Origin of the sequence: Halorubrum sp. Eb13 (assembly GCF_002252895.1) — an archaeon.
Classification (GTDB): Archaea; Halobacteriota; Halobacteria; order Halobacteriales; family Haloferacaceae; genus Halorubrum.
In genome coordinates, this window is sequence record NZ_NHPE01000035.1 from 1 (window position 1) to 57,671 (window position 57,671).

The window sequence follows — 57,671 nt, forward strand, 5'->3', positions numbered from 1 at the left end:
CACCGCCGAGCGTGAGACCGGCCACTCCCGTCGTAGAGACGATCCCGCCCGTGGTAGCCAGACCGAACGCCTGCGTCTCGTGATCGAGGTCGGCCATCGTCGCTCCTGCTTGGACCCGCGCGATCTGTGCTTCGGGATCGACCCGAACGGCGTTCATCGGTGAGAGATCGATCACTAAGCCGTCATCGCAAACAGCGTCGCCCGCGACGTTGTGTCCGCCGCCTTTGACCGCCAAAGGCAGGTCTAGGTCCCGAGCGAAGTTCACCGCGGCGATCACGTCGGCACTTCCCGTACACCGGGCGATGAGTGCCGGTTCCTTGTCGATCATCGCGTTCCACACCGTCCGGGCGTCGTCGTATCCCACATCGCCGGGTCGAAGCACGTCCCCGTGCAATTGGTCGCTGAACGATTCCACGGTCGTTTCTTCGAGGTTTGCTGTCACCATGGATTCCCTCCTGTCCGCTGTCCAGCCCTACATAGAACGAAGCGGAACTTTCCATTACTCTCTGGGCGAATGCCCACGGCATGGGTATCTTTAACATCTTTGTGTATTAATGTCAATTCACACGGAATTAGCGAATATGACCGACCCAGACACGTTTCCCGAGGGGGCACTAGAGGACATCGCCTATCTCTCGCGGTCGAAGAGTAGAGTCACAATCCTCGCCGCACTCGCAGCGAGGCCCTGCACGCGCCGCGAGTTAGAAGACGCGACGGGCATCCCCCGGACGACGCTCGATCGGACCGTCAACGAATTCGAGGAGCGAGGCTGGGTCGTCCGTACTCCCGACGGAAACTACGGGGCGACACCGATCGGTGACCGCGTCGCGGCTGAGAGTAAGAACTTCGTCGGAGCGATACGGGCTATCCGAACGCTCGGTGACGCAGTAGCTTGGCTTCCGGACGAGCTAGCGATCGGGCTCCGCCATTTCGCGGAGGCGACCGTCAGGCGTCCCGAGCCGAACGCGATGAATGCTCCGACCACGTTTGCGACCAAGCTGATGCGGGAAGCGACTGAATTCGCGTGTCTCGTGAATACGCTCCCGTCGGTAGGGTTCGAAGACGCCATGGTGAACGGAGTCCTTGACGGACGCCTGACAACGACCCACGTCATCACCGACGGGGAGCTCGCGGTTCTCCGGGAGGACGCAGACCGCGTATCCCGCTGGCAGACGTACGTTGAGGCGGGAGCCAATTTGTACTGTTATACGGGTCGAATCCCGTGCAATCTCCTCGTTATCGACAATACTGTGCTTATTCTCGATCGGCAGCCAGAAGCGGTGGAGGGGATCGAGAGCACGAACTCGGTAGTCCGGTCGTGGGGCCAAGAGCTGATCTCCGAGCACCGGGAAGATGCCGAACGACTCGATGCTACGGCGTTCGCCTGAGCGCCGACGAGCCCAACAGACGATTCCCTGTGATGAATGCACAACCTCTTCGACACGGTGTTTTGACGGTAATCGGATCGGTCGGTTCTGGTCGTGCCACACGGATAGCGCCCGTTCCACCGATAAATCTCTGACTCAGAGTAGAACGCGCCAACGCAGGGTCATGTCTCGGGTAACGTCGCCGGATCGACCAGCTCCGCTCCCGCTCGGTATTCCTCGTACAACGACTCTGCCCACGAGAGAACGGTACGGCTCTCGGTGACCAACGCCCCTTGGACCACCAGTTCATCTCCGCGTTGTTCATCCAACCAGATTATCACGGTTCCATCGATAATGTGCAGACTGATCGGGACGTCCCCCTCGTATCTCCACACTTCATCCCGCTCCGCTGGCGCACGCCAGTGTGGCACCACTTCCGGCCTCCCAACGAGGGTATCGAAAAAACTGGCCTTCATGACGGCTTCACACTCCAGCTGTCCCGCGATGGCTTGCTCGTTAATCAGTTCTGTCAACCGAGGCACGCCGGTCCACGCGAGCGTTCGTATCCGGTCCGCCGTACGGATTCGATCAGAGACGAAATCGAATGGCTCGGTCGGATTGGCTGGGCGTCCGGTGATAATCTCGGCTTCACGGAATAATCGATAATCGAGGTCGCGTGTCGGTGCTGGTAACCACGTTATCGCCTCCCCGAGATGCTCGATACCCTCGATTGTCTGCAGAGAGTCACGAACCGCTTCAAGCGTGATCGTTCCCTTAGTCGTCAGTTCGTAGCGGCTTCCCTCGGAGTCAATCCAGCCCCGTGATTCGCCCTCGTCAAGAATCCGGGCCACGGTCGCCCGGGAGGCACCCGTTCGGTCGGCGAGGGCACTACCCGTTGTAACGCCGTCGTCAAGCGCCTCGAAGACCGGCACACTGTGTGCCGAATTCGTGAAGAACTGAAGCACGTTCCGCGCGGAATCCATGGTATCTGTTAGCGTGTGGTGGAGTACGCCCGTACCGTATCTAAAGGTATTCCCGAGAACGAACGCCTGTGAGGTGATTGGCTCCCACGTGAACAGTCGATGATCGTTCAACAGACTGCAAACATTTGCAGGGAACCCAAGTATTCTCACAAAATAATGTTATGACATCACATGACAAATGAGACATTGGGGTGCTAACGAATGTCCCAACCCGACACCATCGATCACGAATCGCTCATGCACGAGTATACCGAGCTGTGGAACGGGGACTTCTCAAACCTAGACGTCGTCGCCGAATCGGTCGATGTCCATCTTCCGTCGCTATCTGGTGGTGAGATTCACGGACGCGACGCCTTCGAAGCGTACCTCCGAGAGCTTCGAGCGGGATTCCCCGATTGGCACGTCACGATGGACAATGTGCTCGCTAACGACGGGGTGGTGGTGAAGGAATGGACGGTGACGGCCACACACGAAGGGGAATATAATGGGATTTCCCCGACCGAGCGCACCATCGAGATCAGTGGGATGGCAAAGATCCTGATCACGAACGGCAAAGTGCAAGAAGATCGCCTCTACTACGATTTCCACGAGGTGATCGAGCAGCTTGGTCTTACAGATAGGTGAGATCGATTCTTACTCGTTTTCGAGTTGGAGAGGACTGAGTGTAAATAGACCTGTTTAGCTAGCTGAGGTCGGAAGTCCGATCATTTCAAAATCGGACATCGAGGTAGATATCATAAAACCCCTACTCGTGGTTTTCAGGCAATTTCTTCCGTGATCTTCGGCTCTAGGCCCTGTTGTTCGATCTCCCATTCGAGGTATCGCTGCAGTGATTCTTCGAAAGGCCGATGGTCGATTCCGAGTTCGCGTTTGGCCTTCGAGTTATCGACGAGCACTCCACCAGTAGCGAAAAAGCCGAGTAGCTCGCTTTCAAACCCTTCCGGTGGACGAGTGAAGGACTCCAGTCCTGCCACCCCGTAACTCATCAACTGAAAGACCGTCCCGGGCACCGCCCGCGGAGCCGGAATCCCTGTAAGTCGTTCCGCGAGATCAAAGACATCGACGAAGTTACGCGGTTCGCTCGCAATGATGTATTCTTCCCCTAGCTCGCCCTCGTCCATTGCCCGTTTGATGTTTGCGGCTGTGTCCTCAACGTAGTCGAACGGGAGGACGAAATCATTCGGGATCATCGGGAGTTCTTGTTTGAGGTAGCCAGTAAAGCCAGTCCGTGGAGTGCCACCGTAATCCTTGTCGCCTGGTCCAAAAATCGCTCCGAGTGAGACTATTACCAGTGGAAGTCCATCGTCAATCATCGGCTCCGCGACCTCGTAGTGTGCCTGCCATTTCGTTCGCTGATACACCGATCTAAAGATATTTGGAGATCGGTATGATTCAGTGACGTATTCGCCGCCCGTATTACCGTAGACTCCGACGGTGCTCACGTAGACGCCCTTTGGCACGTCCAGCTCGTCCATCAATTCGAGAACATTACGGGTCCCATCGACGTTGATGCGTTCGGCCTTCTCAGCATTCCATGGCCCAGGCCCGACTTGGAACCAAGCAGCCAGATGGAACACTCCATCGACGCCATCCATGGCGTCGCGCATACTCTCTTTATCTGTAATGTCACCCTCAATTATTTCAACGGGTTCTGGTAGATGTTCAGCCTTAGTGAGGTCACGGGTAAGCACAACTACTTCATGCCCATCGTTCACGAGGATCTCCACGAGATGAGTACCAATGAACCCGGTACCACCAGTGACAAAGTATCTCATAAAGTAAATTTATATAATGAATCTTCATATATGTTTGGGTGGATCACTCTTTTCCGCCATGTAGGTTCAGCTATTTCATACCTCACTTCTAATTAACCCCTTGCTGTACAAATCCTCTATATTCAGCATGAGATATTTGACAGACTATAGATGGCCTCTGTCCCGGGATTCCTACCGGAGCAGCGACCGTGACATCAGTCGGCGATTGATTTTCTCATCTACCACCAGTTTGGCTGTACGCGAACTCCCGTGACGTTCACTCGATCGTTCACACATCGAACGAAAGCACCGGCGCTGTGTTCGATAGGAACATAACCCGCCGCGGTCAGGCGATTACATCCTCAAAAATATGGGCGCTGCAGGCTCCGGTTCGACAATCGAACGAATCGTCCTTTCAGGTGTGAGGCTGCCGAATCCGGCCGTTTCAAAATCGACGTTTCTGACAACTAATTTAGTGTTATAGCAGTTCGCTCAACTTCGTCATACCACTCCCTCGTTTCCTGTTTTCCGAACCACCACTGTTTGAATCTGAAGACAGGAATTTTCTTGAAGAAGAATAGGATGATAGCAGGGATTCCGACTAAGGCTGCGCCGATGAGGATACTAATTGGGTCAACCATCGTTAGTGGAAACAGTTTGTTGAGACTTGCTGGTCGTCGGCTAATTCGGCATACTGTTCCCATATCCTTCGTGGCGTTACCTCTCCATCAATATTCTCGATAAGATTATCGAACGAATAGTCTTCGCCACGACTCTCGGTGATTCGCTGGATGTGGCTGTTGAACAAGTTCTCTGCATCCTCGTACTTACTGTACTCCTCAACTGTACGATGCCCGCAACTGGGACAGTCCCAGTAGGTTGTGGCCGTGGTCGCTATTCCGACCGATTGATTTTCTCCATCGTACATCACAGTCTGGCAGTGAGGACAGATGGCTCTGTAGGCGACCTCGGTTTCGACCAATTCACCATCAGAAAGTTCCGCTGTACCTCGCCAGCACGTTTCACCTGTCTCAATACATCCTTCGATGCTCTGGACTGTCTCGTCATCGTCTTCGGCTGGCTGTGTCTCCAACACGTCGTCTGGCACCTCATCCGTAGTCTCTGGCGTTGTATCCTCATCTGTAGACTCTGGAGTTGTATCCTCATCTTGCTCCGAGTCTCGCTCTCCTCGTGCGTACCATCCAATTAGTCCGCCGAGTGCCACGAGACCGATACGCCCCATCCACGTCAGAATCATGTCGAGTGGGAGTTGCTCGGCTACACCAGCAAACAAAGGTGGATAGAAATCAGCAGCTGTCGGAATTCCGATGAGGATGATAGTAACGACAACAGATATTTTCGTCCACTTGCTCATCGCTCGCAAAATCCTGTCCTAGTGGTATGTAACTACTGGATGTTCAGTCACCCGACCACTTCGAGAATCTCCTAGTTAGAACGAGGAACTGTGTATCTTGACTCGAAGAACGACTGCTCCGATGGCGATGCCACCGTACACGAGCCAGTCAAGAGGGCCGATAAATTCTGTCTGATTGAGTGCAGGGAGGGCGATGAATATCCCGACTACGACACCACCTAGATAGCCGAACGACCAGAATCGAGAGGCGTCTACGGTCATCACGGCACTCACTATTGATACGGGTATGACCCACCAAAATAGCCCTGCTGGGAGGAGACCTGTATCAACGAGCATCGGCACAGCTTCACCCATAAGGATAGCGACCACAATCGCTCCGACGACCATCCCGAAACCTCTTTTGAGGCCGTGTTCTGCAGAGGACATATATCATGTAGAATATCCTTCCTATAGTGACTTTCGCCCAATTTCTACCGAAAGAAGAGTTCTGCGAGTCTCCCCTCGCCCGTCATCGTTACTTGGGTTCTGGGGTTTACCTTCATCGCTCACACGGAGTACTATGTGGAGCGTCGATCTAGTAGCTGCCAGCTGCCGATTTCAATAGCTAAATCTACTGAGCTACATGTTTAACAGGATGGCATCCAATATTCGCAATAAGAGGTAGACCCGTAATAGTGTCACTATTGGACTCTTCACCAGCAAATTGGGTTTGTTTAAAAGGACACCCACAGCGTCCTGTAGACTTGGAACAAGTCTATGAAGGATGGGCGCTGCAGGAACCCTGTCCACCCCGTAACAACCTAGTATCAATCAGCAGGCTGGTCCAGAATCCGCCCCCTCCCGACTGGGATTTGCTGGACCAACCATGGACGACCTCGAACCAATCGCGCCCGACGAAGCACTCGCACTGTACATTGACCATCGACGACGCGAAGTGGCCAAATCCACCCTTCGCTCCCACAAGTCCCGCCTCGGACACTTCGTCCGCTGGTGTGAACACGAAAAGGAGCTCACGAATCTCAACGAGCTCACCGGCCGCCTACTCCACGAGTTCCGACTATGGCGGCGAAGCCACGACGGGGAAATCAAACCCGTCACCGAAAAAACGCAGATGGATACACTTCGCGTGTTCATTCGATTCCTAGAGACCGTCGACGCGGTCAAACCCGACCTCAGCGAAAAAGTTCTCTCACCCGACCTTGACGCCGATGAAAACGTCCGTGACGACCGACTCACGCCCGAACAGGCTGAAGCCATTCTCACCCATCTAGGGAAATTCGAGTACGCCTCGCGAGCTCACATGGTACTTACACTCCAGTGGCACACGATGCTCCGCCGTGGAGCAGTCCGCACACTCGATTTGTCTGACTACCACCCAGAAGAGCAATCGCTGGAAATTCGCCATCGACCAGAGACGGATACGCCAATCAAAAACAAAATGAAGGGAGAACGGTTCGTCGCGCTCTCATCCGAAGTCTGCGGTCTGCTTGATGACTGGATTGACAATCAACGACCGGACGTTGTTGATGAATTCGGGAGGGAGCCGCTCATCGCGACTTCACATGGGCGGATGCACGCTACTACCCCGACGACGATTGTGTACAACTGGTCGAGACCGTGTCGAATCGGAGTCGCCTGCCCCCTCAACCGGGACCCGGAAGATTGTGAAGCAGCTCAGTACGTTCACGCATCTAAATGTCCCGAGAGTGTTTCATCGCATGCTGTCCGTCGAGGTGCGATAACGCACCATCTCAGCTCGGATGTCCCGGTTGAGGTCGTCTCGGCTCGTGCGAACGTTAACCCGGATACTCTCGACAAACACTACGACCGGCGTGATGAGAAGACGAAGATGGAGCAGCGGCGGAAGTACCTCAACAACCTCTAAAACAGTTCTTGCGTCTCCTTTATATTAGCAGGAAGCATTTCCAGCCTAATGAAATCTTATATCAGTAAAAATCGCTGTGCAAGACAGAGAGGATGTGCACAGTACGACGTTATCTATGGCCGACGTAATGATTTTCAAGCAGCCAAATGACGATGATACTATGACTGGCGAACCAGACCCGAATTACTGTGCGTTTTGTGGTGACGGTCTCTACAATAGTGGTCCCTCTGGAAATCCTCAACGTATCGGGGAAATCTTTGAGACCCTAAGTAATGACGCCGTAACGCAAATGCAGGGAAGCAGCCAACAGAAACGTGAAGCGAGGCAGGCGTTTGCAATAAAAATCGGTGTCTGTCCCGAGTGTCTCAACGATAATGACCTCGCGCCGGGCGATTTGGATAATCTTAGCAATAAATATGACCAGATTTCACTCACCTATACTGAAATCGTCCCAGAAAGGGACCTCTCAAAATAGCATTATTATCCAGTTGTCTCAAGAGCACAGGGTTCCGACAGTAGTATACAAGTCACCTCAGTAGCAGTTCGTATGAGTGAAGACGCTGACCCCTTTGTTACTGAGATGAACAATTTAGAAGAAGAATACGGGATTGAATTTCCCGAGGAGTTGCGTGTTAAGATGGTTGAAGCGGGTATTCAACTACTTGCTGAAGACCGAGGAGAGGAAGTGCCTGAGAGTTTACAGCGTCTCAACACTCTTTCGGGGTTGAACCGTATTTACGGGAATCTGCGTGACAAAGTGAAGGAACTGAATGAGATGATTGAGGGGTCAGCGATTGAAGACCTCGAAGATGAAAGGCAGGACCGTGCTGAATCGCTACTAGCGAGAATTTATATGCACGACGATGTACTGATGTTTTTCATTCTCGCACAGGACCTCATCGAAATCTACTCTATCGACACGTTGAATGAGGAACTCATTGAGGAGGACTTCCGAGGTACTAACGAGACGATGAAGACGCTCGACCGGAGGATGTCTCAGCCGGTTCGAGAGCAGTTGCTATACAGATGTGGAGTCATAGGCCATGAGCTGTACAAGAATATGAGGTCCTTCCGAGACCATCGGAATGACTTGGTACATAAAAAAGACTTCCGTCAAGCATTTGATTTTCAGGATGGTGTTATGCTCGAAGTTGATAAGGGAATGTACAGTATCAACGAACTACACTATATGCTTGAAGGAGAACGATTTTGGAGTGAAGAAGGAGAATAAGTACGCCCGCTTTATTCCAGTATGTTATATACGCGTTATCGAAGATGTTCCAATATCTGAAGGAAACGATATGCAGGAGCACCACGGCCACTAGTATCATCTTCCGCTTTCTCACGTAACAAGTCGATACGCGTGGTGTACTTTTCGTTGATAAACAGTTCCAGCTTTTCGTCGGTTTCTTTCTCAAATTCTTCGGAAAGTCTGTTGAGGCCCTTGATGAGCGGCCCTTCCGTTTTCGACCCCTTAACCACCGGTGCCCAAAATTCGAATGAATACTCGTTCGCGTGGGGGAACGTCTGGCGTACGTAACGATGGTTATCCGAGAACTTTCTCCACAACTTCTCTAAAGAGCGATGGTAGGCACTTGTGTTGGAATACTCCATCCACCATCCCTCCTCGTCCTTTGGTGAGCCAGAATACAAATTTCCCTTCAGATGTGTCACTACTTCACAAATATATACGTGCTGCTCCCCGCTCTCCCTATCGTTATCTATCGCAAGCACGTCGGCTTCCATCTGGTTGCCGGGTTCTTCTGACCGGTTGTTGTAACTGACAACCTCGCACTCGTTCTCTAATTGGTGATACGCGCCGACTAGAAGTTCTCCCCAACTAGCATTATTTGACATACATTATTGCGAGTTCCGCAGTATAATAGTACCCCTGTCGTTTTTCAGTGTAGTCTTCTCTGAGAATTGCTTCTCAATTACTGGCTGCTAGAACTCGTATGAATCACGAGAGCTACCGCTATCTGATAAACTACTCCACGTGGCACTTATCTAACTGACAGAGTCCTACGCGCCATATCTCGGATTTTGTTGGTGCGCCATCTTCATCAAATTCATCCGAGCTCTCATCTTTTCTTGCTCGGTCCGGAAGTCGTAGTGCCGGTCGAGAATCTTCTCGGACACGTCGCACCTCTCTGAGAGGACCATCTTCGGAATCCCTCCCTTAAGCCCGGCCGTGATGTACCCTTTCCGAATCGGATGGGTACTCAGGCTGTCGGGACACTCGTATGCCCAGTTGTTTCGCTTTGCGGCATCGCACTCGCTGGGGTCCCGACCGTATGGGCATCCCATTCCGATAACGCAAGGACGCGTCCACGCGTAGAAGTACGTCCGAATCGTTGACTTCGAAACCCGCCCATGCGAGGTCGTCAGCAACGGAGTTCGGCCATACTCGTCGGTCTGGTCCACCCGCTTGTCATCGAGGTAATCATCCAGAACATCACAAATGGGCAGAGTGATACTGACATCGCGTTCACCCTCCTCACCATTCTTTAGTGTCGTTCCCGTCTTCGGTCGGTGTCGTAGCTTCAGATACCCCTCATCTCTCTGAGACACGTAATCCGACACGTCTAGCGAATGAATTCCACCAAGACGTGCCCCACTTTCTGCGTACAGGAGCCAGATGACGTGGTGTAGACTGGCATATTCATACCGGCCAAGCCAATCAAGAATTTGGTTAGCTGTCTGAGAATCAAGAACTTGTTCTCGAACCTCATCACTCCGGCTCACTTTTGGTATGATGATAAACTCGTGCAGACCGGGCGTGACAAATTCCCATTGCTCACACCGTTTGATGAACACTCGAAGAATCTTCTGCTGCGTTTCTTCGGACTTGGGCCGTAGTTTCTTCACCTTCGTCGGCGCTTCCTCTCGCCTCCAGACGCGGTAGTCTGCAAGGTCGTTGCCCGTCAGTTCGCTCATATCATCGAAACCCCTCACCTCCTCGCACCAGACAACAAAGTGGTTGTACAAGGCTGAATGGTGGGTGTATTCGGTGTCTTTCTTCAGATTGCGGGTTCGGAAGTATTTATCCACAGCCTCCTGCGGGGTCTTCGATGTGAGTGATGGTTTCAGTTGGTCCGACATCGTGTCCGAGAGCATCTGCATCATCTCTGCTGTAGAGAGGTCAGAAACCATCTGAGTCGTGTCGTCAGCAGCACTCATTTGAAGCTCACCTCGGGGAAGGCGGACAGCATTTCACAGAGGGTGGTGCTCGGGTCAATCACAGCAGGTTCATTCATTCTCATCATATCTATAATCGGTCGAATTCGGTATAAGTATGCCTATTTTTGGAATTTCTAAAGTAGAAGCCTATATATACTAGGACAAGAAGCGACTTGGAAAGTAGAAGATATTATATAGTGCTATTCAGCTCCAAATTGGCCAAATTCGATGTTTTAGCTATCTCTATATCTCAGATATACGTCGGATTTTGTCATCGAAAATCCACGGACGATACTCGCTATTTTCCTCCTAATATTAGACGTTCGTCAATTATGGTTTGGAGAACATTGTAGCCACTATGTTCACTGGTGACTCAGGGGATGTCTTGGGTTCTATGACCCTGCTACTGTATTGTGGCTATATTGCGTTTTTAAACTATAAATAGGATTTCGACTACAAACCCATACAAAACAGCATATAATACTTGCGTTTGTTCAGGTAAAAACGTTCGCATTAGTTCTTGTTAAGTCACAGTATATGCCTCGTATAGTCATGGGAACACGCCCATACCGAGAATCGAAAGCAACGCTACTTCCGAACATGAGTGACATTGTCAGCACTCACTCATCAGCTTCGTGGACGCGGTCGATGGCCGCTAACGCCTATTTGGAACACTATGCTGACAAACTCCCTCTTGCTCTCGAACGTAATTTGGATACCATTCTACCAATCACACTGGGTCGACGCGACTATCTGGCGAGAATCTCCGAGGGCTTGAGCAAGTGGGCACCTGATGGCTGGATGGAAGAGCAGGGAGACTGGTCTCACAGAATGGGTACCGTCGAAGTAAAACTGAATCTGAGCGAAGCTCGTGTGAATCCGAAATCTGGTAATCGATTGAAAACGCAAGGAGAGGCGGGTGTTCCTGCGCAGTGTACCAACAAATCAGACATGGAGGAGTGTGACGTTCTTGTTGCTGCGCAGGGGGACGAAGGTCTCGTTGAGGAATACCGTGAAGTGCTCGGTATCCCCGTGTTCGTGCTCGAAAACGTAGAAGGTGTAATGTCGTTCAATCAATTTGAAAGACTACTATGAAACTCGGCTACAGGGTATGGGACAAAGCACTACAGTTCCTCGCTACAGGGGAGGCTATAGAGCTATCTGACCTTCCGTTCAACAGTAATCAGCAACTCTATGCGAAGCGGACCTTGCGAGAAATGGAAGAGCTTGATTGGCTGACAAAGGTCAGTGACGACCCACCAGTATGGGATGCTGGACCAGTAGCCCGGCGCTGTATGGCCCTCCCACACTCAAGGAAGATAGATGAAGCTGATTGTTGGGATACACGTGATAACACAGTGTCGAATAACAACCGACCAGCCCACTACCCAATAAGCCGGGATAACCTCGATAGTACGCCACTTGATGTGTGTAACAACTGTGGCTGTGAACTCTCGTTTGAGGACACAGCTTACGAAGCTCACTGGTTCCGCTACGAAGGCTCAAATAATTCGGCTGGAAACGGGTGGGTCACATACTGTAAAGAGTGTTCCCCGCCGGGAATGGTTTAAAACGGCACCAATGAAGCGCCAATCAACTTTTAGAATAATAGGCTCTGTTGAAATCCTCAACCAGTGATATGCTCTTGGAGCCGTGCTGAATACAGAGGGTGGATTGAGCACAGAGATACCGTTCGAGAACTCAGGTCGTCACCGGGAGTACCATGGTTCCACACGGATAATCAGTTCACGCTCTTCGACAGTTCAGCCCCCGCCTTGAATTTCACTTCCTCTGACGCACTCGCAGCGTTCACCAAGTGCAACACTGGCGCATCCACCGCCACGTGCGTCACGAACCGATAATTCTCTCCTGCCTCACCATCATCACCTCTGGTCTCCCCACCTCGACTGGTGATGACAGCGAGGATATCATCCGCCAACTCAGCGTCACCGCCCTCAACGAACTCCTCAACAGTGCCTAAATCAATCCGCGCCCCCCGCAGCGAACGCTCACCAGACACCGACCGCTTCACCACGTCACCGAACCCATCACCATCAGCCGAGAAATCGAAGCAGCACTCGATACCAACCACCTCCGTCGGACCAGCCATCGACAACACCGTCACCGACTCCTCGTACAGCGCAGCGTCGTCGATGACCCATCCACCCGTGTACACAAGCTGGCCGTTGCTCTCACACCGCTGGACGTACAACAACGCCGGAAACGGCTTCGGACACCGCGGCGGCTGCACCATCACCTGATACACCGACACGCCCGACCCAGCCCCCGACTCAGTCGTACGAGCCCACACCCCCGGCCCACACGGGTCATTATCCGCAGCAACACACACCTTCGCAGACGTGTCGTCCACCGTCGGCGGTGTATTGACGACAGTCACCGTCCCACCCTCACCCTGAACGACCTCAAGACTCCCGCCCGTCGCCGTCGGCCCAGACACCTCCGCAACAAAGTGAGGCGTCGTCCCGCACACCGCACCCGGGTACACATCAGGGTCTGTATCATCACAATCACCACCACCACGCGACTTCGTCGAAACGCTATTCGAGAGCGATTCGGGAGGGCTATGACTGCCCATCAGGTAGTTGATGAGCCGCTCCGGCGTCACCTCCTCACGAATGCTCCCAGTCCCACCCGGAACCTCCGCATCAGGCAAACACACCGAGAACCGCTCAGCAACAATCGGTTCACCACCCAGATACGCGACGAGGTCAGCATCCTCCTCAGAACCGTCACCGACACCATCACCATCAGAATCTGAATCCGTATTCCCCGCCTGCGTCTTCCGCTTGTTGCTCCGCGACGAATTGTAGTCCTGAGCCATCACCGCCGACGACGTAACCCACCCCTCCAACTCGACATCCCCAAGCTGCCCGGCAGACACCGTCGGAGCCAACCGACTCACGTGCGGGCTCCCCGGAGCCATCATAAACGTGACTTCCGTGTCATCATCATTCCAGTCTGTCCCTGCGAACACTGCCGCAGGCGACGAGCCCGTATTCGTCACTGACGACGCAACTTGATTCAGACAGCCAGCGAGTCCCCCAACTACAATAACCCCGCTCGCTGCGAGTAGTGACCGACGGCTGACGGTCGTACGTGGCACAGTATTCCGGTGGTTGTTGCGTCTCTCTGAATACATAATCAAACAGTAGAGGGTACACGTTATCATAAGTTTTCTTATATTTGTGACTTGTTAACAGGAAATTTGGAGGCCGACTCGCGCCCTCCATTCAGCAGGCTGTTTGTATCAGCCGCGGAGGATTTCAACAGAGCCGAATAATATTATTTGGCTGTGTTGAAATCCTCACCAGCTAACAGGAGCTGCGCCCGCTAAGTACAGGTGACTTGTGTATTGCTCAATTCGGACCACAAACATTCCGTACAGTAGATACGAAAAACGAGTATGGCGACTGCCGAACGGGGATTGGACTCGTGGTTATCAGCCACCCTCGACCTGCTTCTCGCTATGTTCGGGTTTATTCTCGTCTGGTATCCGATGGTCTCGGTCGGTAATGCGGTTCTCGGGTTCCCGGTTTCATCCTCAACAAGTAACCTGCTTGTTGGTGTGTTGGCACTGGGCGGCTCATACCCTGTTGTTGCGGGCGATTGGTCACTTGGTCAGCTGGGTGAGTATATTTTCGTCCTCCTCGCATCTGCACTCGGATGGGGAGTCCTCGGGATGATAGCGTTCCTTGCGTTGGGAGTATCAACTTCCGGTAGCGACCCGACTCCACAAGCAGCAGTTTGGGCCGCTGCCTATCTGACCGCCTATATCGTTGTCTATAGAACCCACCTATCGATTTTTCGTTAACTCTGAACCCGTAAACAGTTCCAACAACCGAGTCAGCCATCGACGGTATACAATCCTACTTACCGGCTGTTTCACCGCAGGTAGTGTCTGACCAATAGGATTTCAACAGAGCCTATTATTTTGATTCTAGAGGACTGGTCGCCAATTTCGGCCTACCAAGCACCAAAGCGGTCTAACCACGTTTCGATGGTATGATTCGACGAAAGCCGAACATCAGAGACGAGCACTTTGAATTCAACGAGGAAGATAAAGAGTTCACGTGCAAGACGTGCGGAAGCACTTACTCGGAAATCGATGCTATCGGTCATCTACTGGAAGTCCATGGCTACCATCACATTGACCTCCTTCTTGACGAAGTGAAAGAGGACTAGCCACTCTGCGGACAAGACCGACTCATTTACTGAATTTAGCCTAGTGTGTCCACTTCTAGAGTCCAATACTCGAAATTAAGCACACATCTCGTGACAAAGAAAGACCGATTAGCGAAATTAGACCAGTATTGACTGAGCGTTGTGGTTTCTATCCTAGTTGGGCTGAGGTTCTCAGCCCGGCAGGTTTTCTGTAACAGGTCCCAGAAGGGAATCCAGCATTCCTCAATCCCATATGGTTGGAGCTCCAACCCGGGTACTTCTGTAACTACTTCTGGAACTGCCTAACGGCAACACAACGTAGGATGTGCCCGAATATATACTTTCCCTTTCATTTAGTTGTACTCAAATACCGTAGCTTAGAGAAAGATAGGACACGGCTCACTGCCATTCCAACCAGTCGTAATATACAATCTGTCAGCCGCACGGGTTACTGCGACATGGTATAGTCGCCGCTCCTCTTTTTCAACACCGGGTTCATTTCGATACCGTTCCGCCTGTCGGTGCGAATAGCCAGCAAGCAACAGAACACGGGAGCTCTCTTGGCCCTTTGCAGAATGAATCGTTCCCACCCTGATTTGTTCTGGTTGAATCTCATGCTCTCTATCTAGCGCTCTTCGTAGGACCTTGCGTTGAGCATCATCAAGCCGAAGCGTATTGAGGACCAGTTCAGCCGATTCAGGTGAATCAAAGACTTCATCGATTACATCTGGAGCGTAGAGAACTTCCTTCTGTAGTTTTGGATAATCGTGGTATCCTTCATCTGCCTTCGAATACGAAACGAGCTTCTTCGCAACTGCGTGCTCAACCCACGGATGGTCAACATCCGCAATAGAAAGTAGAACCTCAACATAAGCCGAATACAGCGGTTTTCCCGCACACCAACGGCGCAGAGTATGAAGGACTTCGGGGGCTGGCGAATCCCAATACCAGAGACCTCGTTTCCGTTCACTGTCAGCGGGTACGATAGGCTGGTTGGGGTATCCAAGGTCGTTTAGAGCCTTAGCAATGCGTTGTACGTCGAGATTGGTCCGACCAAGAATCATCACTGACTCGCTGAACCCAAGGTCGGCCAGTAGTTCTTCAGCTACCGGACGAAGGTCTTCGGCAGTATTGCCAGCTACTGGAACCGTATCAACGATACCATCTGAATCATCTCGGTAAGAGGATAGTTTCTCTTCAAAATATCCGTATCCATCAATGATTTCCTGCGCCTTCTCGACGATTTTCGGGGCACATCGCCGGCTCTCAGACAGTTCTATTGATTCATCACAGTAGGTCTCACGAAGGTATCGTCCTGTGCTTCCTCTGAATCCGTAGATAGCCTGTGCTTCGTCACCGGCAATGATGACGTGGTCAAACTCCTGACTGTCTCGCCAGAGCTTGTACAGCCGATACTGGAGTGGTGAAAGGTCCTGAAATTCATCGATGACAAGCACCGAACCTGAGGGAACCTTCCCCAATTTGATTGCACCGCGAACACAATCGTCGTGCTGGACAATCTCATTCGCTTGTTTCCACGTGTCCCACTGTTGCATCACCTCAATCACACTACTTTCAGGCGCTGCCACCTGTGCATCCATTCGCGAATAGGCCCGGTATTCTTCCGGCGTATTACCATACCCGAGCGCACGGAGGTAGTTGTACGCCCGAAGAATCTGGTTGGCTGCTGGGAGACTTTCTCTGCCAGCAGTCTCGTCTACCCTTGACGGAGGCACATACCTGAATTCGAATTGAGGCGCACATTCCTCAAAGAATTGCTGGAAGACTTCTTCATCAGACTCCCGGTCCATTACCACCAACCGGTCGAACTGGAACTCCTCGTCCCCGTAAACAAGATTGTAGCAGATACTGTTGAACGTGCGGACTGTCATCCCCCCGTCATCGAATTTCCCTTCGTCCACTAGCGCATCCAATCTATGGACACCCTCTATCAAATCAGGGTCCTCCAACCGTGTGATAATATCATGAGTATTCGCCTTATTGAACGAAGTGATGAGAATGTCACTCGGCTCTATCAACCCGGTATTGAGCAGTTTCAGAAGGCGCTGATTACACTCCCACGACTTCCCCGCACCAGCCATTCCAATTATTCGAGTTACTGTAGTCATAGTTAGACCGAGACATTCGGCGACAGCTCACCATCGTCACTCTGGTCTGTTTCAACTTCAGAGAGCGATTCTGGGTCGAAGTCCAGTCGAGAAGCACAAACCATCCATACAGACGGTTTGGCATCCAACCCCTCAGCACAGAGTAGTTTGTTCGCCGAAGTTCTGTTTCCGGGACGTTCAACGAGAACTCCATCCTGAAACAGAAGGTCAGAGATAGACCTGCGAACCTCGTGGCGATGCTGGTCTACGAAGTTCTTGATGTACTGCCCACCGACAACGACATACGGAACACCGTCATCAGGCTCGATGTAGATTCCTCGGGTGTTATTCGGTTTCCACCATATGGTAGCAACGTGCTCTGTCAGAGGCCCGATTTTTAGATTGCTCATTTGAGACAAAAACAGCTCTATGAGTGCTTGCTCCTGCTCATTCTCGACCGTTTCTTCCTGAGCCATTTCATCCCAATAGTCGAACAACCACTCTGCGGCCCAGTCGGCCTCAAATCCACGAAGCATGCCTGAAAGGCGGTTAGAGTATACATCGGCGATGACTCTCGCAGATGGGTCATTCGCGAAGGCCACATCGAAGCGGACAGACCCAGATTCGCCGATATTTCGACGAGGGTCTGGCTTGAACGTCACTTCATACTCAGCATCATCGGTCTCGATACCCGTTGGGACAATAAGACGGACTGAGTCGGTCTGTTGCTTGAGGAAACTAGCTGCGGAGGGCACAATATAATTCTGTATGTTCCCCTCATCGTAATCTTGTACCGCGTCAGCAAATGCGGATTCAATAGCTTTCCTAGCTGCTTCTGTCTCATCCGGAGTTAACCTCATAGCCCATTTAGGGACAAATTGATTGAGTTGAGCGGACGACCGAACCTTGTCAAACGCCTTGTATTCTGAAACGGCAATCTCTTCCTCACTAGTATCGACGATAGCAAAGAGAGGATTCTCATCTGCCGGAATAATCTGTAACTCCAAGTTTTTACCAACAGAGTAGGCAGGATACCTAATATCAAGAATTTGGTCTTCCTGCGTCTTGTAGGCGTCTATCAGAATTGACGACTCACGACGGACACGCTGAGCAAGCCCAAGAGTAGGGTCCAATTCTTCAAGCGAAATGATTCGGTGAGCCTTGAGGTCTGGCTTGGCCACTACATCAGTTTCTTCGTCTTTTTGCCCATCGGTACCAGTGACTTCGGCAGATGGCTCTCGTAGCTCGTGAGAGGGCTCTGAATTAGTCTCTGGTTGCGAAGAATCTGCCACACCCTGTGTAGAAGGATGGTAAGGTGACTGCGAACCTTCTGGCGGCTGCCTCTTTTCATCGACTCCTCCATCCGTGAGGAGTCGAGACGGCGATACAGTTATGCTGTCTGGAGATGTATCTATAGGTGACATTGCTGGCTTTTTCTTCCTCAGGTAGCTGAGGGCTTATTCGGTAGGCCGACGAGATTCCGAAACCGGGTGGAAGCTTAGCGTTGAATCGCCGCTGACGACTATTCGAAACGTTCGAGCTTCCACGATATCACGAATCTCAGCAGGGAGTGTCCCTCGACCATAGTTGTCGATACTCCACTGGACAGTTGGTCCGTTCTCCATAACCACCGTGAGGTCATGACTGGAGAGCTCGTCCCTGATGCGGGGAGGGAGACGACCGCGTGGGCGGACTCTCTCCCCTTCTTTTGTCTTGAAGGTCACATCCGCCGTCACAGGCGGTAGACCACGACTGTACGTGTCGGCCATACTATGACAGATGATACGAGTGGTTATAGCTATTCGGGTTGCCAATAACCCCCTAGTGCCCGAAATAGGGCGTATTAGTGGTCTTTCCATACAGTAGCCGATTCCTCAAACAAGGTAAGAAATCTGTTAGTTATGCGCTGTCCAACCGCAACCAATACACTGTTCACCCCATTATTGCGCGTAGACGTATACCCACCCCCCTTCAGAAGTAAATTGGGGGGTGTACTGGTGAAGAGCCTTACAGCCTCGGAAGGCAAGTGACCTCGGTAGCGTCTCACGGTTTTCAGTAGAAAGCTGGAGCCTTCAAGCAGACCTTTGGAGCCTTCCAATCCATCCATTCGGAGGCGTAAATTGTTCTATTGACTCTGGCAGGCAAGGCTCAACAAAGCTCCCAGAAGGTGGGTGTAAGCTCTCTCTTGCGCGCAATATGTAGAGAAGCCCAATCCCCCGCCGCTAAGTTACCCTTTACGACCCCTTTGTAAGCGGAGAGCGACCGGCCACACTTCAGAATTTGTCTTCTCCAATAAGGTGGTCTTTCCACTGTGTAATCGTCTGATGATACCTCTGACCGAAAATTTGACCACATCCGGAACAGACCCAATAGCCAGAGGGTTGTAGCTGGAGTTCTGGCATCTCATTCTGTTCTTCTGGACAATATCGAGCCATACCCACAAGACTCGGAGAGAGTGCAAAGGGGCACCCCTGCCATGTGTACTTGCAAAGTCAAGATACGCCATACAACTATACATTCCAAATCCAGAATGGGTCTATATGAATATTGAAAACTCTATCCACGAACTTGAACAGCACTTCGTGGAGAGACCTGCAAACTACCTCGTCGAAGCAGAGCTTGCTTTCGAGTTGAAACAGATTCTTAATGACCAGCTCCAGTCTGCCCACCTCACAGGAAGTCACGACTCAGGAAACGCCCGGGGAGACATCCCGGACCATAGCGAGTATGCTGATGTAATCATCTCAACCAACAACATCGATAGAGCCCATTGCGAGGTGAGTGGGACAAATTTCGGTCTCGGGAGTAGTCAGATGAAGCTTGACCTCGTGCTTTTCGCTGATGAGGTAGAGCTCTCCCTTGAGGGTGGTAGTAAGAAGTTCAGAGTCGAGGACCTCGTCACTGCTGTCGAATTCAAGTTCATTAAGAACGCGAAGTACCTCCGAGAAGATTCTAAGCGATATATTCTAATTGCTGACGACATTGACCGATTAGCCGGCTTACCCCATCACGTCGATACGTACTGTCTCGTTTTCGCGAACTTTGACCTCGCTCGCCGGCCAGACACGAAAGAGGCTCTCCAGAGCCTCAAATCCAGAAGCGACAGAGTCGAAGTTCGGCATACACACCCGAAGACGGAGGATTTACTCGACTAATGTTTCGTACTTTTCCAGCCAGTCACCGATTTCTCGTTTCCCAGTGGATTCATCTGGTAGAGGTACATCAAGCGTCAAACGACGCTGCGCCTCTGTCGCGTAGGTAGCGACGTGGGCTTCGGAGACTGCAGATGGCTCCGTCCAGACCTTAGTGCCGTGTTCATCCAGTTGTCCAGCAACACGGACGACTTCGTCTTCAATGGTTCCGTCAAGTTCCTCTTTGAGTTCCGTGAGGAGGTACTCAAACAGCTTCTGGTGCGGGAGGGGAATCACCACGGAGGGATACCACTCCAACACCTCCGGGTCGAACGAGACCAACACCTCGTCTGTATCAGCATATATCGCTTGTACCGTGTCTTCAGGAGGTTCACGAGATATTGGTGGGTTCGCATCTTCCGGGACGTTCAGGCGGTAGAGTTTCTGATACGGAGCATCTTCATCTTCGGTTAGCTGGCGGTCGAGCATTTCGAACGTCCAGCCCTTATTCCGGAGAACCTGACTCTGGGTGAAGAGCCGTTTTACCACGTCTGGGTCGATAAGGGGGTCGAACGGCCGGTCGGGATATCCGATACGACCAACGTCAGGATGCGAAGTCGTCCACCCGTAGAGCTTGGCTTCTTCGATTATATCCTCTGCATGGACCTCGTCGAGGTCCTGTGTCAATCCCACTTGCCGGACTTTCTGTTCCGCCTCTTTCGACTGTTCTTCCGCTTCAGAGGCGATATCCTCTCCCGACTTCACCGACTCCCCCATCGCGACACTCTGAACCTCGCCCTCTAACCCATCCAAAATCGGACGTAGGGGTCCGACTGCCTGCTCGAATAGACTGATTCGCTCTCCAAGACGCTCATAGATATCTTCCTCAACGGTATCGTCGTAGATGTAGTTCCACACGAGCACCTTCTCGTTTTTCTGTCCAATGCGGTCAATTCGGCCAATCCGCTGTTCTACGACCTGAGGATTCCAAGGCATATCGTAGTTTATCATCGCATCACAGGTCTGGAGATTCAACCCTTCACTCGCCGAATCCGTACAAACGAGAATAGTGAGGTCTCCGTCAGGGTCGGTGAATTCGCGCTTCACACGTTCCTTACTCACGCCGGACCATTCGTCCTCAGCAGCGTCATATATCTCGCCACCACTGCCCGAGTACGTACCAACACCGTGGTGGCTGAGAGAGACCTTCTGCTTGATTGCATCAAGCGTGTCTGAATACTGTGTGAAGATAATGACCGTGTCTCGGGCTTTCGCGCTGAGCTCGTTCAGGTCTTGCATCAACTGCTCCAACTTGGGGTCCTCGGGAACGTCGTAGAGTTGCGCGATGAAGGCCTCTAATTCGCTCAGTTCGAACTGCCGGACTCGTTCGCCAGCAGGACTGTTAGCTCCGATTTGGTCCACACGCAGGCCGTATTCTCGCCGAAGCACTTCCTCGCGACCGGCGATATCTCCTGTCTGAAGGTCGCTTTCTGAAACTCCCGATACGTCTTGAAGCTCGGAGCTGAGGTTCTCTCGGCGACGTTTGAGAGACTCCTCGATAGCATGGAGACTCGAAGTGAGCCGCTGCCGGTACGTAGTCATCACAAAGCCGAGAGCTGTCTTCTCTTTACCCTCCAAGAGCTTCTTTGACTGGTCGTATACGTCACTGATGTATGACTCTACACGGTCATAGAGTGGTTCAGCATCTCCGAGTTCAACGGACCGTGTCTCGATATCCCGACGAGGGATATTCTGGTCAAGAAGGCCCGCCTTCTGACACATGCGGAGTGTCTGCCGAGTGTTCCGGAACACTCGGGACTTGACTGGAGTTGTCTCATCTCCAAGTTCGAGAAGGAAATAGAGACTGTTGACAGAGAGATTCGAGAATTTGGTTTCCCAGTCACGGGTTCCAAGCTTTCCAGTACCAAGCACACGATTTAGTTGGCGACGTTCGCTCAGCCCGAAGTCGCTATCGTCGACGCGTTCGCCGACCCATGCTGCCACATCCTCGTGTTCCTGTGCGAACGATTGAATCATTCCCGCCCATGTACGGAGATGCGTAAGTCCCTCGTACGGCTCGTAGTTCCACTTCGAGGCGAGGTCCGGGAGAACCTCTTCGACAGTCTCCGAGCCGTCGGCATCGATTTCGTCGAGCGCCTCCGCGAGGTCCTGCTGCATCTCAAAGTACGTGTCGAACGACTCGCGGTCGTTCCATCCGTCGGGGAGGTCGCAGAGACGCAGGAGGTCGAATAGCTCAGTGATTTCGAGCTGCATCGGCGTCGCCGTCAACACGTAGTTACACACCGTGTCATTCTGTAATTCTGTGAGTAGCTCGTAGAGATTCGTTCCCTCGCGACCGTGGTGGGCCTCGTCGACGAGCGTCAGGTCCCACTCGAACTGGTCTTTGGGCGGGTCGCCCGGATGTTCCTCCTGCCAGTGGACCGACGGGGAGAACATTCCCATATTCCCCGAGCGATGTGCGGTGTGCCACGAGGCGAGTACAACCGTCGGCTCGTCACGGTCAGAGACGAATTCACCGATATGAGAGTCTTCCCACGCATCGATAGTCACGTAGTCCGACAAGGAGTGCTCGATGCCGTAGGCGTCCCGCAGGACACGCTGTGCGCCACTGTACTCGTAGGAGTAGGCGTTGATGTTGAACTTCTCCAGAAGCTCCTCCTGCCACTGTGGCTGGACCGTGGCGGGTACGAGAAGCAGGGCGTCGCTCACCTCACCGATGGTGAGGAGTCGAGAGAGAGTCAGCCCAGCCTCGATGGTCTTCCCGAGGCCGACCTCGTCACAGAGGAGGAGACTCTCGGGATAGATGCTCGCGGCCGTGTCTGCGATGACACGCTGGTGAGGCCACGGCTCAATCGAACTGATGTCCTCGGCGATATGCATCGCACCGGGGAGGAGCTCACGTTCGTTGGCGATGCGGGTGATTGTCGCCTCAGAAGCAGGCGGTTCGCTCGATTTCTTCAGGCGTTCGACGTGCTCCTCAACCTCCTCATCGGATTCGGGCTGCCAGTCGAGGATATCTCGCTCGATGGCCTCGTCGATATCCGTGACCTCGACATCCTCGTGTTCTTCGTTCCAGAGCCGCTCGAATGTCTTCACGTCCTCCTTGACGTACTCGTTCTCGACATCGTCCCACGAGCGGTGGACTTTGAATCGCTCGTAGTTGCGATACCACGCGTTGTAGGTTTCGTTGATGCTTCCCTCGAACGTGATTCGGTTCCCGTCGGAGTCAGTCGCGATGCCGAGCTTAGGGTGGAAGATGCCAGAATCGGAGTTATTCCGGGGTTCCCCGATTTTTAGCTGGAGCCGCCCCTCATCTAGCATTTGGGCGATGAGAGCGAGCCGTGACTCACCTTCCTCGGAAAGGGGAGCGTCGTCGGTGAGAACCGGTTTGTTCTCTTGACTTAGGCGCTTTGAGGCGATGATGCGGATTTCGCCGTCGGATTCGAATGCGGATTCAACTCCCTGTAGCGCGTCGGCGAGATTCTGGAGGCTCAGGTAGCCGGCGAGACGGTCGTACTGGACTGAATGTGCGAGAAGTGGGCGATAGAAGTCGCTTACAAGGGTCTGATTACCCCGAAAGTTGCTCTCATAGATTCGGTTCCAGTTCAAATTCTGAAAAGACATGCGTGTTCAGAACTCGTCTAGAGTAGTCCGAGAGCTTTCCACATCGTCCGGACTCTGAAGGACAGCGATGTTTATTTCCAGCAACTCGCCGGTTTCTCCCGAAACTAAATTCTTCAAGAGGCCGTAATCATCGTGTTGCTCCGGCAGCACTTGTAGTAACCCTTCTATGGTACTCTTGAAAGCAGAGTCATTCTGCAAGTCACGTTCCTTCAACCAGTTCCACGCAAAGTCGCTTCCTTTGGTGCTCAATACATCTAATGCCGCATGGACCGCGTCGATTCTATTCTCGAATGACTGCTCTCTCGGGTCAACAGGATACTTTCTGGCTCGTCTTTTGACCCCGCTTTCCAATTCAGAATAGCTCTGTACACGGCCCTGATGTCCAGATAAGACCACGTCATCCCTACTTTTGCTCCAGATTTTGGTATCGCTCTTCACCTCATCAATCTGGACTCCAACACCGAGGCCAAGTTGTCGTGCCTCATCGTATGGGATTGACTGCTGCTCATAGACCAACCATGAAAGGATGTACCACGTTGATAGGGAATCTACATCGTCGAGGGACCCAGCCAGCTCCCGTTGTATCAGGACCTCGGTGACTGCTGTCCTTGCCTCACGGAGCGCTTCTCGCGGTCGAACCAGCTCGTCCTTATCATCGACCACGGGATAGTTCTCCGTGAACACTCGTAATGTGGGGCCGAATGCGCTGATTATTGTATCCGTCTTAGTCAAGTTGTGTTCAGATTCGAGCAAGGAACTTGCCTTTTCGCGGGCTACCTGTCTGGTTTCATCCTTTATGTCCCGCCAAAGGGTTGGCATTCGGTCGTCGGGCTGAGTAGTGGGCTTCCTACAAGTTAGAAGAAGGGTACTATCTGCGGAAGCGTCTTGTTGTACACCAATCCGCTGTGGCATTTCGCTGGTAATGGTGTGGGTTGCCGTTATATTGAACCCGGAATTTATGATAGACATAGTGAGCGAGTCCCACGCAGCAATTTCCTTGTCTGTAAAGTAAATTGTGAGAACACCTCCCTCTTCGAGGACTCGGTACGCCTCGCCGAAGATGTCACTCATTCTATTCTCGTATTTATTCCGGGCCACTTCACGCTTGGAGCCAGACTCCGTATCTGATACCAAAGAGGGGTTCTCAACAGCCTCGTCTTCTTTGTTAGTTTCTGGTGTGCTGAACTCTTCAGGATAGATGTCCCCCAGATACTCGCGGAACCAGACATAGAACGCATCGGCGACCTCGGAGTAGATGATATTGTCTCCATACGGGGGGTCAACGACGATAGCCTCAATCGATTCGGTATCTATTGGTAGATTTGAGGCATCTCCACACCGCACCGTTGTATCCGGGTCCTCAAGGTGTGAGACATACTCCGAGATATGCTCATAGTTCGACAATACGTTATCTGATTCAGACTGGTAACTGTAAGTCCCACTCATCAGGTTGCTCTCAGAGAAATGCCACTGGAATGAGAAATTATTATTCCCTAGCATACTACTGGGAGACCCTCGACGAATGTCAATAGGTTGTAATCTGGAATTGCGTTCTATCAGCTTTATAGATATAAACGAGAGAAGCGTGAGGATAGCCTCTGCTCGGTTCTGAGAATATTCGTCCAAGATATCCTCCTTTATTTCATTAAATGCGTCAAGATATGTAGCGTGAGAAAGGAGTTGACGGGGGCTGTATAGGTCCCTCCATTGGGTAATTCCATAGGGAGCAGAGCGGTCATAGAATCCAACGTAGCGGTCTGTGGTGAGAAGGGTCGCGAGGTCAATCTCGGATTCTATCTTATCTGCCGCCCGCGCAAGCGCATCACGGTCTTCCTGTGACGGCGAATGATACTGTGAACCCTGTACAGATTCAGAGTATCTCACACCACAGACTTCATAAGAGAATTCTCCATTCGTGAATATCGATACAACATCCTCTCGCTCGGTCACCACGTCGCAATGGGGACACTCAATATCTCCACCGCTTACCGTCCCCTCACTTGGGTCAAATTCGTCCTTTGAGACATCTTCTGGTATGTGTACAATCTCAAATTGGAGACCTTCGTCCTCATACTGTGGCCTGCTGGCAATCCCCTTCTTTCGATTGAACCACCAGCGATTGGATACAGGAATCTGTTTCCCGCATGAAGGGCAGTCAATACTGTAGGCCCGGAAGTATTGGTTCGGCTCAACCCCGTTCTTTTCCGGGAAGAATGGTTCCAGACGCTCCTGAACGATGTTCTCAATCTCGTTCATCCACGTCCGCACATCTGACTCAATAGACCCCTCTTTTGGAGCATGTTCGAGAATTACCTTGTTTAGCAACCACGCTACCGGATTTAGCTCGTTAGAGATAGTGGGAAGACCGTATCGAGTAGCTTCCAGCGGAATCGTTCCGCCGCCCGCGGTCGGGTCGAGTACAGTTGGGAGCTGTCCGTCCCAGTGCTCCCGAAGCGTTGAGTGCAGTTCCTCAAGCTCGGATTTTGAGGGGACGTTTTTGTGCGGATACTCGTAGCCGAAGTGGTCCTCGATTGACCCCGTTCTATCGTCTTTCGTAGCATATTTTTTGACGACATAATCGTCAATATCCGATACACCACTTGTCCGTGGGCCGATACACATCGAACGGAGCAACTTGTCGTTAGAAACGTCCGGTGGAAGCACGGACGCGAGAATCGCAAGCCGAGTCGTCGCAGTAGGCCGGCGTGCGAACCATTTGAATATCCGCCGGTGGGGAGACATCGATTCTGGATTGCCTTCCTTCACGCTTTCTATCCCCACCGTTTTGGTCGGTAGCGGCCCTTCGATTTTCAAATTCTTCAACTCGTCACTCTCGTCAATGGTATTTTCGGACATTGGATTATTCGAGATGGTCGGCAAGCAGCACTCGTAGCGCCTTCACACCGTTCGGACTGGAAGGAGACCGACACTTCGCGTGCCAGTAGTAGCACTCCTCCAGACTCATCCGGGCAATGCTGTCGGCGACGGTAGTCAGCTTCTCGTACTTCTGGAGCCGCTTCATCGCGAGAAACGCGATTGTCAGCCGAATCCCACTACTTTCCGAGAGCACGGCCGAACCCTCCCCGCGCATTACGAAGTCAGGGTCAACCCCACTGTCGTTCAGTACGTCGCGAACCAGTCGGTGAACGGCCTGTTGTCGGCTGTCGGATAGAGTCGTGATTTTCAGGGCACACCAATCGTTCCACTGCCAGTCGTTAGGTGCGCGGGCTGAGGGGGCCCCAACGCTGGAGAAGTCAAGGACACCGGTTGAGTCTTCTTGTGCGTCCGGAATCGCGTCCGTGATACCAGTCCTCGTGAGCTTCCGGTTGCTATTTGCCTTACTGAACCGCTTCTGGCGTCCGTCAGCGAGGTCTTCGGGAATGAGTTCGTACAGCGTGAGGCCGGCGTCGTCACCCAGCCGACGCGTCAAAGCGAACGTCGGCCGCCCGCCGTACATACTGCTGCCGTAGGCGAACGAATCCGCCTCAATGCTCATACACTCACCTCTTCACTTTGCTCCGACGCTTCTTTCACAACTCCAGAGACGACCAGCTCAACGTTGTTAATCCCACCAAGGCTTTCGAGTGCCTCCTGTAGCACATTGAGTGTTGCCTCGCGGGTGTTGTCCTGAATCGACTCCGTATCGATAATGAGGACAGCCTCGCCTTCCGAGTCCCCGCCAGCGCTGATGAAGCTCTCCGGAATATGATTCGTCCCGAAGTGGTCGGCAAACTCTGCTGCGGACCCCTCGAAGCCAGCCTCGAAGACGCTGGAAGAGGTGTCCGTTCCTTGTGCGACGTACTCGAACACGATGGAGGTTGCTTCCCCTATCCTATCTAAATCTTTGAGCTTGTTCGAGATGAACCACGCCCGCTCCCAGACTTGGTCGCCCTCCAGTTCGATTTCGATGGCATCGACCTCGACGACGATGTCGCTGCTGGACACGTCGTAGTTGTCCCGTAGGCTCATCTTCTTCTGGTCGATAGCTCCGTTCACGTCCGAGAACGCGCCCGTGATTGCACTCGGGGAGTCCGTGCTGACGTTGAACGATAGCTCGGAACGCTGCGGCGGACTGATTCCTCCACTAGTTCCACCACCGCCAGTTCCTCCACTGGTGCCACCAGTACCACCACTGCTACCTCCTTCCGAGCCACCTGCGTCGTCGCCTTCTTCCTCGGTATCCTCGGGGAAGTCGAGGTCGTATTCGGCGAGCAGCTTCTCCCCGTCCCCGAAGACGTGATGGTCCTCGCTAATCAGGACACTCGACATCGGAAGCTCCGTCGACATCTGCTCGGCTTCCGAGAGCGTTTTCTCACCTTCGGCGGTGTTCACGGTCATTCCTTCCGAACAGTACCCCTCGTCGACCGTGTCGTCCCAGAACACGTACGTCGACATATCGCTGGTCGTCACGGCTCGGATGGTGGCTCGAAGCGGTCTCGGGTCAAGGAGGATGCGGATGTCCGTTCGCTTCGCGACGAGCTTGCGGATATCCAACGTCGTCATCGAATCCGGCTCCGACTGCCAGATACGGTTGCGGAACCACGTCGTCCCGAGCGCGCCCTCGTCCTGCGTGATGAGCTTGTCGAGGCTTTCGAGGTTCTCGAAGACGATGTCGTGAAGGTCCGAACTGTCGTTGACAGAGTCGATAGTCTCGTTCGATAGCCCGCCGGAGTCCGGGTAGTAGAGGTGCCGGTAGGACTGGCGGACGGATTCCCCGAGGAGTGCCGACTCCTTCTGGAGACGTTCGTCGAGGTCGTCACGCTGAGCGCTGTTGAGCTCGGCCTCCCATGCTTCGCCGTTGAGAATCCGTTCCATCGCTTTGACGCGGCGGGCGTGGTCAAGCGCTCCGTCTGTCTCCTGCTCGCCAGCAGCGAGGAACACGATGTTGTTTCGGTAGACTCGCTTCTTTTCGGACCCCGGCGAGTTCCCCGTTTTGTTCGCCAACGTTTGGAGTAGTTCGGGAGGCTCGTCGAGGTCGCTCGTTACGGTCACCGCGTCGAATCCCATCACACACAGGCGGACTATTTCGTAGTCGTCCGGAACCTCGTAGGGGGCTTGCGGGTCGTAGATAGTCTCGAAGACACCACCGCCAAGCGCACCTCGAATCGTCTGTTCGAGACGGTTGCGAGCGACACCCGGCTCGATTTGCTGCGCCTCGTTGGTGATGAGCTTCGAAATCTTCGGCTCTCCCTTGAACCGAAGGAGACCGTTCTCCGTCTCATAGAGGAAGAACGCCTCTGTGTCCGGATTTGACCCCGTTTCGTTTAGGTTCTTTAGAGCGTCACGGTAGTGGTCAAGTTCGACGCCCGGCTCCAGAATCATCTCCCAGAGCTTCCGCCGAGTGACACCACGACCACGATTCCCTCCGGAGACAATACTTTTCCAGAGGATGCTTGTGCCGAGATGAGTCGCAATCGGCGGGTGGCCCATCGGCGTCCAGTTGTCGTCTTCGTACTGGCACGCTGCCTTGCCGTCGTTCGTGTAGATGTCCGACTTCGAGGCAGTCCGAAGGTCCTGCTCGATGTGTTCGAAGAGGTCGAGAAGCGTCGACCAGACGTGGTCGTCCGAGGGATGCATATCGAACGTCCGGACGTAGTGACGGTCCGCGTTCGACTCCTCGTTGCTCCAGATGTGATGAACCGCTCGCGAAACCAGTTTGAGTGCACCCCGAGTCCGCTGGAAGTTCGGTAGCGTGTCTATCTCCTTCCCCAGAAGGTCGATGAGCGTCGGGTGGAACGGGTACGTTTGTTCCAGTTGCTCTTTGAACTCTGCCTTGGTGACCCTGTCAGGCAGCTCGTCTTCGAAGTCACGGTAGTAGCTTTGGTACGATTCAGCCACGCGAGATGCAACATCGTCGTCGACCGACTCGAACAATCGATGCCGGAGGACTGCTGCGACCTCGTCGTCATCCGTAGGTGTAACCGCGTGTTCGGTGCGTTCGGAGATGCCATCGAGGTCGGTGATGAGGTCTTGGACTACCTGTGCGCGGTCCTCGAACGCAGTAGCAGAGACTGAAAGGATGACAGTGACTGCGTCGGTGTTCTGCGTGGCTCGCATGAGCGACCAGAGGAAGGAGTTCGTCTGGTCAGCTAGCGTGGACCCCTCGACACCGACGGCTGCGGCCTGCTCGAAGTATTGGGCCACCTCGTCGATGAGTACCAGTCCCGGGTCGTCCATCATCTCGAAGAGTTCGACTACGTCCGACTCTCCGGGGGCAACGCGGTCGTTGTCGTACTCGCTAAACATCGCGTATCCTTCCGCACCGGCTAGCTGATACGCGAGTTCACCCCACATCGTCTGCGTGTTCGGTGCACTCGGGTCGTCCTTATTGCATTTCGCCTTGCTCGCGCTGACGTACCCGCCTTCGAAAACGGCAGTCCGAACAGACAGTTCGTCTTTGACCTCTTCAAACTGCGAACGTGCATCGTCGTCGACGATGTACTGTGATAAGTCGTCGATTACGTCCGGGTTCTGCGAGAAGTGGTATGCGGCGATTTGTGAGTGGGTTTTTCCACCGCCGAATACCGTATCGAGTGAGAGAAGCCCATCTTCTCCGCTGAATTCGTCTCGCTCTTTGCCGACGTATCGTTTCGCAAGTAGTGTGAGGAGGTCCTGTAGTCCATCTGTTGGATACGTCTTCTCGAAGAAGGTATCCGGATTTCCATAGATTTCAGGGGCCTCATCCTGTCGAAACACTACGTCGGAGAGCTTCGCAGCGAACTCGTTTTCCGACAGTGTTCCCGATAGCACGTCGTCGTGGGGAGTACACGACTCAAAGAGTGTGGGAATCTGTGGAGCCATTGATGATACTGTCACAAATGTGGGGGGGTTAGTAAGTAGTTGCGTCTGTTTGGAGCGCGGTCATTCGATTCAAAATAGTCTGAAATACGTCGTAACAAGAAAATATGATAACAATCCAACCTACCAGTGTTGGTAGGTGGGAATTTGGCCTAACCGACAGTGGGACCCCCGGGGGACCCCCTGTAGGTAGTAGACTAGGCACTAACCGAGGAAGTCAAATAGGGTAGTACAGAGAGAGTCCTGCTAGATTTTGGGTTTCTTTCTTCTTTAGAGCGGCTGAACCGGTGGGGTGCTACCAGATTCTCTCAAATCGGGCCTACCAACACTGGTAGGTTGGTGTACCACCGCGACTGAAGGGACCTCGGTCCCCGCTACAGCGTCTCTTCTGTGGGAATACCTACGTTTCAGGTCTATTTAGCTACCACGGTTGAGGGGAGATGCCACACATTCTACTCCGGCACTTGTGCCCCGCGAGCTTTGAGCACGTTTTTCACCCGCTTAGCAAGCTCCTTGCTTATGCTCGGCGTAGCGATGAGTACCATGACTCCCGGACTAGCCCGACGGTGAATCTTAGTCCCCAGAGGTAACCGGAGTCGCCTCGCCGCGTTCGTCACAAGAATTCGGTAGCCAGAGTCGCCGAGGGGAGACAAAGAAGTCACAGTGGAGGGTCTCCGGCCATCCTTACCGTTAGTAGTCTCAAGTAGCCTAACGAGCTCGGTCGGAGACATCTCATTTACGGTCTTTTGCGTAGTGGCGGTATCATAGAGCTCAATCCACTCTTGTGTCGGCATCTCTTCATGGGTAACGAGGATGAGGTCGTCATCAATAGACGTAATTCGAAGAGAATCACTCGTCTTCCAGCCTGTCGCTTCAATCAACGCCTTGGACACATAGATTCCGTATGAAGTCTCGGCATTACCACCTACGCTGTGTAATTGAACCATTTATACATCCCGAGAGGACTCTTTTGAAGTGAATTCGAAATCAATCATACAGCGGGTTTTCAGAACTTCTGATGGATGTATCATAGTAGCAGAGACTGCGGTTCCGACTATACCTGTGCTTCCAACACGGTCATTAGATATCTCGTTGGTAGCAGAGCATGCTACCCCGAGTTATTGTTACTATGACCACATTACACCCAGCAGAGAGGTCATTAACTACTCTTGAGCACGACGACTGGTGTCTTACCGAAAATCGTGTCAAATATTTATGCTAGTGTTCCCTCATCGTCGAAATTCATCTTTCTTGTATACTCTTCACCAATAATTGACTTTGTCCATACATTCATTTGTTCGTCACATACTGGGCAAACCAACAAAGGCCCTCCCTCTATCTCTCGTGAACTTTCTACCGCTATCAAGAGATTCTCTTTGATATTCTCAGACATGAATCCCCTTTCAAATCGAAAGAGGTCTGCTCTCTCAAGTATACCACATCCAACAAAATGAAGGAATGCGGAGATTAAATCGCGGTCTTTCTCTGATTCAGCCTGCCGTAATCGTTCTCCTAGCATCTCCGTATGTCTCCCAAGTGACGGTCCTGAAAATCGCACCTGATTCCCACAGTGTAGACAGTTCTCGTCAATTTCGTCCCAATCGATTGGTTCACCACATTCAAGGCAAGCTCCACGTACCATGTAATTCTATTCACAGGAATCATGATATAGTTACCGAGTTAATAGATTTTAGAGTCTCTATTCCAACTTATTCATATCCTATTTCTCTAAGATTACTGATAATTAGTTCAGTCGTAATCCTCCCACGATTGGGCCTGTTCTAGCAAGTCTCCCCGTTTCACTTGCTCCCACAGCGCTTGTTCTTCCTCTTCCGTATCGGGAGAATGTCTATGGCACCACGCATAGAGTTCCGGCTCACGAGGAACTACAAGGTGGGCGACGTGGATTCGGACTCCTTCTTCGCCGATAGGTTCGCCGCAGTCGCTACAGCGTAAGTCGTCCGGCCAGTCTATGTCGTCATCCATAGTATGCCTATGACTCCAACCACCATAAATGTCAATAATCCTACTGTATTGTAACTCTACTACGTTTAACGACTGAGGCCGTCGCCCGGTGCGACTGGGCGCTTCGCTGCGCTCACCGCCCTATCCAGAGAAAGATAATTCCTTGTTCGTTTGAGAGAGAGTGTTTCTTCTCGCGCTCTCCCCGTTACTTGGTAAGATTGGTTCCGTGCTCGAACCGGGAGCTATCGCTTCCCCCAGTCTCGGGGATAATCGCTAAGAGGATTATTCCTCTCGCATAATCGAATCATGGTTATTCGCTTCTCCCTTGAGGGGGGTGTCCCTCAAGAGACCCGTCGTCAGCGTCTTACCAACGGTGTTAAACCCTGTAAAACAGGGTGTAATTCCCGGTCTTTCACACGGTAGGACATACTGTAGAGTGTAGGGTGTAGAGTTACACCTTTGCAATCAGCTCTTGTTGGAAAGATTATAAATGTCAATTAACAACACGCCCGAAACAAGAGCGTTCCTCTCTGTCCTCGAAGCTATGGACGAACCGGTTACTATGGCCGACATCAGAAAGCGAACGAGCTTGAACGAAGACAAGCGCCACTACCAGTTTAAAAAGTTGGAGAAAGCCGGTTTAATCGAAATCACGTACAACGAGTGGGGCGGGACGAGTACCGCACCCATGAAACAGGCGACTCTTACCAAGTCCGGTGAAGAGCTGTTAGACTCCGGCTTTCTTGATGAGAACACGTCGGAGTTCGAGCGGGCGAATGTGGACGTGGTAGAGCTCTCCTCCGAGGTAAAAGAGCTTAGAGAAACGATAGAAGGACTCAGAACGTCTATAACAGAGAACGTGTATGAGCCTATGGTCGCGAATCAAGAGCAGATAAACGAATTAGAAGAACAACTTTCAGATTAGTGGCTCTGTTGATTTACTCGGAAAATCATACGTTTTGCTGTGTACAAGCGCAAAAGTGTTACCCATAATTATGGGAGAGTTCCCAATCTATATGGTTACACATCTCGTAGGCGCTGGCATAATGGTGGACTCGTGGACAGAAACGATGACAGCCCGCGAACGAGTAACAACCATCGCAGAAACACTCTCTGAACCCCGGAACCCCAACTGGGTCGCTGAACAGGCCGATGTGAAGTGGGATACCGCGAAGAAATACCTCGAAGAGATGGCTGACCAAGGCACACTATTGAAAACAGAGGACGAACGGTACTACCCCGACCCGGCCCGTGCGTACTTCGACCACCTCCGGGAACTCATCGTCGAGAGCGACAAGGACGAGTTGCGGGGCGAACTCGAAACCATCGCGACCGAAATCGAAGACTGGCAGGCAGAGTACGACGTGGAGTCGCTCGACGAATTGGAAGAGTCGCTGGGAGACGATTCTCTGTCGGCTTCAGAAGTCCGAGAACGCCGACGCGTTGCCCGCCAGTGGGAGGAGAACAAACAGTACCGGGACCTGTTCACGACTGCTCTCTCGTTGTACGACGATGTGATGTCGCTGTTCTCACCGCACTCGAAGCCGCCTGATGGGATAGAGAGTGCGGGGTAGGCAGACGTGGCACCTATCTTCGGTGCGTGGACCTCGAATCGACGGAAACTGTACCGTCGTATCCATGACAGACTCACCAAGACCGGCGGCTGTTCCAACGTTCGCTACAAACCCAACCGTCGGCGGCGGCGTGAAATTGTGGCTGATGTTGACCCCACAGCGTTTCTTGGACGGAAGTATTCTACAGAGACTTCCCAACTACGGATTGAGTTCACACTGGGACGCTCGAAACCTCAGTATATCATCCACTGGTGGGAGTCCGACACAGAGAGAAGTATCGGGTGGCATCAGGACCAGACCGAACCCGAATACGGGCCGGTTCACTTCCAAGTTGAACACCCAGATGGGACCACGGACCGGAAACGCGCGACGTATATCGCGGACGAGCATCCGTACCAGACGTTCGAACGCCGACTCACCCAGATTGACGACAAACTTGGAAACCTCGGGTGGGAGTGACATACAATTATAGCGGAAGCCCACGACTTCAGTCGTCGGAGGAAGTCACCCCGGTTCCGGTCAACGCAGGTGACCTATCGAGAAACGACCCTGAAGAGATGCCGGTCAATTTCCCACTCCACAGCGAGGCTCAAGAAGATGGCCAACACGCCAAGCCAATTGAACGGTGGCCGTTGAGTGAGCGCGAGTATAATCCCAACTCCGAACAGGACCAACCCTGTCCACTCCCGGGTTCCCTCAAACCGGTAATGAGAAATGAGCAATACGGCAAGTAGAAGTCCACCAATCAGACCGACTAATATGGGCTTCGAGATAATTACACTAGCGACCGACAGTGTCGGTAATTGAATGGTAACCACTGTTCCGAATACGGTGAGTAAGACGATTAGTAAGGAACCGAGAACGGTAGATTTGCTCAGGTACACGAATGGGTGCCGGTTGGGTGCGCAATGATATAGTTACTTGCTTGAAGTTTGTTTAGTTTGGAATAGCCGTTTCGCACCCTTCACATGTCGGCTGTTTCAGAGGATAATGTGTCTGAAGAAGAGGATTTCAACAGAGCCAGAACAGGGCTTCGTTGGAATTCCGATTTTTATATTTTGGTCCGAAACAGCCGGTCGGTGAAGAGTGCATCCTGAGTGACTACCACTGGGAGCGGATTACGTGAGATTTGACCTCTGACCTATCCAGAATCCAAATACCATCACAAGCAGGAGAATTACTATCGGAACCCAGAATCCAAGGCTAGTGAACAATTCGGCGGAGAGTATCTCAGGAGCAAACATGGCTAGCCACAGAGGTATCCCAATCAGTAATCCCGTCGCAGCAGTGAGGATAAATTTAGGGTATGAATCCACTTTCAATCACATTACCGGAGACTCTGATAACTGTTCTCCCGTATTGACCAGCCAGTGAGTGACCTGTACTGAGCGATTCGTGAGGATTCTGTACTTATCCACCACTTCTAAATCTACCAGCTGCTGAGAATTTCAAAAGAGCCTTCTTGGTTCATATGGCACTGAGTTGGAGGATTTCTCCACTATTCCGTGAGTAGAGCGCTTGTCTAGTCAGTTAACCAGATAATTAATTAATCAGTTAACTGGGCAGGAGACGGGCTCACTACGTATTATTGTATGGCCTTCATTGATTCGAGAATATTCTTCTCACTTGGTTCAGTGAGATACGGCTCAATTGCTGAATAACTTGACCAGCCCCCTATAGACATCATCACGCGGACGGGAACGCCCTTTTCGACCAAATGAAGATGCGCCCAGTGTCGCCGTAAATCGTGACTGGAGACGTGTTCCCATTCGTCGGGTTCTTCGGAGTCACGCGCGAGTACGTCGGCCGCGCCTGTCCCCTGCTTGTCCGTCCCGTGGTCGTTTGTTATCCAACTTTGTACGGTTCTAGGGGTAACCGGGAGGTATGGTTCGCCGTCGCTAATATCGCGTTCTCGTGCAAAGTTGAACAACGACTTTTCGACATCATCAGGGAGCCATGCCTTCCGGGTCGTCTTCTCTCCGCCTTTCGTATTCTTGCCTTCGACTTTAAGACGCCAGCTCTCGCCGTCTTTGGCACGTTCTACGTCGCCCGGTGTGACCGTCGTTGTTTCCTCAGAACGGAGACCTACGCGGGCCATTAGCATTCCGGCTATTCCTCGTTCCCAGTCTCGCTTCTCTAGGGTTCGAACGATTTTGTCGGCTTCTTCTTCGTCAAGCCAGACTTTCACGCGAGCGCCGCTGTCGTCAATTCTCATAATCTGTTGGGTTTTCACTTTCAAACGTCGATTCGAAGACTACGGTAACGACTGCGACTATTGCTGCTAATCCGATTGTAGCGATTATGTCTATTCCAGCGAGACTCCCCAGAAGAATTCCCGCAAATGCGCCGAATGATGCCGGAAGAAAGATGTTAGATGTGCTCATTCTTCACCGAAGGTCTCAGGGAGTCGAACCGCATTCAAAGCGTCATGAATCTTCTCGGGGTCTGTCCCGGAGAGTTCGGCGATTTCTTCGGCTGTCTTCGCGCGCTTCTGGTACTCGTGATTAGTTTCGATGTGAACTGCTTCTCCGTCTTCGTATGCTTCGATTTGTCGGCGGATTTCTCTGAGTCGTCGGCGCAGTAAGCGTTCTTCTTTTTCGAGCTGTTCTCGTGAATACGGGAGTTTCATCTATACTTTAGTGTAAAACAATTCCGAGGATATACTTTCCTACTTTCTGAGTTTGGGTTTCTGAGGGTGCTGTAAATTGGCGTTTTCAGGAGTTTGAGAGTCCTCGCCTGTTTTGTCTTCATAGTTGTTGAACAAAGCCGACAACTTGTACCCACCATCAGGTAAGAAGTCATGACTGTCACACCAGATTTCATACCCATGCTGTCGCCGTCTCTGACCGATAGAGTCCAATAACGTGCTTAACGTTTAGATGCTGTATCTTGTATTCTCCAGCTATGGAGGATAGTGGAAATATCAAATTTGAGGGTTCCACCAAGTTCTGCGACAAATGTGGGAGCTTGATGAAGAAACGTGACGACTCGTGGGAATGTCCAAAGTGTAACCACTCTAAATTCGAGAGTTCGCAGTCCGAGAGTTCAGCACGGATGAAGAGTGGGTACTTCGCGGCCAAAATTGACCACATCAATGATGACGGCCACGGAATAATCGAAACGGAGTATCAGCATATCAACGCAGGTCCAATCCAAGAATCCGCTGTTGGAGACGAGGTGACTGCCGTGCTGGTACGTGGTAACGCACTGATTAGTGATGAAGAACCTAGGGACGAGGAATATATTGGTTGGATGGTATCCGCGCTGGGACTTGAACCACAGTACAGCGTGGATAATGAGGGAAGCGACATCCAATTCTGTAATAATTGTGCGGCAGTGATGCGGAACAGAGACGATACGTGGGTGTGTCCGCTCTGTGATGACTTTCAATTCCATCAGACCCCAGAACCGGGTGAAGTGTTCACTGCAGAAGTAGACCGAATTAGTAATAGTGGAAACAGCATCATTGAGTGTAGAACAGGACATATCAATCTTGGTCCGTTTCCAAAATTCTCAGCGGGAACCTACGTTACTGCCCTGAAAATCAACAGTACGTACGCGTTTATTTTGGATGATGAAACGGGGATTTCTGTCGAGGATTTCCTAATAAAAGCAAATCAATCTAGTGCGTTAGAAGCTGTCGACTTGGACGATAAGATGAGAGCGGAGACTACTATCAGGGAGTCAGATACTGAATCTGGTGATGATGGAACTAGTCAACAGGAGCCTCAAGATGGTACGAAATCACGTGCCAGTAAGGACGTGGGAACTGTATCCTCTGGTGCGGATTCAGAAGACAAAGCTCCAGATGATGAAAGAGACCTCAACCTCCCGGAATTACGGCGAGAAGCGCAGGCAGGCGCAGTTGAGGAGGTTCCCGCTGAAGCGACAACTGCGCCGAGTGAGTCTGTGGAGTACAATCGGTCGAGAGAGGTCAAACGATATGTGAAGACGCGGGCAGCAGGCATCTGCGAGGGCTGCGGTTCGCCAGCACCATTCACGAGCAAGACCGGGGAACCGTACCTTCACGCTCACCACGTTAACGAGTTGAGCGATGGTGGCACTGACACCATAGACACCGTAATAGCCCTTTGTCCGAACTGTCATTACCGCGTCCATGACGGAGCGGACGGCGAGCAGTACAATAAACGACTGCGCCGCATCCTCCACGAACTTGAAGCGAGGAGGTAACGGATTGAGAGCTCCAACAAGGCCAATAGAGCTGAACCCCGTTCAGCTATTGTGGCGTGTCAGGCAAACAGGTAAGCCAACCAGTTCGACTGGCCGAACGTCTGGCTGTTTGACCACCATCTGTCCCTTGTTGAACTGCGTGATGGACTCCTTGAATTCCTTAGGGACGAACACGTCGTGGCTCTCAACCACATCTCTTTCCAATCCGAGGTAGATTCGCGTATTCATTTGCTTACGAATCTCACCATCGATGTCCTGTGGTGTTTGTGTAATTATGTAGAGGCCAAACTTGTCTTTTCGACCTCGCTTCGCAGCTTGCTGGAAGTTCGAGACGAGATAGCGTTCCCGCGGGTCGCTTGCTTCGGAGATATATTCGTGTGCCTCGTCCAGAGCCAATAACATCGGCGTACCCTTGATGTGTGGATAATCGACGTTGCTACCGATTTTGTTCTGGACAATATGTGCGAGCAGACAGGAGACGACGATTCGGTCCGTACTCCCACGTAAGTGGTCTGTCGGAATGACGGTCACCTGTTCGGGGGCAAACATCTGCTGGGTGAGGTCCGTCAGACTGTCCACTCCGTGGTCGAAGATGCGGTTGTACTCGTACTGGTCAACGATTCGCTCTCGGGCGGCAATCAGAACGCTCTCGTTCTCCGTAATAGGGGAGTCATCTGCGTCAGCGAGCAAATTTTTAGCGTACTTTGAAAACTCTCGGTACGTCGGGGGGCCTCCGTACTCCGACTTAGGGTTGTCACACTGGCTGAAGTACGACGAAATCGTCTGATTGATGGCCGACCGCGTTCGCTCCGGTGGCTCCGACGAGTAGAGGAGTTGCCGGTTCGTCCGGACGATTTCGAAGGGTATGCCGAACGACCGAGCGTTGTTGTGAGTGATGTTTGTGTCCGCAATCTGCGGGACGAATACCTCGAAGCCGACATCTGGGTCCTGTTGAATTCCTCCGTGGCGGATGTTCTGCGCATTGAGGTCATCTCTGAAACCGGCAGTATACCCATCATCTGTAGGGTCATCACCCATCTCGACGTACTCTCCCTCTGGGTCGATGATGGTGGTATTGAGCCCACGAACTCGCTCGTCCTGTACGTCGACGTTCTCCTTTTCTCGTTCTTCAGGCGGGACTTCGATGGTGTACTGTTTCTCGGCGGCTAACTGCCGGAGGATGTTCTTCGATGCGTGCGTCTTGCCTGACCCTGTGCTTCCCGCAACCTGCGTGTGCCGGAAGATAGCGGGCTCTCCGAGGTCTTCGTTGCCGTCCGTGGCATTTGGGTTGAACAGGTAGTAGGGGAGCGGAGACTCTTCGCTCGGAATCCGGTCGCCGCTCACAGCCATGTGTCCGAGGAAAGCGCCCTCGTGCGGAATGCGGAGTGCTGTCCGAAGGAACTCCTCGTCCTCCACAAGATACACGTCACATCCGGGTTTCGGAGGCTTGTCGACGGTCACCTGTTCGAACGAAGAATCGTCGTCCTCTGGGTCGAACGTCACCGTGCTAATCGGCTCGATTTGGGCAACGTAGGAGAACGATTGCTCGCCCGGTTCATGCCGATATCCACCGTCTTGTTTATCGGTGATGTTCGCGACTGTAGCGTACTCCAGTCGGTTGATGACGCCGACAAGCATCGAGGTTGGGAAGTCAACATCCTGTTCCTCGTTCACCGGGTACGGGATTCTCAGATAGTTTCCAAGGCGAACGTCGTCACGAGAACCAGAGTCAATAAACGCCCGAATGTAGGAGTCCTCTCTATCGACGACAATCGGTTCATCTTGCGCGGTGATGTGCCCCACGCGGTGGCCTTCATAGTCACCGAATGGAGTAGGAACGGTCCCGGTGTCCGTCTCGTTCTGTTCTCTTTCGCGCTCCTGCCTGACTTCGTCAAGGATGTCGTCGGTCATGTGTTGTGTGTTGAGGTCTTCTGTGGGTGGTCGTTGAAGTTCGTTCGCTGCCCGCTGGAGAGTCCTGTATCCACGCTAGCCCTCCATGTCTCGGAATCCCCGTTTCTCGTTATAATCCTCTATCGCGCGGACAGAGCCGATGATTTGGCGGAGCTTGTTTCGGTCCACGCGAGTGATTCGCGCCATCTCGTCAGCATGGGTGATTGCCCGAGGCTCCTTCTGTTGCTGAGAAAGTTCGACGAGGACCTTTCGCTGAATCTGGTCACGTCGTTCGGCGTCTTTGACCAGCAAGTACGGGACTTCAATCCGCATCACGTTGTCCGTCATCGGCGTGCGCGCGTAGAAGAATACGCGCTGGTACTCACTGGCGTCACCGTGTTCGAGGTTCACATCGAACGTTTCGAACGGCACCACCGGATGCCCACGTACGGTCTGTTTGGTCTGGCGCAGCCACGGTGTGTAGCTGATGATTGACCCGCGGTCACCGTGCTTGTCCTCCATGGTGAACAGAGCGTCGTCGAACAGTTGGTGGTCGTTCGTCCACGGAAGCGGGACCGATACGTCGACATCCGCGTCGTCTATCTTCGTTTCCAGCGCGTCGAGAGCGACCGCCGAGCCGCTGGTCTTCGTGATTCCCACGAGAGGGAGGTCTCGGTGATGCATCGTCTCGACAGTATTGACGTAGTTCTGGAGAATGTCCGAGACCATCTCCGGCCAAATCTCGGTCATCCGCCGGGGGCCTTCGCCCACCTGTTCGAAGAGCATCCAGCCGAACGCTGGGTTCGGGTATATCGGACCGTCGATGAACAGGGGACCGTCGATTTCGTTCGCCACCTCGTAGGCGTGCCGACCCTCCGCGTACGTACGCGAGACGCCAACAACGTACTCTTCTAGTCGGCTCGTTCGTTCGCACTGGGGGAACTGGAAGACGTGGGCCTCGATACCTTCTGGGGTGTCGAACTCGGAGTCGTCGATGTCCCCTAGCGAGAACTCGTCTTCGTTCAGATGAGCGACCAACGTCGTCGTCGCTCGATTGGCAAGCTCCGCGTGTTCAGAATCACCCGAGACACCGAGCTTGGCGACGCTAGCGCCGGCCAGCAGGCCGTTACTGAACTGTAGCGACCGAGTCGTCGAGCCGTCGATACCGTAGGAAACGGACCACGGGTCGTCCCACTCGTACACGTCAGCAGTGGGTTCGTGGATGACCCCGAACTCTTCGTCGTCTGGGAGTAGTGGTTCGATGAAGCCTCCCGGCAGCCCGAAGTAGCTCAGCGCTTCTTCCGCGGTTATGCGGGGCTCTTCTTCGAACTCACTAACCGCGTGGTCGAGTTCGTTGAACATTCCTTCGAGGGCGGCGTAGGCTCCGAGGTCAGTCATCGACGACCACCTCGGGATGAGACCCCTTGCCTCCTCACGTCAGGCTCCCCCCTTCGCTTCGTCGGGTCGAACAACTTTACTCGTCTCCGTCGACGGGTCCTTCTCGACCTGAATGGTCCTGTCGCTGTTCTCGATGAGGTGTTCATCGTGGCTGACCACTAGTACCTGTGGAACGTCCCACTCGCTGATGGTGCTAATCATCGTCTGGAGCTCACCGACGTGGTCCTCGTCAAGGAATGTCGTCGGCTCGTCGAGGATGAACGGTGGGAGGGCTGCTCCGGCCACACCTTCACGCTCGGCGATGATGCGGTATACCCCGGCACGGAGTGCGAGGTTGAGGATTGTAGACTCCCCGCCGCTGGAGAGTTCCGGTTCGAGAAGTTCGTTGTCCGGGGTGACGAGGTGGATGTTGTACTTCTTGTCAATCTGCACCCCGCGGTACGACTGGCTCTGATAGAGCTCGGCGAACATCTCGTTGGTGTACTTATTCAGCTTCGCGAGGTTCCGCTTGCGAAGCTTTCCGCGAACCGTCTTGTAGGCATCCTGTAGTTCTTCGGCTTCTTCCACGTGGTCTGCTGCCCACAGGGCCTGTTCGTCGAGCATGGATTTGCGCTCCTTCTCCTCGCGTACCTGTTTCTTCGTCTGCCGGTGCTCGACGATTTGCTCCTTTACCCCATCCAGTTTGTCCTCGGCGTCGTCCAGTTTGGACTCGAATTCGGCGATGAACTCGTCGATTTCCGAGATTTCTTCGCGGAGTTCTTCCGCGTCAAGGTCGCCGAGTTCGTCTTCGAGCTCATCCTCGCGTTCTTCGAGCTCATGCACACGGCCCTCGGCCTGTTCGAGGAGTTTAGAGAAGTTCTCGATATTCTCGTCGCAGCGTTGTATGTCATGGCGGAGGTTGGAGACCTCGTCGAACAGTTCGACGACCGCCTCTACAGCATCTTCTGTCTCTTCTGCTTCATCGACGCGCTCTTCGGCCTCACGGAGCCGCTCCTTAGCGTCACGGAGGTCAGCCTCTTTCTCTTCGCGGTTGGCCTTTTTGTCTTCGAGCTCCCCGCTCAGTACGTGGAGCTCTTCCTGTGCTTCCTCAATTTCTCCTTCAGCCTCTGCTACTTCTGACTCCCAATCCTCTACCGCTTGCCGAGCGTTGTCGAGTTCATTATCTCGGAGGTCACGCGCCTCGTTGAGTTCGGTCTCGAACTCCTCCAGCGACCCCTTCGCTTCATCGAGAGCATTCAACTCGTCTTTGGCGTCCTGTAGTTCGGCCCGGTGCTCCTCGACAACGGATTCGGCGTCGATGTCGTGTGCCTCTTCTGTGGCTCGGCAGACAGGGCAGCGACCCGATTCGGCGAGTTGGTCGACTTGCTTTTCCAGCGTCTCAAGCTGCCCGATGGTCTGCCGTACCTCTTCGCGCCGTTCGTTCAACTCCTTGCGTTTCTTCGGGACGTGCGTGTCCGCGAGAGTATCGAGGGGTTCGTCCGTAGGAAGGTCAAGCTCTGATGCGAGGTTTCTGATTTCCGTGCTCTTTTCGGCCAGTTCCTCCTCAAGCGCGTCCACACGCTCTTCGGCTTCCGCACGTTCTCTCTCTGCTTCCTCTCTCTCTACTTGTGCCTCTTTGATGGACGACCAGCTTTCACGGAGGTCTGCAGCGACACTACTGATGTCTCGTTCGACGTAGTCGAGGTCGCCCTCTATCCCGGATATCTCCCCTTGCTCAATCGACTGAACCTCGGAGCGAGCGTTCTCTGCCTTCTCACGTGCTTGACCAAGTTCCTCCTCTGCAGCGTCGGGGTCCGATAAGTCAATATTCTCGACGGCCTCCGCCTCCCGGGCATCAGCGAGGGACTCCTCAGCCTCGTCGAGCTCCAACTCTAACTCAGATTTCGTCGATTTCTCCTCGTTGAAGTCTTCCTTGTACTCGTCACGGTTGTCACGCGCATCGTCGAGTTTCTCTTCTATCTCGTCGATTTCGGCTTCGAGTTCTTCGATTCGTTTTAGCTGGTCCTCGTTCTCCTCTTTCCGGTCTTCGAGCCGGTCGAGTTTGTCGTCGAAATCATCGATTTGTTCATTCAGCTTGGACTTCTCTTCCTGCAGCTCCCCGATGCGTTCGTCGAGGTCGTCGATGGGTGGAAGGTCGTCCAAACGATTCTGTGTCTCCTCTCTCCGGGTCTTTGCGTGCCTTTCAGCGCGACCGTACTCTAGCCGAACCTCGTCGGCTCGTTCGATGAGTTCGTCCATGCGGTCGAGCCCGAGCAACCCGTCGAGGATACCGCGACGCGTTTCTGTATCAGCATGAATGAGACGGGTGATGTCCCCCTGCTGGACGTATACTGAGTTGACGAAGGATATCGCATCCATCCCGACAATCTCCTGAATATCGCTTTGTACGGCTCTAAAGCCGGATATTGCCTCCTCCATTGCTGGTGAAGAAAGCTTCGGATAGCCACTTTTCGTCTTCGCGCCGTCTACTTCACCCTCATCGTCGTACGTCTTTTCGATAGCCCACTCGATGGTGTACTCCTCGCCACCGACGACGAACGTCAGTTCGATACGGCCAGAATCTGCCTGCTTTCGCACGAGCTCGTCGAGGTTGAAATCACTATTCACCTTCTTCCTCGTTATGTTCGTTTGGAAGAGCCCGCCGAACAGGCCCTGCAGAATTGTCGACTTCCCTGCTCCGTTCGGTCCGAAGATGAGGTTCTCCCCACCCGAGAATTCGACCGTTTCGTCGTCGTAGCTTCGGATGTCTTCCAGCGTGAGTGATTTGAAGTGCATCTATCGTTCCTCAAGTGTCGCTTCCCCGAATTCTTCTTCCTGTGCCGTGCGGATGCGGTGGTTCATCTCGGTTCGGATGTCGCCATCGTCGATAGACTCGTCGCGGACGAGGTCTTCTGCTTCAGCAGAGAGTGGCGAGAGGGTGAGGTCTGAGAGCTGCTCCTCAATCATCTGGTCGATGTCGTCGATGTCCTCTTCGTCGAACTCGAAGTCGAAGTCCGCATCTACCTGTCTTTTGTCGTCAACGTTGGGGACGGGTACCTCTCGCTGTGAAAGTAGACTGTACACGTCGTTCGTGGTGACCGGGACATCTGCGCCACGGAGACGAACGACGACGACCTTCTCTGCGATGTCTTCTCCACCGGCTTCTTCGTCGATTCGGCGCTCAACATGGTCGATGCCGTGGCCTTCCTCGAACTCGACGTTCACAACGAGGAAGTCTCTGGGGACATTATCGCGACCCGCGCTCTCTATCGTCCGTGTCCGAAGTTGGATATTTCCATCCGTTATTTCCAACACGTAAACGCAAGGGTCGGTGCTCTCTGATACCTTGGTTCGCTCGGTCGCACCGGGATAGAACGCCTTCACACCGTTTACTTCGGTGCTACAGGTCGAGTGGTAGTCTCCCAACGCAAGTCCATCGGGCAGGAAGTTCAACCGGTCAAGGAACTCGTCGAGATGGTAGGGTTGTCCTCTGTGAGGTGGAACCAGTGGCTCAAACAGTTCGTGCATACAGAGGAGGTTAACCGCATCTTCGTTCTCCGACTCCTCTAGGGTAAAGTCGTAGTTCTCCCACTCCGGATTGCGAACAGCGTCGAATCCGAACACGTTGACTGGATTTCCACCTTTCTCTTCCGTAACTCGGGTCGGCGAAGTTGAGAGACGCACCGTGTTCCCGAATCGTTTAACGATATCCATCCACTGCTCGTCTCTCTTACGCTCGTGGTTTCCCACGATAGCGAGAAACGGGATGTCCTCGGAGTCCAAACGCGACACAGCGTCAAGACAGCGGTTTACTGTCGGCACATTCGGTGAGGGGTCGTCAAAAAGGTCACCGGTGTGAATGACGGCTTCCACTTCTTCGTCGATAGCGATGTCCACAGCGGAGTCGAACGCGTCCGCAAAATCGGACCGCCTAATGTTGCTTCGGTATTGGCGTAGTCCGAGGTGGGTATCGCTGATGTGGAGGATTTTGGTCATTATCGTATATCGGTAGATGAGGTCTAGAGAGGTGATAAGTGTTCTCCAGCAGACACGTAGTGCTGAAATACAGTAGGGATGCCTCAAACCTGACTCAGTATGCTGGTTTGTAAGAATCTTGACTCTGCAGCTTCCGAATCAAAATCCGGCTGTGTGACATGTATCGCGCAGCGGAAGGTATCAGAAGCCGCTACCCTTCGCAGTAGTATCTGTTCATTAAGTTTCGGTCATCGCTTTCAGCGTGAGTCATTTATTGGGTAGCAGGCTCTACTACGGTCTAAACCAGTTGCCTTAGTAGCGGTCGATGCTCGATTGGGACTGGAGACCAGAGGTTGATTCCACCTCTTCCTGATTCCACTTGTTCAGCCCTTCAACGGCCTCATCACTGACACGTACTTTGGCAGCACTGGATGATGAGTCAGGCCCCCAGAGACCGAAGACACACTTGCCTGACTGATATTCTTCGTGTTCTTCGGGCAGGAGATACACCCACCCAATCTCCTCATGGTCGCTATCTCCGCGACCGCCGATTAACGCGGTATCTGGATATCCGACTGGCTTTACTACGATTGAATAGTTCGTGTTCCGAGGAGAATGGTCTTGACAGCGGACAGTTGCCATAGCATCATTTCCACGAGTATATCTTGAGAACACCTCGGGTTATCTTTGATGACTATCGAAGAAAACCCACCGAGCGCATTTTGATTCAGATATTGTCCAGCGAATGGTCTCAACAGGCGAGTCCCGTGGCCAGTCTCCTATTCATCCTCGAAATCGCTCAACTCGGTTTGGCCAGTGGATTTCTCGATTCCAAACGTCGTTCGATAGGCTTGGAACAATTCCTCAGAATGGTCCATCTGGTCAATACGGTGAATCAACCAATGAAGCCAGAGGAGGAGTCCTGAGAGAACGACATAGAGGATAGACCCGGCTAAAACGCCCCCAAGATAACTTACAATAAATGGCACTACTCCGGGCCCGGGTTGAATATTGATGATTTCCTCGAATCCGTATCCGTACTTATCTCCCATATGAGATATTCCAGTCAAAGAAAGAATAGCCCCTAATACAGAGACAACGAGCATATACAGTCCAAATCGAATGACCCGTTTGTCTCGACCAATTTCCCCGAGTTCTTCGTATCCAAAGAGAGACTCTCCAGTCGCAATAACCCAGAGTATGGTACTGATACCGACAAACACGAGGATAGCTTGACCTACAAACAGACCAGCGGCTTGAAACTGTATTGCGATAATCAAGACAGAGAAGATGAGAAGGTAGAACGGCACAACAAACGTGAGTACCCGGAAGCTCTCTAGCCGAGGCTTGATTATGAAATCAAATAAACTGCTGTCGAATTCCTCTTGTAAGTGGTATCTAATGGAAAGGGCGACTATAATGAATATGAGGAGACTCGATACTATTCCCACGTTCAGCCAGCGGCTTTTAACCTCAATAGGGAATTGAGCGAGATATAATGAAATGGCCCCGAACACACCGAGAAGTGTGAATAGCTCTGACTGTTCTTTAAGAAAAACAGACAATTCAAATTTTTCCTCGGACCTCCCAGTCATAGGTTCGTTCTGGTGAAGCGCATCCAATCCCTCTTAATTACCGATGTATCGGTACGAGGCGAGCACCAGTAGACCGCTAAATATCGGAGGGAGCACGGCAAACAACAATTCAAATGCATTAGAGAGCATTCCGGACACGATAGCCGTGTTGGAAATCCAATAACTGAGGAGTAATAGTGGAGTAAAGACGAGGAGTACCCGACCCGGTTTCTCACCATACCGGCTCGTGAACCCGTATAGGAGGTAGGCCCCATAGGATAACCAGTCTCCCTGTTCTTTCAACCGGGTTCGTCGGTTATCGAGTTCCCGAATATGGAACTCCGCAGAGGACTGGTGGTCTCGAACCGCGTCAGCTCCTATTCTTGCTTTCAAGTATGTGAGTTCCTTTTCACGCAAAGCCACTTCATCAAAAAGGTCGTGTGGGTCACGAACTGTGCAGAGATTGTACTTGGATTCGTCAAGAACACTGTGATAGTCGATGAAATTGAACCCCTCAAAACCGGTGTCATTAAAGATTAGATGTTCCCACGCAACCACTGAATCCATATCCTCGAACTGAACCTCACCCAAAGTTGCGCCTGAAAAGTCATAGTACGCCGTTGTAGGGTCGGGCTGGCTGAAACTCCCCGATTTGATAGTCGCCCCCTGTAGTGAGATGATGCAAGGTTCATCTGCAACAGTGTCGGGCGATATTTGGAGTCGAGTGAACTCACCTCCGACTTCTGCAACGTGGTTCCCCTCTCTTGTCTCTTCAGGTACAGAATCGGACTCGGGAACAATATGCCAGTGTGAGTGAGATTTCCCATTAAGTTCTACATCATCCAAATGGACGGTGCCATCTGCAGTTACACCATTGAAATAGAGAATGTCGTTGAATTCGGCGCTATTTAGATTTATACCCTCGGAAAAAGTCACCTCGGAGAAGTTGACTAGCTGAGGCCGGTGATTTGCTTTAGCTATCTGAGAGCCGTAGGGAAGGTTGGGGTCTACGTTAAATTCGCATCCATAGAAACTTGTCTCTCCTTGAAACACACATTCCCTGAACTTCGCATGTTCATCAAACTTGGATTCCCTGAAGTTGACGCTATCATAGAATCGGGAGTCGGTACACAGTATCCCCCTTTCGACCTCTATATGTTGAGCAAAGACCAAGGCGTGGAATTTGACCGCTGGAAGCTTTAGCTCCCCGTTGATGTCTGCTCCTGTAAGAAAAAAAGGTTGCGAGACGGTAGAACCAGTCAGGTCGAAGTCGTTTTCAAACGTCGCATAACGAAGGTCAATTGGGTTATTATCGTTAGACCCCAGAACGAAATTGAAAAGAGCTATTCCCTCGAATTTCCCCCCCACGAACCGTTTCACAGATGCACCATCCGCACTGACGCATTTCACGAAGCGGCTCTGTACATCGTTGGCATCTTTTTCTGAAATAGGGAGATGGAATATGCAGAGATATTTTCCATTATGCTCTTTCTCTGCAATATGGGGGCAACGCCATTCCTCGGTGATGGCTGAATGGGCGAAAGCCGGGACCTCGCCCTCATCTGGGTCAAAGATATACTCACATCGTTGCTTCTCTTCCTCACCTTCAGTTTCGGTCACGACTTGGGCGTAACTGCAAAAGGTTGGATAATAAGTCTATCCTGCTCACGTAGTAGCCCAGTCGTTAGTAAGAGTCGGTCAGGAAAGTAGGAACTCCTTCGGGTATCGTCTTTTCAATATGCTTGATGATGGGCTCGGTTTTGCTAATAATCAAGTCCTTGGCAGAGGTCTCGTAGTAGGTCATTAGGAACTGCTGAGCTAGCCCAAAGGCGAGGATGATACCCCATTTTAACAACTGAGTCTCCTCCACGGCACTCCTATCGCCGTCAAGCATTGCTCCCTCGATTCGAACGGGATGTGAACTTCGATTGCTGAGGTAATTATAGATTTTCCCGTATTTGGGGTCCATCTTCTTCAGCTTGGACTTCTCCCCTGCGAGGATATCGTGTAGCTCATCAACCGATTCGTATTCGTAAATTCCTCGTTCGACCTGACCCATATCCGAATCCAGATTCTGTATCTCTTCCTTCTGACGTTTAAGAATCTGGGCAGCTTTGTCTTGGTCTTTGTTGAGCCCTCTAATGACGAGGTAGGTCTCAAATAGGAACCTCACTTCTCGATATGCAGCGTCGTAGTGGTGATGCTTTAGAAGTCGAAACAGAGCGAAAAGCGAGTTCACACCTTTAGAGAAGAATATATCCTGATATTGGTGCCGTTCGTCTACCTCGTCATGGCAGGTTCTATGGGCCTTCTGTTGAACGCGGGACAACACCTCGGCAGTTGTCAGTAACGTTTGACCAAGCTCTCCGTTCGGATGTGAATTCTCGTACGTCTCGGTGTCTGCAAGGAGTTGTTCTTCTATTTCTTTATATCGTTCTTCCGAATGCATAGCTCACGCATCCCGCTTTGACAGCGACAGGTACTGTTCGTCAGTAATTGGGGAGTCCACATGGTCATCATTGAAGAATCGTAGCACAGCGAAGATGTCCAACTTATTATCCATCTTCACCTCCATGTCCCCGTCCTCATTCTCCTCGAACTTCACATCGGTCTCGAAGTTCTCACGAATGTGCTCTGCATCCTCTGGCGTCATATCTTCGTAAGCACCCCGCTTATGAACCTTGTACATCAGCCTCAGAACCTTGTTGTTCCCGTAGATTGCGTCTTTGAACAGTTCGAAGTCTTGGAAGGGTATATCGCTCTCCTCTAAGTGGCCAATAACATCGTCTGCACGTCGTCGATACTCGTCAAGATAGTCGAAGACCTTCTCGAACTTGTTCTGGTCGAAGATGAACATCGTATCATCGTAGTAGACTGCATCGATTCGGTCAGGGATAGATAGGATAGATTCGTCGACCTTTCGGTGGGTATCACTTCCACCAGCTTTCATCCGAAGCCAAGATTTGCGTCCGAGAATTTGACTGCGCCGGTAATTCAGGAACGCGATAGCCACCTCTTCGTCCTCCTCATCACGCAGTCGAATCGCTTGAAATTCGGGTTTCGGGGGTTCCTCGTATGATGTATGCTGGAACCGTTGGCCTTGCAGAAGCCTATCGAAGTGCTGGAACTGCGGGATATTCTCGATGTCCTCATACTGAAGCAGCGTCTCGTCACGGTCGCGATTCTCCAGCGAGTACGAGTCGAACCGAATACTGTCATTCTCGTATGCCTCTGCTTTATTCTCAACTTTCTCTCGGACTAACGTCTCCAATTCGGGAGAGATATCGTCACCCAACTTGATGCGCTTGAAATCGTAGGTGGCTTCGTTTGAATTCGTCTCTTCCTCACGAGCCAACAGCAGGTCGACACCGTTATCGCCTGTATCAGTCGAATCTAGCTCCTGTAAAAATCGACGCAGGCCCTCAAAAGTCGACAAAGCAGCGTCGTCTTGGCTCGATAAACTCATCAATTCGTGACAATGTACACACCGTTACTTATTCTTGCGGTATTCACACTCACAGAATCGCCTTCCAACTGCTCATTTGCTAGGAGGAGGTACTTACTATGCTCCGTTTTAACCTGATAGATACTGTACCCAAGGAGCACAAGCATCGGATTGGTATACAGTCGGTTGGACCGTATTGCGATTATCGCTACCAGAGCGAAGAACAGCGCGAATGAAAGCACGTCGTCGAAGTTGTCGAACTCCATAACTACGAGCGGAAAGATATACACTAACAGGTACTCGCTGAACAGGTGCGACTTATTCTCGTGGTCTACGAATGTTTCGAGTTGTCCTTGATTAGTTCGCCGTACCCATAATATGAAGAGTAGATAACCGGTCGAAACGAGTGCAAACCCAAGTGCGACGAAGGCAAGCACGGAAACAGAGAATCCGGAAATATCGTAAGAGGGGAGCTGTATGCCGTAGACTTGACTGTCGAAGTCCCAGAGCCGAGCGGCGAAAATGAGATAGAGTGGCGTATAGGAGCTGAGAAAGAGTAGAAGCTTTCCGCCACTTGGAAGTTGACGCCCCATTACGTTTCAATTTGTTGTACGCCGAGCAAATGTCTTCTGACTAACGGACCAAGAACATTAACGTCCGCTTCCAAGCTCAGCCAAAGTGACGAACATCTCGAACGTTACTGTCTTTAACGAAAATCGGCATTCTCTCGCTTACTCCACAGGGTGGTATGCAGGATATAGAAGTCACGGGACTTGTAGTACAGCATCGCCTCAACAGGTTCGTCGGTAATAGGGAGCACGCACCTACGCCAATATTAGTGGTCACTGAGACGGATTTCGAGCCGGTCAAGGATTTCCCAGAGCAACGGAACTGGCTGGAGACTGCTGAAGGAGATAGCCTCATACACGTACTCGTCATTAGCTGCCGGACGTTCTTGATAGTGCGCCCACGCGTCTACGTGCGGGTTTGGTTCGTGGTGCCACCCACAGTCAAAACCCGAGCTTTCGCTGTAGTGAAAGGCGAACTCTGGGTCTGCGTCCACAGTCTCGCCCGCGTACCAACGAATCGTGAGCGTTCCCTCGTCCGCTTCGCTTCCGAGGATAGCCGGGTCAAGTAGCGCAACGACACGGAGGAATTGGCCGGGTGGCTCCCCACTCGCATGTTGGACGGCAGGGTGTCGCTCAATCGTGCGTCTGAGTTCGAGCAGAACCGTGTGCGATGCCTGTCCGGGGTCGTAGCCGCCGTCGAACGCGAACATTCAGTCAGGCAGGTGCCGGGGTACTTCCAGCGTAGTCAGAGTAATGCTCGATAGCGTCCTCGACAAGTTGGAGACGATACACGATGATATCCCAGTCGTTCGCAGTCCGGCGCATCTCTCGTGTTGCCTCGGCAGTATCGGCATGTGCCGCCCGCTCGCGAAGGTCACTCGGTGAATCCGCGTCGTACTCGGTCTGCCACTCCTCGACCTGCTCCTGTAGGTCGCCACGCAGTTCGAGAAGGTCGTCGCGAGTCCGGTCGTCGAGGAGGTTGCGGAGAGCTTGCATTCGCGTGTAGAGCGGGTCTGGTTCATACCGGGTCGCGGTCCCTCCGGTAGCGGTTCGGAGAACGTTCATCTCGACAAGGCGCTGGAGGTGGTCACGCGCAGTGTTTCCCGCGACGTGGGCCTGCTCTGCAATCCAGTCGGCCGGTTTGGGCTCGGAAAGTGTAACGGCGACTGCGCGCACGCGGTCGAAGGCGCTCTGGTGCTCTTTCCAGAGTTCGGCCCCTGATTCATCTGTCATACGTAGCGGTTGGCGCTAGACCACAATAATTCTATTGGGAATACAAATTATTGAACAAGAACGATGGCGGAGGTGGCGAGCTGACCGCTAGAGAGGCTGAAGCGTTCTCCTGAAAGTCAATTTCCAGTAGCTTTATTATGAACTGCGGTAATCTTGACTCTAGCAAATCGCACGACGGAGGAGATGGGGATGACGTGGCATCATGAACTCTACTCCAATATCGGAGGAAGGTTTAAATACACCACGACGCCGTCTGTTGACTCCTAGGTGTTATGCGGCAGGATGGGCGCTGCAGGATTTGAACCCGCGACAGCTTGGTCCGAAGCCAAGCACTCTATCCAGACTGAGCTAAGCGCCCGTACCGTTTGCTATCTCGTTAGACGTTTTAAGTCCCGCGGTTCGGAAGCGTCGGATAGTCGTCATCGACGGCTCTCGGGTTCGTGACCGCGAGCGATCAAAAAGAATATTATCGGGACTGGGTATGTATCTCTTAGTAGATGTGTCTTGGTCGTCCGGCCTGCCAGCCGAATGAGTGGCCCGGTTCGCTCCCGTCGTCGAGGTGCGCCCATGTATGATCTGAGACCGCACTTCGACGAGGAGGTCGACCCCGGGACGAACCTCCTCCTCACCGGCCCGCCGCTGACCGGCAAGCGGTCCATGATGATGGACGTGTTGGCCGCCGGGACCGACCGCGGCGACGGCGCGATCGTCGTGACCACGAAGGACGGCGCCGACCGCGTCCTGAAAGAATACGAGAAGCGGACGCCCTACGGGGGAAAGCCGGTCGCCGTCGTCGACTGCGTCACGCGCCAACAAGGCGTCAGCGACGCCCGCGAGTCGGATCGGATCAAGTACGCCTCCTCGCCGGTGGATATGACGGGAATCGGGATCAAGCTCTCGGAGTTCCTGCAGGCGTTCGGCGACCGCGGCATCGAAGAGAACCGCGTGATGGTCCACTCGCTGTCGACGCTGCTGATGTACTCGGACCTCCAGACGGTGTTTCGGTTCCTTCACGTGTTCACCGGGCGCATCCAGAGCGTGAACGGACTCGGGCTGTTCAGCATCGACTCGACCTCCCACGACGACCAAGCGATGAACACCCTCAAACAGCTCTTCGACGGCGTCATCACGCTCTCCGAGGACGGCGAGCCCGAGATTCGGCTGGCCTGAATCAGCCGGTTCGATACCTCTTCTTCTCGTTTCGACCTCCCCGACTCCGGCCGGGCCGGCCTCGATCGCTGTGGCCTCGATCGCTCCGCCGGCCATCGAGTTCGAGTGATGGATTTAATCGCCGCCGCTGCGAACGCTAAGCTATGCCCGTCACCGACGACGAGGGACTCGACCGACTGCTCGACGCCGACACGATCGCCGTCGTCGGCTGTTCCACGACCACCGGCAAGGCGGCTCACGACGTGCCGGCGTACCTCCAGCGGCACGGCTATCGAATCGTTCCGGTGAACCCGTTCGCCGACGAGGTCCTCGGTGAGCCGGCGCACGACGAGCTCGCGGACGTCGACGCCGAGATAGACATCGTGAACGTGTTCCGCCCGAGCGAGGAAGTGCCCGAGATCCTCGACGCGGTGCGCGAGCGACACGCGGCGCGCGGCGACGCGGGCGCGGCTTGGCTCCAGCTCGGGATCACCCACGACGAGGCGGCCGCGGCCGCGGAGGCCGACGGGATAACCGTGGTACAGGACCGCTGTATGAAGATCGAACACGGCCGCCTCCGCGGATAGGGCCCGGCCCGAGTCGCGACTAGCCCTCCCACTCCTCGAACGAGCGGTACACGCCCTTCGAGAGGTAGCGCTCGGAGGAGTCGCAGAAGACGGTGGCCACCGTGTCGTGGGGCGCGTCGATCGCGCCGGCGCGGATGTCGCGGGCGACCCGCTTGGCCGCGATGGCGTTCGCCGCGGCGGAGGAGGCGACGAGCTGTCCCTCTTCGGCCGCGAGTCGGCCCATCTCCTCGTGGACCTCGCGGTCGGGGACGGTGACGATGTCGTCGACGACGTCCGGGTCGAAAAGCTCGTTGCGGTCGATGTCGTGGGTGCCGATCCCCTCGGTCTTGTACTCCTCGTGCTCGACCTCCTCGCCGAGGAACTCGCGGTACGCGGAGCCGGCGGGCTCGACCGCGACGACGTGCGTGCCGGGGTCGCGCTCGCGGAAGTAGCGGGCCATTCCCATCAGCGTCCCGCCCGTGCCGCAGCCGGCGACGACGGCGCCCACCTCGCCGTCCAGCGCCTCGTCGATCTCGGGGGCGGTCGTCTCGTAGTGGGCCTCGGCGTTGAGCGGGTTCGAGAACTGCTGGGGGACGACCGCGTCGTCGAGCTCCTCCGCGATGGCGTGTGCGCGATCTATCGCGAACCCCATCCCGTCCTCGCTCGGGGTGTTGACGACCTCCGCGCCGAGCGCGCGCATGAGCTGCTGTTTCTCGACGGAGAACCGCTCGGGGACGACGAACACCGCGTTCAGCCCGAGCTGTTTCGCCGCGACCGCCAGCCCGATCCCGGTGTTGCCGGCGGTCGGCTCGACGACGGTGCCGCCCTCCCCGACGTCGCCGCGCTCGAGCATGCGTTCGAGCATGTGCTTCCCGATCCGGTCTTTGACGCTCGCGCCGGGGTTGAACGACTCCAGCTTCGCGTACACCGGCACCGCGTCCGGCGAGTCGTGCACCCGGACGAGCGGCGTCTCCCCGATCGTCTCCAACACCGACGACAGGGGCTCCCGATGGGTCGTCATGTTCCCGAGATCGTTGCCGCCCCTTTTGCGTGTTTCCATGAGCGCGTCGATCAGGGTGCGACGCCGGTCCGGTGAGTGACGGCGTGCCGGTGAGTGACGGCGTGCCGGGGATCGAACAAACTTATGCCCCTCGTCCGGTTCCGAAGAGGTATGAGCGAGACCGATGCGCAGGCCGACGTGACGGTCGTCCTTCCGGACGGATCAGAGCTGGACGTTCCGGCGGGGGCGACAGTCGAGGATGTCGCCTTCGAGATCGGCCCCGGGCTCGGTCGCGACACCGTGGCGGGGAAGATCGACGGCGAACTCGTCGAGAAGTACGCCGAGGTCCACGACGGCGCGCGGATCGAGATCGTCACCGACCAGTCCGACGAGTACCTCACCGTGCTGCGCCACTCCGCCGCCCACGTCTTCGCGCAGGCCCTTCAGCGGCTCCACCCCGAGGCGACGCTCACCATCGGCCCCCCGACCGACGACGGGTTCTACTACGACGTGACCGACGTCGACCTCGACGAGGACGACCTCGACGCCATCGAGGACGAGATGGAGGCGATCATCGAGGCCGACTACGACATCGAACGCGAGGTCCGGTCCCGCGAGGAGGCTACGGAGATCTACGCCGACAACGAGTACAAGCGACAGATCTTGGAGGAGGAAGCCGACGACGAGGAGGTCACCTTCTACGTGCAGGACGACTGGCAGGACCTCTGTCAGGGCCCGCACGTGGAGTCGACCGGCGAGATCGGCGCGGCGGCCTTACTGGAGGTCTCCGCCGCCTACTGGCGCGGCGACGAGGAGAACGACACGCTCACCCGCGTGTACGGGACCGCGTTCGCGTCCGAGTCCGACCTCGAGGAGCACCTGGAACTGCGCGAGGAGGCGTTAGAGCGCGACCACCGGAAGATCGGTCAGGAGATGAACCTCTTCTCGATCCCGACGGTGACCGGGCCGGGGCTCCCGCTGTATCACCCGCCGGGGAAGACCGTGCTCCGCGAGCTCTCGAACTTCGCCAACGAGCTCAACCGCGAGAACGGCTACGAGGAGGTCGAGACCCCCCACGTGTTCCGGACGGAGCTGTGGAAGCAGTCCGGACACTACGAGAACTACAAGGACGACATGTTCCTCCTCGACGTCAACGACGAGGAGTACGGGCTCAAGCCGATGAACTGCCCGGGTCACGCGACTATCTTCGACCAGCAGTCGTGGTCGTACCGCGACCTCCCGCAGCGCTACTTCGAGAACGGGAAGGTGTACCGGAAAGAGCAGCGCGGCGAGCTCTCCGGGCTCTCGCGCGTCTGGTCGTTCACCATCGACGACGGGCACCTGTTCGTCCGTCCGGACCAGATCCGCCAGGAGATCGAGTCCGTCATCGAGATGATCTTCGAGGTCGTGGAGACGCTGGACCTGGACGTCGAGGTCGCGCTGGCGACCCGCCCGGAGAAGTCCGTCGGCGGCGACGAGATCTGGGAGTCGGCCGAGGAGCAGCTCCGCGACGTGCTCGAGTCCGGCGGCTACGACTACGACGTCGAGCCGGGCGACGGCGCCTTCTACGGCCCGAAGATCGACTTCGGCTTCGAGGACGCCCTCGGCCGCGTCTGGGACGGCCCCACCGTCCAGCTCGACTTCAACATGCCCGACCGGTTCGACCTGACCTACACCGGCGAGGACAACGAGGACCACCAGCCGGTGATGATCCACCGCGCGCTGTACGGGAGCTACGAGCGCTTCTTCATGGTGCTCATCGAGCACTTCGACGGCGACTTCCCGCTGTGGCTCGCGCCCGAACAGGTCCGCATCCTCCCCGTCTCCGACGGGACGCTCGGCTACGCGCACCGCGTGAAAAACGAGCTCGAAGACGCCGGCTTCCGCGTCGAGGTCGAGGACCGCGACTGGACCGTCGGCCGCAAGATCCGGGCGGGCCACGACGACCGGCTCCCGTACATGGTCATCGTCGGCGACGACGAGGAGGAGTCCGGGACTGTCTCCGTGCGCGACCGCTTCGAGAACCAGCGCGGCGACGTCGAACTCGACGCCTTCGTCGACCACCTCGTCGCGGAGCGCGACGAGAAGCGGACCGAGCCGGACTTCGTCGACGACGACTGAGGCGGGTCGCGCGATACTGAGGCGGGTCGCGCGATACCCTCGCACGGGCGCGATTCGGCTCCCGACCGGCTTGCGCGTTCCGTCGCGTTTTTATCGCCACCGATTCCTTTGTCGCGTATGTCGAATCAGGTTCCGACGGTCGACGAACGGCCGCCCGACGTCGGGGAGCTGACGCCGCCCGATCGCACGCTGATGGGGCCGGGTCCGAGCGACGTTCACCCGCGGGTGCTGAAGGCGATGAGCACGCCGCTCGTCGGTCACCTCGACCCCTCGTTCGTCGAGATCATGGACGAGGTCCAGGAACTGCTCCGGTACACCTTCCGGACCGACAACAAGTGGACGATCCCGGTCTCGGGGACGGGGTCGGCGTCGATGGAGGCCGCGATCGGGAACCTCGTCGAGCCGGGCGACACGATGCTGGTGCCCACGAACGGCTACTTCGGCGGGCGGATGCGGTCGATGGCCGAGCGCGCGGGCGGCGACGTCGTCGAGGTCGACGCGCCGTGGGGCGAGCCCCTTGATCCGGTCGACGTGGAGCGCGCGTTCGACGAGCACCAGCCGGACGTCTTCGGCTTCGTCCACGCCGAGACGTCGACCGGCGTCCGCCAGCCGGACGTGCCCGCGCTGACCGATA

48 protein-coding genes and 1 tRNA gene (1 of these 49 running past the window's edge) are annotated in these 57,671 nt (G+C 53.8%); 16 read left to right on the forward strand and 33 right to left on the reverse strand.

Annotated elements, in window-relative coordinates; translation table 11 throughout:
* Positions 1 to 445: FAD-binding oxidoreductase (locus DJ75_RS03875; protein WP_141211956.1), on the reverse strand; the 445-nt coding region annotated here is incomplete at its 3' end.
* Positions 446 to 581: 136 nt separating this feature from the next.
* Between DJ75_RS03875 and DJ75_RS03880 the strand changes: the two genes are divergently transcribed.
* Positions 582 to 1,388, forward strand: coding sequence for a winged helix-turn-helix domain-containing protein (locus DJ75_RS03880; protein ID WP_176451411.1), 807 nt, complete (start codon positions 582 to 584; stop codon positions 1,386 to 1,388).
* Positions 1,389 to 1,549: 161 nt separating this feature from the next.
* Here the strand turns inward: DJ75_RS03880 and DJ75_RS03885 are convergent, their stop codons facing one another.
* Positions 1,550 to 2,461 (reverse strand): winged helix-turn-helix domain-containing protein, encoded by a 912-nt coding sequence (locus DJ75_RS03885; RefSeq protein ID WP_198948021.1) that lies wholly within the window; start codon positions 2,459 to 2,461, stop codon positions 1,550 to 1,552.
* Positions 2,462 to 2,551: 90 nt separating this feature from the next.
* Between DJ75_RS03885 and DJ75_RS03890 the strand changes: the two genes are divergently transcribed.
* On the forward strand, positions 2,552 to 2,974 hold the full coding sequence (locus DJ75_RS03890; protein WP_094522726.1) for an ester cyclase: 423 nt from the start codon (positions 2,552 to 2,554) through the stop codon (positions 2,972 to 2,974).
* A gap of 134 nt (positions 2,975 to 3,108) precedes the next feature.
* Here DJ75_RS03890 and DJ75_RS03895 read toward each other — a convergent pair whose 3' ends face one another.
* The 3 genes from DJ75_RS03895 to DJ75_RS03900 all read right to left on the reverse strand — a co-directional run bounded on the left by DJ75_RS03895 (position 3,109) and on the right by DJ75_RS03900 (position 5,905).
* Positions 3,109 to 4,125: an NAD-dependent epimerase/dehydratase family protein gene (locus tag DJ75_RS03895; protein WP_094522728.1), complete on the reverse strand. Its 1,017-nt coding sequence runs from the start codon at positions 4,123 to 4,125 to the stop codon at positions 3,109 to 3,111.
* A gap of 622 nt (positions 4,126 to 4,747) precedes the next feature.
* Positions 4,748 to 5,479 (reverse strand): hypothetical protein, encoded by a 732-nt coding sequence (locus DJ75_RS18035; RefSeq protein WP_141211957.1) that lies wholly within the window; start codon positions 5,477 to 5,479, stop codon positions 4,748 to 4,750.
* A 75-nt stretch (positions 5,480 to 5,554) separates the two neighbouring features.
* Positions 5,555 to 5,905, reverse strand: a complete 351-nt coding sequence (locus DJ75_RS03900; protein WP_094522730.1) for a hypothetical protein — start codon at positions 5,903 to 5,905, stop codon at positions 5,555 to 5,557.
* A gap of 439 nt (positions 5,906 to 6,344) precedes the next feature.
* On the opposite strand from DJ75_RS03900, the gene DJ75_RS03905 reads away from it, so the two are divergent.
* The 3 genes from DJ75_RS03905 to DJ75_RS03910 all read left to right on the forward strand — a co-directional run bounded on the left by DJ75_RS03905 (position 6,345) and on the right by DJ75_RS03910 (position 8,595).
* A complete protein-coding gene (locus tag DJ75_RS03905) occupies positions 6,345 to 7,364 on the forward strand; it encodes a site-specific integrase (protein ID WP_094522732.1) in 1,020 nt (339 codons plus the stop codon).
* Between the two features lie 115 nt (positions 7,365 to 7,479).
* Positions 7,480 to 7,839, forward strand: a complete 360-nt coding sequence (locus tag DJ75_RS18040) for a hypothetical protein (protein WP_141211958.1) — start codon at positions 7,480 to 7,482, stop codon at positions 7,837 to 7,839.
* 72 nt (positions 7,840 to 7,911) lie between these two features.
* A complete protein-coding gene (locus tag DJ75_RS03910) occupies positions 7,912 to 8,595 on the forward strand; it encodes a hypothetical protein (protein WP_094522734.1) in 684 nt (227 codons plus the stop codon).
* A 35-nt stretch (positions 8,596 to 8,630) separates the two neighbouring features.
* Here DJ75_RS03910 and DJ75_RS03915 read toward each other — a convergent pair whose 3' ends face one another.
* Positions 8,631 to 9,221 (reverse strand): hypothetical protein, encoded by a 591-nt coding sequence (locus DJ75_RS03915; protein WP_094522736.1) that lies wholly within the window; start codon positions 9,219 to 9,221, stop codon positions 8,631 to 8,633.
* 165 nt (positions 9,222 to 9,386) lie between these two features.
* Positions 9,387 to 10,544, reverse strand: coding sequence for a site-specific integrase (locus DJ75_RS18045; RefSeq protein ID WP_141211959.1), 1,158 nt, complete (start codon positions 10,542 to 10,544; stop codon positions 9,387 to 9,389).
* A 648-nt stretch (positions 10,545 to 11,192) separates the two neighbouring features.
* On the opposite strand from DJ75_RS18045, the gene DJ75_RS18050 reads away from it, so the two are divergent.
* Both DJ75_RS18050 and DJ75_RS18055 read left to right on the forward strand, forming a co-directional pair.
* Positions 11,193 to 11,639 (forward strand): hypothetical protein, encoded by a 447-nt coding sequence (locus DJ75_RS18050; RefSeq protein WP_141211960.1) that lies wholly within the window; start codon positions 11,193 to 11,195, stop codon positions 11,637 to 11,639.
* Positions 11,636 to 12,115 (forward strand): hypothetical protein, encoded by a 480-nt coding sequence (locus DJ75_RS18055; RefSeq protein WP_141211961.1) that lies wholly within the window; start codon positions 11,636 to 11,638, stop codon positions 12,113 to 12,115. The genes DJ75_RS18050 and DJ75_RS18055 overlap by 4 nt, the downstream gene beginning before the upstream one ends.
* A gap of 170 nt (positions 12,116 to 12,285) precedes the next feature.
* Here the strand turns inward: DJ75_RS18055 and DJ75_RS18960 are convergent, their stop codons facing one another.
* Positions 12,286 to 13,386, reverse strand: a complete 1,101-nt coding sequence (locus DJ75_RS18960) for a hypothetical protein (protein WP_254921873.1) — start codon at positions 13,384 to 13,386, stop codon at positions 12,286 to 12,288.
* A 582-nt stretch (positions 13,387 to 13,968) separates the two neighbouring features.
* Between DJ75_RS18960 and DJ75_RS03930 the strand changes: the two genes are divergently transcribed.
* The gene (locus DJ75_RS03930; protein WP_094522742.1) at positions 13,969 to 14,376 is read left to right on the forward strand and encodes a hypothetical protein; all 408 of its coding nucleotides are present in this window, start codon (positions 13,969 to 13,971) and stop codon (positions 14,374 to 14,376) included.
* A gap of 727 nt (positions 14,377 to 15,103) precedes the next feature.
* On the opposite strand, the gene DJ75_RS03935 is transcribed toward DJ75_RS03930, so the two are convergent.
* Both DJ75_RS03935 and DJ75_RS18060 read right to left on the reverse strand, forming a co-directional pair.
* Complete coding sequence (locus DJ75_RS03935) at positions 15,104 to 16,855, reverse strand: UvrD-helicase domain-containing protein (protein WP_094522744.1); 1,752 nt, start codon at positions 16,853 to 16,855, stop codon at positions 15,104 to 15,106.
* A 2-nt stretch (positions 16,856 to 16,857) separates the two neighbouring features.
* Entirely contained in the window at positions 16,858 to 18,258 is a 1,401-nt protein-coding gene (locus tag DJ75_RS18060) for a hypothetical protein (RefSeq protein WP_141211962.1), read from the reverse strand.
* A gap of 1,116 nt (positions 18,259 to 19,374) precedes the next feature.
* Between DJ75_RS18060 and DJ75_RS03945 the strand changes: the two genes are divergently transcribed.
* Positions 19,375 to 19,989, forward strand: coding sequence for a hypothetical protein (locus DJ75_RS03945; RefSeq protein ID WP_094522748.1), 615 nt, complete (start codon positions 19,375 to 19,377; stop codon positions 19,987 to 19,989).
* On the opposite strand, the gene DJ75_RS03950 is transcribed toward DJ75_RS03945, so the two are convergent.
* The 6 genes from DJ75_RS03950 to DJ75_RS18070 form a co-directional block, all read right to left on the reverse strand.
* Entirely contained in the window at positions 19,978 to 23,610 is a 3,633-nt protein-coding gene (locus DJ75_RS03950; RefSeq protein WP_094522750.1) for a DEAD/DEAH box helicase, read from the reverse strand. The two genes, DJ75_RS03945 and DJ75_RS03950, sit on opposite strands and share 12 nt — an antisense overlap.
* A gap of 6 nt (positions 23,611 to 23,616) precedes the next feature.
* Complete coding sequence (locus tag DJ75_RS03955; RefSeq protein WP_094522752.1) at positions 23,617 to 26,466, reverse strand: DUF1156 domain-containing protein; 2,850 nt, start codon at positions 26,464 to 26,466, stop codon at positions 23,617 to 23,619.
* Between the two features lie 4 nt (positions 26,467 to 26,470).
* Positions 26,471 to 27,106: a hypothetical protein gene (locus DJ75_RS03960; RefSeq protein ID WP_094522754.1), complete on the reverse strand. Its 636-nt coding sequence runs from the start codon at positions 27,104 to 27,106 to the stop codon at positions 26,471 to 26,473.
* Positions 27,103 to 30,411, reverse strand: coding sequence for an ATP-binding protein (locus tag DJ75_RS03965; protein ID WP_094522756.1), 3,309 nt, complete (start codon positions 30,409 to 30,411; stop codon positions 27,103 to 27,105). The genes DJ75_RS03960 and DJ75_RS03965 overlap by 4 nt, the downstream gene beginning before the upstream one ends.
* Before the next feature lie 1,210 nt (positions 30,412 to 31,621).
* Positions 31,622 to 32,050, reverse strand: a complete 429-nt coding sequence (locus DJ75_RS18065) for a hypothetical protein (RefSeq protein WP_141211963.1) — start codon at positions 32,048 to 32,050, stop codon at positions 31,622 to 31,624.
* 107 nt (positions 32,051 to 32,157) lie between these two features.
* Positions 32,158 to 32,394: a hypothetical protein gene (locus tag DJ75_RS18070; protein ID WP_141211964.1), complete on the reverse strand. Its 237-nt coding sequence runs from the start codon at positions 32,392 to 32,394 to the stop codon at positions 32,158 to 32,160.
* A 469-nt stretch (positions 32,395 to 32,863) separates the two neighbouring features.
* On the opposite strand from DJ75_RS18070, the gene DJ75_RS03970 reads away from it, so the two are divergent.
* Together DJ75_RS03970 and DJ75_RS03975 are read left to right on the forward strand one after the other, a co-directional pair.
* Positions 32,864 to 33,298, forward strand: coding sequence for a helix-turn-helix transcriptional regulator (locus DJ75_RS03970; RefSeq protein ID WP_141211965.1), 435 nt, complete (start codon positions 32,864 to 32,866; stop codon positions 33,296 to 33,298).
* A 70-nt stretch (positions 33,299 to 33,368) separates the two neighbouring features.
* Positions 33,369 to 33,947, forward strand: coding sequence for a hypothetical protein (locus DJ75_RS03975; RefSeq protein ID WP_176451413.1), 579 nt, complete (start codon positions 33,369 to 33,371; stop codon positions 33,945 to 33,947).
* A 1,585-nt stretch (positions 33,948 to 35,532) separates the two neighbouring features.
* Here DJ75_RS03975 and DJ75_RS03980 read toward each other — a convergent pair.
* Genes DJ75_RS03980 through DJ75_RS18080 form a run of 3 tightly spaced genes read right to left on the reverse strand, consistent with a single transcriptional unit; the run spans position 35,533 to position 36,576 of the window.
* Complete coding sequence (locus DJ75_RS03980; RefSeq protein ID WP_254921874.1) at positions 35,533 to 36,135, reverse strand: site-specific integrase; 603 nt, start codon at positions 36,133 to 36,135, stop codon at positions 35,533 to 35,535.
* Positions 36,136 to 36,151: 16 nt separating this feature from the next.
* Positions 36,152 to 36,331 (reverse strand): hypothetical protein, encoded by a 180-nt coding sequence (locus tag DJ75_RS18075; protein ID WP_141211966.1) that lies wholly within the window; start codon positions 36,329 to 36,331, stop codon positions 36,152 to 36,154.
* Entirely contained in the window at positions 36,328 to 36,576 is a 249-nt protein-coding gene (locus tag DJ75_RS18080) for a hypothetical protein (protein WP_141211967.1), read from the reverse strand. The genes DJ75_RS18075 and DJ75_RS18080 overlap by 4 nt, the downstream gene beginning before the upstream one ends.
* A gap of 275 nt (positions 36,577 to 36,851) precedes the next feature.
* Between DJ75_RS18080 and DJ75_RS03985 the strand changes: the two genes are divergently transcribed.
* Complete coding sequence (locus DJ75_RS03985) at positions 36,852 to 38,138, forward strand: HNH endonuclease (protein ID WP_094522764.1); 1,287 nt, start codon at positions 36,852 to 36,854, stop codon at positions 38,136 to 38,138.
* 42 nt (positions 38,139 to 38,180) lie between these two features.
* Here the strand turns inward: DJ75_RS03985 and DJ75_RS03990 are convergent, their stop codons facing one another.
* The 13 genes from DJ75_RS03990 to DJ75_RS04040 form a co-directional block, all read right to left on the reverse strand.
* Positions 38,181 to 40,049 (reverse strand): ATP-binding protein, encoded by a 1,869-nt coding sequence (locus tag DJ75_RS03990; protein ID WP_094522766.1) that lies wholly within the window; start codon positions 40,047 to 40,049, stop codon positions 38,181 to 38,183.
* A gap of 75 nt (positions 40,050 to 40,124) precedes the next feature.
* Entirely contained in the window at positions 40,125 to 41,426 is a 1,302-nt protein-coding gene (locus DJ75_RS03995) for a DNA double-strand break repair nuclease NurA (protein ID WP_094522768.1), read from the reverse strand.
* Positions 41,427 to 41,465: 39 nt separating this feature from the next.
* Positions 41,466 to 44,201, reverse strand: a complete 2,736-nt coding sequence (locus DJ75_RS04000; protein WP_094522770.1) for an AAA family ATPase — start codon at positions 44,199 to 44,201, stop codon at positions 41,466 to 41,468.
* Positions 44,202 to 45,401 carry a DNA repair exonuclease gene (locus tag DJ75_RS04005; RefSeq protein WP_094522772.1) on the reverse strand — a complete coding sequence of 400 codons (1,200 nt, stop codon included), beginning with the start codon at positions 45,399 to 45,401 and terminating at the stop codon, positions 44,202 to 44,204. It abuts the gene before it with no gap.
* Positions 45,402 to 45,692: 291 nt separating this feature from the next.
* A complete protein-coding gene (locus tag DJ75_RS18085) occupies positions 45,693 to 46,022 on the reverse strand; it encodes a hypothetical protein (protein ID WP_141211968.1) in 330 nt (109 codons plus the stop codon).
* Positions 46,023 to 46,159: 137 nt separating this feature from the next.
* A complete protein-coding gene (locus DJ75_RS04010; RefSeq protein ID WP_094522774.1) occupies positions 46,160 to 46,975 on the reverse strand; it encodes a hypothetical protein in 816 nt (271 codons plus the stop codon).
* A gap of 33 nt (positions 46,976 to 47,008) precedes the next feature.
* A complete protein-coding gene (locus DJ75_RS18090; RefSeq protein WP_141211969.1) occupies positions 47,009 to 48,574 on the reverse strand; it encodes a pentapeptide repeat-containing protein in 1,566 nt (521 codons plus the stop codon).
* Positions 48,575 to 48,638: 64 nt separating this feature from the next.
* Entirely contained in the window at positions 48,639 to 49,403 is a 765-nt protein-coding gene (locus DJ75_RS18095; protein WP_141211970.1) for a hypothetical protein, read from the reverse strand.
* 3 nt (positions 49,404 to 49,406) lie between these two features.
* Positions 49,407 to 50,420 (reverse strand): Kiwa anti-phage protein KwaB-like domain-containing protein, encoded by a 1,014-nt coding sequence (locus tag DJ75_RS04020; RefSeq protein WP_094522778.1) that lies wholly within the window; start codon positions 50,418 to 50,420, stop codon positions 49,407 to 49,409.
* The gene (locus DJ75_RS04025; protein WP_094522780.1) at positions 50,420 to 50,992 is read right to left on the reverse strand and encodes a hypothetical protein; all 573 of its coding nucleotides are present in this window, start codon (positions 50,990 to 50,992) and stop codon (positions 50,420 to 50,422) included. Before DJ75_RS04025 ends, DJ75_RS04020 begins: the two co-directional genes overlap by 1 nt.
* A gap of 242 nt (positions 50,993 to 51,234) precedes the next feature.
* Positions 51,235 to 51,678 carry a hypothetical protein gene (locus DJ75_RS04030; RefSeq protein ID WP_176451414.1) on the reverse strand — a complete coding sequence of 148 codons (444 nt, stop codon included), beginning with the start codon at positions 51,676 to 51,678 and terminating at the stop codon, positions 51,235 to 51,237.
* Between the two features lie 4 nt (positions 51,679 to 51,682).
* Positions 51,683 to 52,201 carry a transcriptional regulator gene (locus tag DJ75_RS04035; protein WP_094522782.1) on the reverse strand — a complete coding sequence of 173 codons (519 nt, stop codon included), beginning with the start codon at positions 52,199 to 52,201 and terminating at the stop codon, positions 51,683 to 51,685.
* A 283-nt stretch (positions 52,202 to 52,484) separates the two neighbouring features.
* A tRNA-Arg gene (locus tag DJ75_RS04040) sits at positions 52,485 to 52,559 on the reverse strand.
* Between the two features lie 209 nt (positions 52,560 to 52,768).
* On the opposite strand from DJ75_RS04040, the gene DJ75_RS04045 reads away from it, so the two are divergent.
* Both DJ75_RS04045 and DJ75_RS04050 read left to right on the forward strand, forming a co-directional pair.
* Entirely contained in the window at positions 52,769 to 53,371 is a 603-nt protein-coding gene (locus DJ75_RS04045; protein WP_094522784.1) for a recombinase RecA, read from the forward strand.
* Positions 53,372 to 53,514: 143 nt separating this feature from the next.
* Positions 53,515 to 53,937 carry a CoA-binding protein gene (locus tag DJ75_RS04050; RefSeq protein WP_094522786.1) on the forward strand — a complete coding sequence of 141 codons (423 nt, stop codon included), beginning with the start codon at positions 53,515 to 53,517 and terminating at the stop codon, positions 53,935 to 53,937.
* A gap of 19 nt (positions 53,938 to 53,956) precedes the next feature.
* Here DJ75_RS04050 and DJ75_RS04055 read toward each other — a convergent pair whose 3' ends face one another.
* The gene (locus tag DJ75_RS04055; protein WP_094522788.1) at positions 53,957 to 54,937 is read right to left on the reverse strand and encodes a PLP-dependent cysteine synthase family protein; all 981 of its coding nucleotides are present in this window, start codon (positions 54,935 to 54,937) and stop codon (positions 53,957 to 53,959) included.
* 123 nt (positions 54,938 to 55,060) lie between these two features.
* On the opposite strand from DJ75_RS04055, the gene thrS reads away from it, so the two are divergent.
* Positions 55,061 to 57,037 (forward strand): threonine--tRNA ligase, encoded by a 1,977-nt coding sequence (thrS, locus tag DJ75_RS04060; RefSeq protein ID WP_176451415.1) that lies wholly within the window; start codon positions 55,061 to 55,063, stop codon positions 57,035 to 57,037.
* Positions 57,038 to 57,154: 117 nt separating this feature from the next.
* Positions 57,155 to 57,671, forward strand: partial view of an alanine--glyoxylate aminotransferase family protein gene (locus tag DJ75_RS04065; protein WP_094522792.1) — the 5' portion only. 644 nt of this gene lie beyond the right edge of the window; 517 of the gene's 1,161 nt are visible here — the first part of the coding sequence; its start codon is at positions 57,155 to 57,157; its stop codon lies off the right edge, out of view.

Bases quoted from the DNA above. Each gene is read 5' to 3' on its own strand.
- DJ75_RS18045 (WP_141211959.1), bottom strand. From the start codon at position 10,544: ATGAGTGCTGCTGACGACACGACTCAGATGGTTTCTGACCTCTCTACA.
- DJ75_RS18050 (WP_141211960.1), top strand. From the start codon at position 11,193: ATGGCCGCTAACGCCTATTTGGAACACTATGCTGACAAACTCCCTCTT.
- DJ75_RS04055 (WP_094522788.1), bottom strand. From the start codon at position 54,937: ATGACGACCCATCGGGAGCCCCTGTCGTCGGTGTTGGAGACGATCGGG.
- DJ75_RS03895 (WP_094522728.1), bottom strand. From the start codon at position 4,125: ATGAGATACTTTGTCACTGGTGGTACCGGGTTCATTGGTACTCATCTC.
- DJ75_RS03945 (WP_094522748.1), top strand. From the start codon at position 19,375: ATGAATATTGAAAACTCTATCCACGAACTTGAACAGCACTTCGTGGAG.
- DJ75_RS18080 (WP_141211967.1), bottom strand. From the start codon at position 36,576: ATGAAACTCCCGTATTCACGAGAACAGCTCGAAAAAGAAGAACGCTTA.
- DJ75_RS03995 (WP_094522768.1), bottom strand. From the start codon at position 41,426: ATGACTGACCTCGGAGCCTACGCCGCCCTCGAAGGAATGTTCAACGAA.
- DJ75_RS03985 (WP_094522764.1), top strand. From the start codon at position 36,852: ATGGAGGATAGTGGAAATATCAAATTTGAGGGTTCCACCAAGTTCTGC.
- DJ75_RS04005 (WP_094522772.1), bottom strand. From the start codon at position 45,401: ATGACCAAAATCCTCCACATCAGCGATACCCACCTCGGACTACGCCAA.
- DJ75_RS03910 (WP_094522734.1), top strand. From the start codon at position 7,912: ATGAGTGAAGACGCTGACCCCTTTGTTACTGAGATGAACAATTTAGAA.
- DJ75_RS03930 (WP_094522742.1), top strand. From the start codon at position 13,969: ATGGCGACTGCCGAACGGGGATTGGACTCGTGGTTATCAGCCACCCTC.
- DJ75_RS18040 (WP_141211958.1), top strand. From the start codon at position 7,480: ATGGCCGACGTAATGATTTTCAAGCAGCCAAATGACGATGATACTATG.
- DJ75_RS03970 (WP_141211965.1), top strand. From the start codon at position 32,864: ATGTCAATTAACAACACGCCCGAAACAAGAGCGTTCCTCTCTGTCCTC.
- DJ75_RS04000 (WP_094522770.1), bottom strand. From the start codon at position 44,201: ATGCACTTCAAATCACTCACGCTGGAAGACATCCGAAGCTACGACGAC.
- DJ75_RS03990 (WP_094522766.1), bottom strand. From the start codon at position 40,049: ATGACCGACGACATCCTTGACGAAGTCAGGCAGGAGCGCGAAAGAGAA.
- DJ75_RS03955 (WP_094522752.1), bottom strand. From the start codon at position 26,466: ATGTCCGAAAATACCATTGACGAGAGTGACGAGTTGAAGAATTTGAAA.
- DJ75_RS04045 (WP_094522784.1), top strand. From the start codon at position 52,769: ATGTATGATCTGAGACCGCACTTCGACGAGGAGGTCGACCCCGGGACG.
- DJ75_RS03950 (WP_094522750.1), bottom strand. From the start codon at position 23,610: ATGTCTTTTCAGAATTTGAACTGGAACCGAATCTATGAGAGCAACTTT.
- DJ75_RS03915 (WP_094522736.1), bottom strand. From the start codon at position 9,221: ATGTCAAATAATGCTAGTTGGGGAGAACTTCTAGTCGGCGCGTATCAC.
- DJ75_RS18055 (WP_141211961.1), top strand. From the start codon at position 11,636: ATGAAACTCGGCTACAGGGTATGGGACAAAGCACTACAGTTCCTCGCT.
- DJ75_RS18095 (WP_141211970.1), bottom strand. From the start codon at position 49,403: ATGCATTCGGAAGAACGATATAAAGAAATAGAAGAACAACTCCTTGCA.
- DJ75_RS03965 (WP_094522756.1), bottom strand. From the start codon at position 30,411: ATGGCTCCACAGATTCCCACACTCTTTGAGTCGTGTACTCCCCACGAC.
- DJ75_RS18085 (WP_141211968.1), bottom strand. From the start codon at position 46,022: ATGGCAACTGTCCGCTGTCAAGACCATTCTCCTCGGAACACGAACTAT.
- DJ75_RS18060 (WP_141211962.1), bottom strand. From the start codon at position 18,258: ATGTCACCTATAGATACATCTCCAGACAGCATAACTGTATCGCCGTCT.
- DJ75_RS18075 (WP_141211966.1), bottom strand. From the start codon at position 36,331: ATGAGCACATCTAACATCTTTCTTCCGGCATCATTCGGCGCATTTGCG.
- DJ75_RS04030 (WP_176451414.1), bottom strand. From the start codon at position 51,678: ATGTTCGCGTTCGACGGCGGCTACGACCCCGGACAGGCATCGCACACG.
- DJ75_RS18065 (WP_141211963.1), bottom strand. From the start codon at position 32,050: ATGGTACGTGGAGCTTGCCTTGAATGTGGTGAACCAATCGATTGGGAC.
- DJ75_RS04025 (WP_094522780.1), bottom strand. From the start codon at position 50,992: ATGGGGCGTCAACTTCCAAGTGGCGGAAAGCTTCTACTCTTTCTCAGC.
- DJ75_RS04035 (WP_094522782.1), bottom strand. From the start codon at position 52,201: ATGACAGATGAATCAGGGGCCGAACTCTGGAAAGAGCACCAGAGCGCC.
- DJ75_RS03935 (WP_094522744.1), bottom strand. From the start codon at position 16,855: ATGACTACAGTAACTCGAATAATTGGAATGGCTGGTGCGGGGAAGTCG.
- DJ75_RS03900 (WP_094522730.1), bottom strand. From the start codon at position 5,905: ATGTCCTCTGCAGAACACGGCCTCAAAAGAGGTTTCGGGATGGTCGTC.
- DJ75_RS18070 (WP_141211964.1), bottom strand. From the start codon at position 32,394: ATGGATGACGACATAGACTGGCCGGACGACTTACGCTGTAGCGACTGC.
- DJ75_RS18035 (WP_141211957.1), bottom strand. From the start codon at position 5,479: ATGAGCAAGTGGACGAAAATATCTGTTGTCGTTACTATCATCCTCATC.
- DJ75_RS03960 (WP_094522754.1), bottom strand. From the start codon at position 27,106: ATGAGCATTGAGGCGGATTCGTTCGCCTACGGCAGCAGTATGTACGGC.
- DJ75_RS03975 (WP_176451413.1), top strand. From the start codon at position 33,369: ATGGGAGAGTTCCCAATCTATATGGTTACACATCTCGTAGGCGCTGGC.
- DJ75_RS04010 (WP_094522774.1), bottom strand. From the start codon at position 46,975: ATGACTGGGAGGTCCGAGGAAAAATTTGAATTGTCTGTTTTTCTTAAA.
- DJ75_RS03905 (WP_094522732.1), top strand. From the start codon at position 6,345: ATGGACGACCTCGAACCAATCGCGCCCGACGAAGCACTCGCACTGTAC.
- DJ75_RS04050 (WP_094522786.1), top strand. From the start codon at position 53,515: ATGCCCGTCACCGACGACGAGGGACTCGACCGACTGCTCGACGCCGAC.
- thrS (WP_176451415.1), top strand. From the start codon at position 55,061: ATGCCCCTCGTCCGGTTCCGAAGAGGTATGAGCGAGACCGATGCGCAG.
- DJ75_RS04020 (WP_094522778.1), bottom strand. From the start codon at position 50,420: ATGAGTTTATCGAGCCAAGACGACGCTGCTTTGTCGACTTTTGAGGGC.
- DJ75_RS03890 (WP_094522726.1), top strand. From the start codon at position 2,552: ATGTCCCAACCCGACACCATCGATCACGAATCGCTCATGCACGAGTAT.
- DJ75_RS18960 (WP_254921873.1), bottom strand. From the start codon at position 13,386: ATGGCTCAGGACTACAATTCGTCGCGGAGCAACAAGCGGAAGACGCAG.
- DJ75_RS03880 (WP_176451411.1), top strand. From the start codon at position 582: ATGACCGACCCAGACACGTTTCCCGAGGGGGCACTAGAGGACATCGCC.